Origin of the sequence: Allobosea sp. AK1 (assembly GCF_006714945.1) — a bacterium.
Taxonomy (GTDB): Bacteria; Pseudomonadota; Alphaproteobacteria; order Rhizobiales; family Beijerinckiaceae; genus Allobosea; species Allobosea robiniae.
In genome coordinates this window covers 1,103,631-1,159,662 of record NZ_VFMG01000001.1, presented here as the reverse complement: position 1 = coordinate 1,159,662, position 56,032 = coordinate 1,103,631, and the positions used below count along the sequence as shown (strand labels likewise).

The window sequence follows — 56,032 nt, the reverse complement described above, 5'->3', positions numbered from 1 at the left end:
GCCGATATCTCGCCGACGCTGCTGGCGCTGATGGGGCTGGCGCAGCCGGCCGAGATGACCGGGCAATCGCTGCTGCGCTGAAAAGCAAAGCGGCGCGGGGGTGCCCGCGCCGCTTGGTGTTTCGATAGGCTGGACGATCAGTACTTGCGCACGACCGGCGGCGGGGCGTAGGCGATCGGCTCGCGCTCGACCGGGCCGCAGCAGTTCGGGTCGCCGAAATTCCAGCGCATGCCGATGCGGAAATCGTGGCTCTCGATGTCCTTGGCCTTGAGCGGAGCCTGGACCTGCCCGGTGAAGGCGTTGATCAGGCGGCCCGACTGGGCATCGCCGAGGTTCAGGTAGCGATAGCCGACTTCCAGGGTCAGGTTCTTGTTCACCTCGTAACCGACGCCGGCCATCAGGGCCCAGGCGAGATCGGTCTTGCTGCCGCTATTGGCATAGCCCAGCGTGGAACCGTTGAAGTTGCCGGTCAGTGAGCCCTGATCGGTCAGCCCGCTGATGCGGTTCTGCGAGAAGCCGATGCCGGCGCCGATATAGGGCGTCAGGCAGTTCCAGGTGCCGAGGTCGAAATAGCCGTTGAACAGCGTGACCAGCGAGGTCAGGTTGCCCTTGTAGGTGTTGGTCTGGTTGCCGTTGTTGAACGGGTTGAAGACGATGTCGTTCACGCCGATCTGGCCGGCGCCGCGATATTCGCCGGTGACGTCGAAGCGCAGCCAGTTGTTGAAGCGATAGCCGACGCCGAGCCCGCCGAAGAAGGCGGCGTTGTCGCTCTTGCCGAAGAAGGCGCCGCCGAACTGGGCGACATCGTCCTGGTGATATTTGCCGACGCTCTGGATGCCGACGCCGATATCGCCGCGCAGATAGATGCCGCTCGAGATCGTGCCCTTCAGGCCGAGCGGCTCCGGCGGCGGGGGCGGCGGTGCGTAGGCGAGATCCGCAGCCTGTGCCGCGGCGGAGACGCCGAGGGCCAGGCTGCCCGCCAGCGCGAGAGTTTTCAGGCTGCCCATGGCAGTGTCCTTCGCGTTTGCGCGGCGCAAGAACGCAGCCCGCGCGTGTTACCAACGGGAAGGAACATGCCAGTGATTTCTTAAACGACACTTAACCTTAAGCGCTAACCTTACCGGCGGATGAAGAAAGCTCCGGAGCCCGGTTGGATTCCCGTATAGCGTGGGACTTCATGCCCGAGGGGAGGGAGAAGAGCCTGTCCGCGGTTCGTGCGAGGGCAGGGGCGTTGCCCCGGCGGAGGTGGCGAGCTTGCGGGCCTTGGCGGCCATCGCCTCGAATTCGTTCCGGATCGCTTCGAGCTTGTCCTCGTCGAGCTCCTCCAGATCGAGCAGCTCCTCACGGGCGCCCTCCAGCCGGCAGATCAATTCGTCGAGCTTGATCTGCATCGCCGCGGTGTCGCGGTTCTGGCTGTTCTGGATGATGAAGACCATCAGGAAGGTAACGATCGTCGTCGAGGTGTTGACGACGAGTTGCCAGGTATCGTTGTAGCCGAAGAACGGGCCGGAGAGCGCCCACACGACGATGAGCGCCGCAGCGCCCAGAAAAGTCTGCGGCCGGCCGGCCCAATGCGCGACGGCTTGCGACAGGCGCGTGAACAGCGAGCGGTCGCTCTGCGGCATGCGGCGCTTGGCCATGAAACGATCCCCCTTGGGCCGGTTGAGGCTGTGATGCTCTCAACGCGGCCGGAGTGGCGACCGTTCCCGCTGCGGCGCCTTATGCGGTCAAGCGTTCCGCGTGCCAGGCGATGTGCTGGGCCATGAAGGTCGAGATGAAATTGTAGGAGTGGTCGTAGCCGTCGCGCATGGTCAGCTGGAGCGGGATACCGGCGGCGGCGCAGGCGACATCCAGAAGCTGCGGGCGCAGGCCTTCCTCGAGGAAGCCGTCGGCGGTGCCCTGGTCGACCAGCAGGTCGCGGACGCGGTGGCCGTCGGCGATCAGCAGGGTCGAGTCATAGGCGCGCCAGCGCGTCTCGTCCGGGCCCAGATATTTCTCGAAGGCCGGGCGCGACCAGCCGGCCGTCGAGGGCTGGGTGATCGGCGCGAAGGCGGAGACGGAACGATAGCGCTCGGGATTCTTCAGGGCGAGGGTGATCGCGCCATGACCGCCCATGGAATGCCCGAAGATGCCTTGCCGGTTCATGTCGACCGGGAAATGCCTGCCGACCAGCTCCGGCAATTCGTCGCGGATATAGCTCTCCATGCGGTAGTTCTTCGCATAGGGGGCCTCGGTTGCGTCGAGATAGAAGCCGGCGCCGCAGCCGAACTGCCAGTTCTCCGGTTCGTCCGGCACGCCTTCGCCGCGCGGGCTCGTATCCGGGCAGATGATGGCGATGCCGTTGGCGGCCGCTGCGGCGCGGTATTCGCCTTTGTCCATGACGTTCTGGTGCGTGCAGGTCAGGCCCGAGAGATACCAGAGCAGCGGAACCGGCCCGTCCTCGATCTGATGCGGCAGGTAGATCGCGAAGTTCATCGGGCAGGCGCAAGCCGCGCTGTCATGCCGATAGACGCGCTGCGAGCCGCCGAAGGCCTTCGAGGACGAGAGGAGTTCCATTGGGCGGGTCCTTCAGAAGTTTGGCACGACGCCTGTCATTCCGGGGCGGCCGAAAGACGAACCCGGAACCCACGACCGGGCAAGCCCTTGCCCGGTCGGTCTATTCAAGCGTCGTACCCGGTCGTGGGTTCCGGGTTCAGCGCTTCGCGCTGCCCCGGAATGACAAAGGTCGTGCTTCAGTGCCCGCCGAATGAGGCGGTGGAACGGCACCTCAGTAGACCACCACGCTCCTGATCGACTTGCCCTCATGCATCAGGTCGAAGCCGGTATTGATCTCGTCGAGCGAGAGCTTGTGGGTGATCAGGTCGTCGATGTTGATCTTGCCCTCCATATACCAGTCGACGATCTTCGGCACGTCGGTGCGCCCACGTGCGCCGCCGAAGGCCGTGCCCTTCCAGACGCGGCCGGTGACGAGCTGGAACGGGCGGGTCGCGATCTCCTTGCCGGCCTCGGCCACGCCGATGACGATCGACTCGCCCCAGCCGCGATGGCAGCACTCCAGCGCCTGGCGCATCACATTGGTATTGCCGGTGGCATCGAAGGAGAAATCGGCGCCGCCGCCGGTGAGGTCGACGATCGCCTGGACGACCTTGTCGTTGCCGATCTCGGCCGGGTTGATGAAGTCGGTCATGCCGAATTTGCGCGCCATCTCCTGCTTGGCCGGGTTGATGTCGACGCCGATGATCTTGTCGGCGCCGACCATGCGGGCGCCCTGGATGACGTTGAGGCCGATGCCGCCGAGGCCGAAGACCACGACATTGGCGCCCGGCCAGACTTTTGCCGTGTAGATGACAGCGCCGATGCCTGTCGTCACGCCGCAGCCGATATAGCAGATCTTGTCGAAGGGCGCGTCCTCGCGGACCTTGGCCAGCGCGATCTCAGGCAGCACGGTGAAGTTCGCGAAGGTCGAGCAGCCCATGTAGTGGAACACTTCGCCGCCGTCGCAGGAGAAACGGCTCGTGCCGTCCGGCATCACGCCCTGGCCCTGGGTGGCGCGGATCGAGGTGCAGAGATTGGTCCGGCGCGACAGGCAGGACTTACAGCTCCGGCATTCCGGCGTGTAGAGCGGGATGACGTGGTCGCCGGGCTTCAGGCTGGTCACGCCGGCGCCGACCTCGCGCACGATGCCGGCGCCCTCATGGCCGAGGATCGCCGGGAACTTGCCCTCCGAATCCAGACCCGAGAGCGTGTAGGCGTCGGTGTGGCAGATGCCGGTCGCCATCACCTCGACCAGAACCTCGCCGGCCCTGGGGCCGCCGATCTCGATGGTCTCGATGGTGAGGGGCTTGCCGGCTTCCCAGGCGACGGCGGCGCGGGTCTTCATCGGGGGCTTCCTTCCTTGCGGATGTTCATTTCAGATAGGGGCGGATCACCCGCATGATCGCGGCGATCTCGTCATCGTTTCCGGCTTCCACCTGCGCTGCCTCGGCCGGGCGGGCCATGGTCTCGCGCAGATGGCTTTCGAGCACCTCGGCCATCAATCCGGTCGCCGCGCCGCGCAAGGCGGCGAGTTGCTGTAGCAGCGCGCCGCATTCCTCGCCGCGCTCGACGGCCGCGATCAGGGCGTCAGTCTGCCCCTTGATCCGGCGCAGCCGCGTGACGGCGCGCTTCTTCTCTTCGGGCGTGTGAGGCATGGGCACTGAGGCTCCGGTTGCCGCGACGCTATGGTACTGAGGGGGAGTATGTCAACGCGCAAGGCGAGCCTAAACGAAAAGAGCGGCAGCGTTGCCGCTGCCGCTCTTTTCGTCGATGCGCTATCGGATTGATTCAGAAGCTGTAGCCGAGCTTCACCTTGACGAGATGCTGGCTGAAATTGGTGAGGTCGAGATTGCCGGGCTGGCCCTTGGCCTTGCCGGAGACCTGGATGTTGTAGGCGGCGGAGAGGGCGAGCTGCTTCGTCGCCTGCCAGAACACGCCGGGGCCGGCGAAGGTGGCGTAGCCTGCCTCCTTGCCGAAGCCGAGCTCGTTATGGGCACGCATATGGCGGACCTCGCCGCTGAGATAGAGCCCCTCCTGCACCTGCCAGGCGAGCGAGCCGGCGATGGTGAAGGTCGATGAGCGCTGATAGGGCGAGGGGCCGGTCCAGGTCAGGTCATGCGAGAGATTGAGCCCGGCGTAGAGCGTGTTCGGGATCAGCGTCTTGTCGGCGAAGAGGCGGATGCCGGTATTGTAGGTGGTGAAGCGGCCGGCGCCGTCCGGATCGGCGCGGTTGACGCTGGGATCGATGACGAGGGTCAGGCCGAGCCCGTGCATGCTCCGCCCGAGCAGCTTGTACTTCATCTCGACGCCGGCGCCGAAGGCGCGCTCGTCGGCGCTGATGCCGCCGATCGAGGCGTTGCTGAAGGAGCCCAGCACATAGGGGCCGATCTCGAAGCAGGGAAACAGACCGTAGGAGCCCTGCAAGGTCAGGCCATGGCCGTTGAAGCTGCCGCCGCGGGTGCCGAAGGCGCCGCCATAGGTCAGGCTCGGGCCGAAGGAGCCGGTATCGGCGACGTCGGAACCGGTGGTGAAGCCGAAGGCGTCGGTCGGGATGCCCTCGCTTTCCGTACAGGCGGAGAGCGTGGGCGGAGGTGCAGCCGGAGCCCCCTTGCGGGAGGGCAGGTCGGCGGCGAAGGCCGTCGTCGTGGCGATGGACATGAACAAGGAGGCGGCGAGGCGAAGAGGAGCGAGATTCGTCATGGCGCGGTTCCAGTTGCGCGGCGGAAGCAAACTTCGCCGCGACTCGGGCGGGGCTTCTCCCGTTGCAAGACATGCGCCGTGCCGAGGCCGCAGGCGATAAAAGAGCCATAGCCGTTTCAGCAATCCGGATTGCTGTTGTTGCGCTGCAACAGTCAGGGCGTGGGCAGGTGCGACAGACGCTCCAGGGCACGCGGCGCGATCCCGGCGAGCGTGCCGACCGGCTTCCAGGCGGCGGCGTGCACCTCCTCGACCTGCGCGACGAGCGGCAGGGCCGGATCGGCGAGAAAGAGATATTGCAGGTCGTGATGGATGTGGGCCGGCTCGCCGCGGGATGGCTTGCCCGGCACGTCATGGCTGTCGATGGTGAAGGGCAGGTCTGCACCGCGATGCCAGGGATGCAAGGCAAGGCCCTGCACGCCGGTTTCCTCGATCGCCTCGCGTGCGGCCGAGAGATGGAAATGCTCGGCTTCCTCCCAATGCCCGCCGGGCTGGAGCCAGCGGCCGATCACGACATGGTCGATCAGCAGGACCTGGGCATGATCGGGCGAGAGCACGAAGGCGCTGGTGGTGAGATGGCCGGGAAAGGTGTCACGCCGGTCGAGCGCGTGGCCCTCAGTCATCTGCCAGCGCAGCAGCGCGAGATGCTCGTGTGGGCCCGCGATCTCGGCGCGGTAGCGCTCGACGGCGCGGGTGAGATCGTTGCGGAAATCCATCGGGCTCAACGAGGTTCGAGCAGCAGGCGGTAGGATTCGAAATGCCCGTTCTTCGGGCCGTCATAGCCGATCAGGACCGCGAGGCCCTTGCCGTCCTGCGTCAGCACGGTCAGGGATTCCGCCTTGCCGCCGCTGCGAGCCGGCAGATCGCCGAGCGGTGCTGCCGCATCGGGTCTGGCGGGGTCGATCAGCAGCAGTGAGTAGGGCAGGGCCTGTTCCTGCGCCGGCCCCAGCAGCGCGAGCAGGCGGCCATCGGGGAGGGGCGCGAGGTCGCGGATGCCGCGATCGGGGCCGGCCGGCAGTTGGAAGACTCGCGGAGCCTCCGTCGCGGGCGCGTGGCCCGGCGCGAACAGGGCGTTCAGCGAGGCGCCGACGAAGAAGCCGCGATTGCCGAGGGAGGGCGCGCGCAGACCGGCCCAGAGCGTGTCGCCGACGACCGCGATGCCTTCGACATTCAGGCCGCTATCGTCCATCAGGCCGCGTCCGAAGAAGGCGCCGGCTGGACCGGCGGTGCGCAGCATGTCGCTCAGGCGATAGGTCAGTTCGACCTTGCCGGCGGCGGTGCCTTCGGCATCGACCTTGATCCGGGCAAGGTGGAAGGCCGAGAGGCGGAATTCGCCGCGCTTGCGCGAGCAGCCATGCGAGCCTGCGACATAGAAGGCGCCCTCGGCATAGGCGACGGCCTCGCCGTCGAGTTCGGCGAAGCGGCCGGGCATCTTGCAGATGCCTTGCGGCGGCTGACCGAGCGTGTCGGGCGAGGCATCGGCGCCGATGATGGGCACGGTCGCGTCCGGCGTGATGCGGTTCTCGGCGATGCGGGCGAACTGGGCGAAGGAGCCCTCGTCATTGATCAACAGGCAGCGCTGGGTGCCGTTGGCCGCCGGCATGCAGGCGAGGCCGCTGACATCGCGCGCCGGCTTGCCGGGCTTCTTGCCGGAGAAGTCACCGAGCGTCCTGAAGCGCTGTTCCGGCGCGAGCGTCGCCGCCTGGGCGAGGGGGCCGGCGAGCATGGCGGCGGCAAGGAGCATGACGAAGAGGGGGTAGCGCATCAGGCGAATCCGGAGGAAGAGGCGCGGATTGAGCGCGAGCGGCAGGAGGATGTCAAAGCGCCGCGGCGCGATCCCTATGGGATCTTGATGATCCTGCCCTTTGCCTCGTCTCGAACGGCTATGGCGCCGTCCCTAGCTTGTCCGGGCGGTCCTGGAAGACCGCTCGGGAAACAGGATGATGTTCAGTATTCCTCGCAAATCCTTCGGCGGTCCGCTCCAGTTCGTCGTCGGGCGCGACGTGGAAGGTCATTGGCTGGCCGTCGAGACGCATGGCCGCGGTGGCGGCATCTTCTGCGATCGCGGTGCCGCGCTGCGCTATGCCGTTTTCGAGACAGGGCACCGGGCTCGCGCGGTCCGCATGACCGCGAAGACGCTCTCGCTGCTCTGAGACGCGCCATGAACCACTGGCTTCACGGCATGTTCACCGCGCTGGTCACGCCTTTCGACGAGGACGCGATCGATTACGGCGCGCTGGAACGCCTCATTCTCTGGCAGATTGCGCAGGGCGCCGACGGCATTGTGGTCGGCACCGCGACGGGTGAAAGCCCGACGCTGAGCGGACCGGAGCGGGAGGCGCTCTGCGCCGCCGCCCGCCGCATCGCCGGTCGGCATTACCCGGTGATCGCCGCTGTCGGCAGCTATTCGACTGCCGGGACCGTCGCCGAGATCGCCGCCGCCGAGAAGGCCGGCGCCTCGGCCCTGCTGTTGCGCATGCCCTATTACAACCGGCCGACGCAGGCGGGCCTGGCGGCCCATGCGCTGGCGGCGGCGCAGGCGACCAGCCTCGAAATCATCCTCGACAACGATCCGGATCGCTGCGGCGTCGAGATCGCGCCGGAGACGCTGGAGCAGCTGGAAGGGGCGCCGAATATCGTCGGCATCCTGGAGCGGCGCGGCGATCTCGTCCGCTGCGACCGGATTGCCCGCGTCCGCGACCGCCGCTTCATGCGGCTGACGGGGGCGGCGGACACCATCCCTGCCTATCTGCTCGCCGGCGGCTGCGGGGCGATCACCAGCGTCGGCAATCTTGCGCCGCATTGGCTGGCGCGGATGGACAGCGCGGCGCGCTCCGAATTCTACGGTCAGGCGCAGGTCCTGCAGCGGCGGCTGGTCCCGTTGCTCGACCTGCTCGCGCGGGAGCCCGACCCCGTCCTGATCAAGCTCGCTCTGTCGATGCTGCATCCGGAGGTCGGTGCCACCTGCCGCGCGCCGCTCGCGCCGCCGCGGCCGGACATCGTGCCCCTGCTTTGCGACGCCATCGAGGACCTGCCGCACCCGCTTGCCGGCATGGCGATGAAGGCAGCGCGCAACGGGCCGGCGGTCGCTGCCCGTCGCGCCTGAATCCGTAGCAGCGCGGCTGTGTCCACCGCGAACCGGATGGAGGTTTCAGTGACCACGATCGGGACCTATCGCCGTCGCCGGGAGGCGATCTACCGGCATGTCCGCAGGCCATCGGCCGGTGGCTGGAAGGCGGACCTGCTGCACCTGTTCGGCTCGGTCGTCCTGCTCGCCATCCTGATCGGCGGACGGGTCTGGTGGCATCTGCATTGATTGCGCAAAAAGAAAGGGCGCCGCGATGGCGCGACGCCCTTCCGATGTCATCGGTCCGAACCGAACTCAGGCGAGCTTGGCGTAGGCCGGCACGGTGAGGAAGTCCTCGAAGTTCGGCGCCAGCGACAGGGTCTCGAACAGCGCGATCGCCTCGGGGAACCGACCCTTGGCATAGTTCTCCGCGCCGAGCTCGCCCTTCACGCGTTCCATCTCCTCGGGCAGGCAGCGCTTGAACAGCGCCGCATCGGCCGTGATGCCGCCTTCGAGCGCGACGCCATACTGGACGAACTGCCAGATCTGGGCGCGGCTGATCTCGGCGGTCGCAGCGTCCTCCATCATGTTGTAGATCGGAACCGCGCCACGGCCACGCAGCCAGGCCTCGATATACTGGACGCCGACGCGGATGTTCTCGCGGAAGCCTTCCTCGGTGCGCGTGCCCTGATGGACTTCCAGCAGGTCCTTGGCGCCGATCGAGACGTCGTCGCGCTTCTTGTCGAGCTGGTTGGCCTGCGGCATCAGCCGGTCGAAGACCTCCATCGCGACCGGGACGAGATCCGGGTGAGCGACCCAGGTGCCGTCATGGCCGTCGCCGGCCTCGCGCTCCTTGTCGGCCTTGACCTTGGCGAAGGCGGCGGAATTGGCTTCCGGATTGTTCTTGACCGGGATCTGCGCCGCCATGCCGCCCATCGCGAAGGCACCGCGCTTGTGGCAGGTCTTGATCAGCAGCAGCGAATAGGCGCGCAGGAAGGCCTTGGACATCACGACCTGCGAGCGATCCGGCAGGACATAGGCCTTGTTGCGAGCGAGCTTCTTGATGAAGGAGAAGATGTAGTCCCAGCGGCCGCAATTGAGGCCGGCCATGTGCTCGCGCAATTCGTAGAGGATCTCGTCCATCTCGAAGGCGGCCGGCAGGGTCTCGATCAGGACAGTGGCCTTGATCGTGCCGTTCTTCAGGCCGAGCGCCGACTGGGCGGCGACGAAGACGTCGTTCCAGAGCCGGGCCTCGAGATGGCTCTCCAGCTTCGGCAGGTAGAAATACGGGCCGGAGCCGGCTGCCAGCGCCGCCTTGGCGTTATGGAAGACATAGAGGCCGAAATCGACCAGGGAGCCCGAGGCCTCCTCTCCGTCGATAAGGATGTGCCGCTCCGGCAGATGCCAGCCGCGCGGGCGGATGATCAGGACGGCGGGCTTGGCCTTGAGCTTGTAGTCCTTGCCGTTCGTGGGATCGGTGAAGTCGATCCTGTTCGCCCAGCGGTCGCGGAGATTGATCTGGCCTTCGATCATGTTGGCCCAGACCGGCGAGGACGCATCCTCGAAATCGGCCATGAAGACCTTGGCGCCGGAGTTCAGCGCGTTGATGATCATCTTGCGATCGACCGGGCCGGTGATCTCGACGCGGCGGTCGAGGAGGTCGGCCGGGATCGGTGCGACGGTCCAGTCGCCTTCGCGGATATGCCGGGTCTCGGCGAGGAAATCGGGCGTCTCGCCGGCGTCGAAGCGCTTCTGACGCTCGGTACGCAGGGCCAGCAGGCGCTTGCGCGTCTCGTTGAAGCGGCGATGCAGGTCGGCGACGAAGCCGAGCGCCTCGGTGCTGAGAATCTGCTCGAAGCCCGGCTGCAGGGCGCCCTTGACGACGACGCCGGCCGGCAGGGCGAGTGTGAGGGTGTCCGACATGAATGGTCCTCCGATCAGGTTGGGACCATCATTCCGCGAAAGCACACTTTGCAAAATCCGGAAAAAATGACGATCACTTGTTCAAATTTGGAATGAATTTCCGTTCGCGGGTAAGGGTCGTCAAAGTGCTCGTGAAGGTTGTGTTGCGCGCGCGGTGAACGCATAATGACGTAACGGCAGCGCGTTTCGATTCAAAATGTGCAGATAGGCCCGACTTCCGCAAATCGGTTTCAGCAATTCGTAAGTTCCGGCCGCCAACGCTTCCGGGGTCGAATGCGGCAATCCGGCCCTGGATGAAACCAATGATGAAGATCGGCTCACTGCCTGAGATGTTCAGGCGCTTCCGCCGGGATCAACGCGGCAACGTGATGATGCTGTTCGGGCTGGTGCTCGTGCCGCTGATGGGCGTCGTCGGCGTGGCGATCGACTATTCCCGCGCCAGCAACACCCGGCAGGCGCTCAATGCGGCGATCGATTCCGCAGCGCTGATGGCGGCACGCGATGCCCAGAAGCTGACGGACGGGGAGCTCAGGACGCGCATCGACGCCTGGATCCGCGACAACCTGCCCCCCGATGTGAAAGGCGAGTTCGAAAGTGCGGCGGTGACGATCGATCGCACGGCGCGGACGATCAAGATCGAGGCCAAGGCGATTGTGCCGACCACGATCTCCCGCGTGCTCGGCACCAGCCAACTGCCGGTGGGTACGAACAGCGAGTCGACCTGGGGAACCAACAAGATCGAACTGGCGCTGGTGCTCGACAATACCGGCTCGATGTCTTCGTCCGGCAAGATGACGGCGCTGAAGCAGGCCTCCAAGGATCTCATCAAGATCATGCAGGATGCGGCGATCGATCCCGACCAGATCAAGATCTCGATCGTGCCGTTCAACACCCAGGTCCGGATCGACCGCGGCCTCAAAAATGAGAACTGGATCCGCTACGGCATGACGCGAAAGGTCAATTGCGACCGGTGGGGCAATAACTGCACCACCGAGACGCTGACCAAGACCGTATGGGCCCAGAGCCACGGCTGTATCGCCGACCGCGATCAGAGTTACGATGTCAGCGATGCCGGTTCCTATTCGGCCAGCGCCCAGCAATATCCGGCGACCTGGTGTGGCCAGACCTCGCTCGCGGAGGTCCTGCCGCTGACTGCGGACTGGGCGGCGCTCAATGCCCGCGTCGACACGATGACGCCGGTCGGCAACACCAACGTCACGATCGGTGCCGTCTGGGGCTGGGCCACGCTGTCGCCGGCGGCCCCGTTCACGCAGGCGAAGCCTTCGACCGAGCCGATGCTGAAGAAATACATGATCCTGCTGACCGACGGCGACAATACCGAGAATCGCTTCACAAAGGTCGGCAACGAGATCGATGCCCGCACGACGCTCGCCTGCACCGGGGTCAAGGCGGCGGGAATCAGCCTCTACACGATCCGCGTCATCGACGGCGACGCGACGCTGCTGAAGAACTGCGCCACGCGGCCGGAGATGTATTACGACGTCAAGAATGCCTCGCAGCTCAGCCCGATCTTCAAGGCGATCGCCAGCGAGATCAGCGCGGTGCGCCTGACGCAGTAAGTTCAACCTCCGCCGAGCGCGGCGAAGCGCGCCAGGAAGCGCGCCTGCGCCGCCTCGGTGTCGAGCGGGTCGAGCCAGGACAGAACTTCGACCGGCAGCGCCTGCGGCCGGCCGAAGAATTTCAGGGCCTCCTCGCGGCCGAAGCCGGCCAGCCGCGTCGCCTCGAAGAAGGCGGCGATGGTGTCGGCCTCCTTGACCTTCCGCTTCAGGGCGGCCGGCGTCGCGGCCGGCAGGCCGAAGCGCAGGTGGATCGCCGCGAGCAGGCGCAGTTCCACGCTCTTGTAAGCGTCGCCCATCACCACCTTGAACGGCGAGATCATGTCGCCGATGACGTATTCCGGTGCGTCGTGCAGCAGCGCCATCAAGCGCCAGCCACGCTCCCAGTCCGGATTGAGATGGGCTGCGATCGCTTCGACCAGCAGCGAATGCTGCGCGACGGAGAAGGAGTGGGCGCCGTGCGTCTGCCCGTTCCAGCGGGCGACGCGGGCGAGGCCATGGGCGATGTCCTCGATCTCGATGTCGAGCGGCGAGGGATCGAGCAGATCGAGCCTGCGGCCCGAGAGCATGCGTTGCCAGGCGCGCGGCGGTTCTGGCTTGCGGGCCATCAGGCGGCGGGGCGCGAGTCGCGGGCGAGCGCGGCGCATTCGCTCCAGCGGAAGCAGCCGGTGAGGTGGTCATTGACCAGCCCGCAGGCCTCCATGAAGGCATAGACGATGGTCGGGCCGCAGAAGGTGAAGCCGGCCTTCTTGAGCTCCTTCGAGACGGTCTCGGAGAGTTTCGTCTGGGTTGGGACCTCGCCCTGTGTGCGATAGCTGTTCTGCAGCACGCGGCCGTCGAGATGCTTCCAGAGGAAATCGGCGAAAGGCTCGCGCTCGCTCAGCCTGAGATAGGCCTGCGCGCTCTTGATCGTGCCCTCGATCTTGCCGCGGTGGCGGATGATGCCGGGATCGGCGAGCAGACGCTGGACGTCGGTCTCGGTGAAGCGGGCGACGGCTTCCGGCTCGAAACCCGCGAAGCCAGCGCGGAAGGCGTCGCGCTTCCTGAGGATGGTGATCCAGGAGAGACCGGCCTGGAAGCCGTCGAGGATCAGCTTCTCCCAGAGCGCGCGGGAATCATATTCCGGCACGCCCCATTCGGTGTCGTGATAGGCGATGTAGAGCGGATCGGTGCCCGGCCAGCGGCAGCGGAACTTGCCGTCGGCGCCCTGGATCGCGATGCGTTCTTCGTTGACGATGACGGTGTCGCTCACAGGGCAGCTCCTGCGACGGCACCGAAATCGGGCTCGCCGGGGAAGGGGAAGCGGATGAAGTCCGGCTTTTCCGCGAGATGGAAGGCTAGCCCGCCGCCGAGCGGCGTTTGTCCCGCGGCGAGCGCGTCGGCCAACCGGTCGAGCCGGAGCATGGCGAGGGCACGGCCATTGGCGCCCGAGCCGATATGGCCGAGTTGCTTGCTGCCGGCCGTGGCCTCGGCACCGGTCTCGGTCGCGATGCCCTCGTCGAAGACGACGGGTACGACGCGGGTGCGGGCGGTGCCGCGATGCTGCATGCGGGAGACGACCTCCTGCCCGATATAGCAGCCCTTCCTGAAGGAGACGCCGCCGAGCTGGTCGAGCAGCGCCTCATGCGGGAAGGTGTCGCCATAGGCGAAGTCGCGTCCGCCGGCGGGAATGCCGAGCGCGATGCGGCGGGCGTGATAGGCCTCCGGCTCGGCGGTGACCAGTGTCTCGATGCCCTCGACATCGGTAATGGCACGCTGGCCGAGCGCCGGCAGGCGCGGATCGTCATAGACGAAGCCGGCATCCGCAGGCAGCGGAGCGCCATCAGCCGAGGCGATGACAGCGCTCTTCTCTGTGAGGTCGTCGAGCATCACCTTGGCGCGCAGCTTGTAAAGCTTCAGGCGTTTCATCAGGTCGGCGGTCTGGAGCAGGGGGCAATCGATGAGGAAGCCGCCGCCATCCTCCGGCGCCAGCGCGAGGATGAAGAAATCGCAGATCATCTTGCCCTGTGGCGTCAGCAGCGCGCCGTAGCCTGCCTGCCCGGGCACGACCGGATCGAGATCGTTGGTCACGAGGTTCTGCAGGAAATCGCGCGCGTCGTCGCCGCTGACGCGAATGACGCCGCGATCGATCAATCGGGTTGCGGACATGGGTAGCCGTTCCAGTTCTGATGTCGGACGAGGCTCCTCGGCCGAATCGAGATGATGTCGCCACCCGAAAGCTGTTTGGGCTTCCGGGACGGCGCGTTGGCCGATAGGTAGGCTGCATCCCGTCTTTGCTCAACCTTTCGGAGACCTGTCATGCCCCAGACCTACGATGTCATCCTCAAGGGCGGCACGGTGGTGAACCAGGACGGTCGCGTGGCGCGCGATGTCGGCGTCACCGGCGGCAAGATCATGGCGCTGGGCGATCTCTCGCAGGCGTCGGCGGGCGAGGTGGTCGACTGCACGGGCCTGCACATCCTGCCCGGCGTGATCGACTCTCAGGTGCATTTCCGCGAGCCCGGGCTCGATCACAAGGAGGACCTGGAGAGCGGCTCGCGCTCGGCCGCGCTCGGCGGCGTGACCTGCGTCTTCGAGATGCCGAACACGATTCCGCAGACGGTGACGCCGGAGGCGCTGGCCGACAAGGTGAAGCGCGGGCGCCATCGGATGCATTGCGATTTCGCCTTCTGGGTCGGCGGAACGCATGAGAACGCGCATGATGTCGCCGAGCTGGAGCGGCTTCCCGGCGCCGCCGGCATCAAGGTGTTCATGGGCTCTTCGACCGGCGACCTGCTGGTCGAGGACGACAAGGGCGTCGCCGAGATCCTGAAGCGGACGCGCCGGCGCGCCGCCTTCCATTCCGAAGACGAGGGGATGCTGCGCGAGCGCATGCCCCTGCGCGTCGAGGGCGATCCGTCGAGCCACCCGGTCTGGCGCTCGCCCGAGGTGGCGCTGACCTGCACCAAGCGGCTGGTGCGGATCGCGCGCGAGACCGGCGCACGCGTCCATATCCTGCACATCTCCACGGCTGAGGAGATGGTCTTCCTCAAGGATCATAAGGATGTCGCGACCGTCGAGGTGCTGCCGAACCATCTGACGCTGGTCGCGCCGGATTGCTACGAGCGGCTCGGCACCTACGCCCAGATGAACCCGCCGATCCGCGACGACAGCCATCGCCAGCGCATCTGGTGGGGCGTGGAGCAGGGCATCGTCGACGTGCTCGGCTCCGACCATGCGCCCCATACCCATGAGGAGAAGCACCATGCCTATCCGGCGAGCCATTCCGGCATGCCGGGCGTGCAGACGCTGGTGCCGATCATGCTCGACCATGTGAATGCTGGCAGGCTGACGCTGGAGCGCTTCGTCGATCTCAGCAGCGCCGGGCCGCAGCGCATCTTCGGGCTGGAAGGCAAGGGCCGGATCGCGGTGGGCTACGATGCCGATTTCACCATCGTCGACCTGAAGCGCCGCGAGACGATCACCAAAGAATGGAGCGCCTCGAAATGCGGCTGGACGCCCTATGACGGCGTCACCGTCACCGGCTGGCCGGTCGGCACCTTCGTGCGCGGGCTCAAGGTGATGTGGGAGGGCGAGTTGACGAACCCCTCGCAGGGCGAACCGGCCCGCTTCCTGGAGGCCCTGCCGCGCGGCGCCTGAGGCCGCGCGCAAAATATTTGAAAAAAATTCGCGGCCCGTGTCGATTCGGGCCGTGCCCGTTCGACGTGCCAGCAGAGAACGGGTTCCGGCGGCGTGCCGGAACGCCCGGGTTCTCCCAACCAAGGAGACGATCGATGCGTGTGATGGTTCTGGTCAAGGCGGACAAGGACAGCGAAGCCGGCATCATGCCGAGCGGGGATATCCTCACCAAGATGGGGGCCTATAACGAGGAGCTGGTGAAGGCCGGCGTCATGCTGGCCGGCGATGGCCTGCACCCGAGTTCGAAAGGCATCCGCATGCGCTTCTCGGGCAGCGAGCGGTCGATCACGGACGGGCCCTTCGCCGAGGCCAAGGAGCTGCTCTGCGGCTTCTGGATCTGGCAGGTGAAGTCCTTCGACGAGGCGGTCGAGTGGCTCAAGCGCGCGCCCTTCGACGGCGGCACCGAGATCGAGCTGCGCCGCATCTTCGAGATGGAGGATTTCGGCGAGGCCCTGACGCCTGAATTGCGCGCTCAGGAAGAGCGCATCCAGGCCGGCGCGGCGAAGCTCGCCGGCTGAGCGATCAACTCTCGAAACCGATCCCCCGGAAGGCGCCCGGCCAGGCTCCGGCGCTTCCGCTCAAGGAGAAAACCGATGCGCTTCATGGTGATGGTCAAGGCGACCAAGGACAGCGAAGCCGGCGCGCCGCCGACCCGCGAACTGCTCGAGGCGATGATGGCCTATAACGAGGAGCTGGTGAAAGCCGGCATCATGAAGGGCGGCGACGGCCTGCAGCCCAGCTCGAAGGGCGTGCGCGTGCAGTTCGACGGCGCCAAGCGCTCCGTCGTCGACGGCCCCTTCGCCGAGACCAAGGAACTCGTCGCCGGCTACTGGCTCTGGGAATGCGCCTCGCTCGACGAGGCGATCGCCTGGGTCAAGCGCTGCCCCAATCCGATGCCCGGCCCGTCCGAGATCGAGATCCGGCCGTTCTTCGAGCTGGCCGATTTCGGCGAGATCGTCACGCCGGAGGCCGCGGCAGCCTGGGATCGGCTCAAGGCCGAGGCCGGCGGCCAGGGCTGAACCATCGGCGTCTCGTCCGAGCCGCTTGCCAGCCTGTGTGCTGATGGTGTGTATCGCTTCCCATGTCGGGCAGCGATGCACACCGCACCATCGAGACGGTCTGGCGCATGGAGTCGCCCCGGCTGATCGCGGGGCTTGCGCGCCTGACGCGGGATGTCGGCCGGGCCGAGGAACTGGCGCAGGACGCGCTGGTCGCGGCACTGAAGCAGTGGCCCGAAGAGGGCGTGCCGCGCAATCCAGCGGCCTGGCTGATGCAGGTCGCCAAGCATCGCGCGCTCGACACCGCCCGCCACGAGATCATGGCCCGGCGCAAGCAGGACGAGATCGGCCGCGACATCGACAGCGAAGGGTCGGCGATGCCCGATCTCGACGAGGCGCTCGACGACGAGGTCGGCGACGACCTGCTCCGATTGATCTTCACGGCCTGCCATCCTGTCCTCCCCAAGGAGGCGCGGATCGCGCTGACCTTGCGCCTGCTCGGGGGCCTGACCACCGACGAGATCGCGCGCGCCTTCCTCGTGCCGGAGCCGACGATGGCGCAGCGCATCGTCAGGGCGAAGAAGACGCTGAGCGAGGCCGGGGTGCCCTATGAGGTTCCGGCCGGTGCCGAGCTCGGCGAGCGCCTCGCCTCGGTGCTGGAGGTGGTCTATCTCATCTTCAACGAAGGTTATGCCGCGACCACCGGTGAGGACTGGGTCAGGCCGGGATTGTGCGAGGAGGCGCTGCGGCTCGGGCGTATCCTGGCGGCGCGAGCGTCTGACGAGCCCGAGGTCCACGGCCTCGTCGCCCTGATGGAATTGCAGGCCTCGCGGTTCCGGGCCCGCGTCGGCCCCGATGGCGAGCCGATCCTGCTGCTCGACCAGAACCGCGCTCGCTGGGATCGCCTGCTGATCGGGCGCGGGCTTGCGGCGCTGGAACGGGCGCAGCAGCTCGCAGGCGTGGTGCCGGGGCCTTATCTGCTGCAGGCGGCGCTCGCGGCCTGCCATGCCCGCGCCCGAACGGCCGAGGAAACCGACTGGAAGCGGATCGTCGCGCTCTACACGGTTCTGGGGCAGGTGACGCCGTCGCCGGTCGTGGAACTCAACCGTGCCGTGGCGGTCAGCATGGCGGACGGACCGGCGGCCGGGCTCGCGCTGGTCGAGGCGCTCGCCGGAGAGCCGGCGCTCAAGCGCTACCACCTGCTGCCGGGCGTGCGCGGCGATCTGCTCGCCAAGCTCGGCCGTCACCGGGAGGCGGCGGAAGCTTTCGAGCATGCGGTCGCGCTGACGCAGAACGCCAGGGAGCGGGCGCTGATGGAGGAACGGGCTGCGAAGGAGCGAGCTGCCGATTCATGACGCCGGCGTTGCCTCACGGTCCTGGTGCCGCGACCCGGTCGCATTCCGTTGCAACTCTGTTCATGCCGGCGTCTATAAGGGGTGTCGGATCCTGCCTTGCCTGGAATGAGAGCCTACATGAGCGATAGCGTGAGTCCCCTGGCCGGCAAGCGGCTTGAGCCCGGCCAACTCGTCGACGTGGCGGCCCTCACCAAAGCCTATTACGATGAGCCCGATCCCTCGCAGCGTTCGCAGCAGGTCGCCTTCGGCACATCCGGCCATCGCGGCTCGGCGCTGCTGCGCTCGTTCAACGAGGCGCATATCCTCGGGATCGCGCAGGCGATCTGCCTCTATCGCCGCGAGCAGGGGATCGACGGGCCGCTCTTCCTCGGCATCGACACGCATGCGCTCTCGCGCAACGCCTTCGAGACGGTGCTGGAGGTCTTCGCGGCCAATGGCGTCGCCACGATCATCGACGAGAAGCTCGGCTTCACGCCGACTCCGGTGATCTCGCATGCGATCATCGCGCATAACCGTGGCCGCTCGGCCGGGCTCGCCGACGGCGTCGTGATCTCGCCCTCGCATAATCCGCCGGCCGATGGCGGCCTGAAATACAATCCCCCGCATGGCGGGCCGGCCGATACCGACGCGACCGGCTGGATCGAGAAGCGCGCCAACGCCTTCCTCGCCGACAAGCTCGCAGGGGTCCTGCGCATGCCCTACGACAAGGCGCTGAAGAGCGAGCATGTCCACCGGCACGACTACATCACCGGCTATGTCGCCGACCTCGCCAGCGTCGTCGACATGGAGGCGATCCGGCAGGCCGGCGTCGTGATCGGCATCGACCCGCTCGGCGGGGCGGGGCTCGACTACTACCAGCCGATCATCGACCGCTATGGGCTCAACGCGACGATCGTCAGCAAGGAGGTCGACCCGGCCTTCGGCTTCATGACCGCCGACTGGGACGGCAAGATCCGGATGGACTGCTCATCGCCCTATGCGATGGCGAGCCTGATCGGCATGCGCGACCGCTTCGACGTCGCCTTCGCCAACGATACCGACGCGGACCGGCACGGCATCGTGACGCGCAGCAGCGGGCTGATGAACCCGAACCATTATCTCGCGGCGGCGAGCGCCTATCTCTTCGCCAACCGGCCGGGCTGGCGCGCGGATGCCGCGATCGGCAAGACGGCGGTGTCGAGCGCGATCATCGATCGTGTTGCGGCCAAGCTCGGGCGGAAACTCGTCGAGGTTCCGGTCGGCTTCAAATGGTTCGTCGACGGGCTGATCTCGGGCAGCTTCGGCTTCGCCGGCGAGGAGAGCGCCGGCGCCTCCTTCCTGCGCATGGACGGCACAGCCTGGACCACCGACAAGGACGGCATCATCCTCGGCCTGCTCGCCGCCGAGATCACGGCGAAGACCGGCAGCGACCCCGGCGTGCTCTATGGCAAGCTGACGGCGGAACTCGGCGAACCGCGCTATGCGCGCGTCGATGCGCCGGCGAGCGCCAGCCAGAAGGCGGTTCTGAAGAACCTCTCGGCCGAGCAGATCGCCACGAAGGAGCTGGCAGGCCAGCCGATCACGGCGATCCTGAGCAACGCTCCGGGCAACGGCGCGCCGATCGGCGGGGTCAAGGTCACGGCGGCGGATGGCTGGTTCGCGGCGCGGCCGTCGGGCACCGAGGAGGTCTACAAGATCTATGCCGAGAGCTTCCGCGACGAGGCGCATCTCGCCGCAATCCAGGAGGATGCGCGGCGGATCGTCGGGCAGGCCTTCGCGGCGGCCGGGGCCGCCTGAGGCGGACTTGCCTGCCTTGTCGAGAGAGGTGCGCGACGCTCTATGACAGCGTCGGCCAGGGTCTTGCCGGTGCGCGCATCTCCTCGAAGGCGCGCGCAAGACGCAGCACGCCGATATCGTCGAAGGACTGGCCGATGATCTGGAGGCCGATCGGCAGGCCGCTGCCGGAATAGCCGCAATTGATCGACACCGCCGGCTGGCCGCCCATATTGGCCGAGACCGTGAAGGCGATGTGTTCGAAGGGCCGCTGCGGGTCGTTGAGCGGCGAAGCCCATTCCGCCGGGTAGGACGGTTCCGGCGCGGTCGGCGAGATGATGAAATCGACGTCCTTGAGCGCGCTGTGGAGCGCGTTGCGCATCGCGTCGATCTGGGCGAAGCCGGTATAGACATCGCCGCCCGAGAAGTCCTTGGCGGTCACGATCCAATTGAAGATGTAGGGCAGGATCCTGGCTTGCTGCTCGGGCGGGAGGCGCGAGACGTCCTCATAACCCCGCGCCCGCCAGAAGCGGTCGAGCCCGTCGATCATGGTGCGCGTCAGGAACGGGGCGATCGGCACGATCGTCGCGCCGGCATCGGCGAGCAACGCGGCAGCACCTTGCACGGCCGCGAGCGTCTCGTCGCCGACGGCCTGGCCGAAGCCCGCCTCCAGCCACAGGCCGATCTTCAGGCCCTTCACCGAGCCAGCGAGGTTGAGCCAGTCGATCTCCTGATAGGGCAGGGCCATCGTGTCGCGCCGGTCGGGCCTGGTCAGCACCGACATGTAGAGCGCGGTGTCCGCGACCGTGCGCGTCATCGGCCCGGCGGCGCGCCCGATGAAGGGCGGATCGATCGGCAGGCGCCCGGCCGAAGGCTTCAGGCCGACGAGCCCGCACCAGCCGGCCGGCAAACGGATCGAGCCGCCGATATCGGTGCCGATATGCAGCGGGCCGTAGCCGGCGGCGGCCGCAGCCCCGGCGCCGGCACTGGACCCGCCGGGATTGGTCGAGAGATCCCAGGGATTGCGCGCCAGCTTGTGGAAGCTCGACAGGCCGGAGGAGAGCATGCCGTAATCGGGCATGGTGGTCTTGGCGATGATGACGCCGCCCGCTTCCCGCGAGCGGGCTGCCGGGGGCGCATCGGCTGCCGCCGGCACGAGCGTCGTGGCCGCGGTGCCGAGCGGCACCGGCGTCCCCTTCGTCGCGATGTTCTCCTTGATCGTGACGGGCACGCCGTCGATCGCGCCGAGCGGTTCGCCTTTCATCCAGCGCGCCTCGGATTCACGCGCGCTCGTGCGGGCCGCGTCGGGATCGTAGGCCCAGAGCGCGTTGAGGCGCGGCTCCCACGCATCGATGCGCGCGATGACGGCGTCGATCACCTCGACAGGCGAGAGCCTGCGAGCGCGATAGGCTTCGACGAGAGCGACGGCGGTCAGGTCGGCAAGTTCGGTCATGCAGTGGCTCTCGTCATATCCAGTCTTCCCGCGGGGCAGAGCCTCGCGGAAGCACCCTAGCCGTGAAAGATCGAGATCGTCTTCATGCTGGCGAAGCCATAAAGGGCCTCGAAACCCTTCTCGCGGCCATGGCCGGATTTCTTGACGCCACCGAAGGGCAATTCGACGCCGCCGCCGGCGCCGTAATTGTTGATGAAGACCTGCCCGGCCTGCGCGGCGCGGGCCATGCGCAATTGCCGGCCGCCATCGCTCGTCCAGATGCCGCAGACCAGCCCGTAGGGCGTGCCGTTGGCGAGCGTCAGCGCCTCTTCCTCGCTGTCGAAGGGCATGATCACCTGCACCGGGCCGAAGATCTCCTCCTGCGCCAGCCGGTGGTCGGGCGGGACATCGCGCAGCAGGGTCGGCGGGACATAGGCGCCGTCCGCCGGCGCGTCCGGAACGATGGTCCCTTGTGCCGCGACCGTCAGGCCGTCCTTGCGGGCGGCACCGAGGAAGTCTTCGATGATCGCCTTCTGGCGCTGCGAAACCACGGGGCCGACGGAGAGATCGGATTCGGCCGGGCCGACCTTGAGAGCCCGGTACTTCTCGCTCATGCGGGCGATGACATCTTCGTAGACCGAGCGCTCGACGAGGATGCGCGACGAGGCCGAGCAGGTCTGGCCGGCATTCTGGATGCCGGCATTGACCAGAAAGGGCACGGCGCGGTCGAGATCGGCATCCGCGAAGACCACCTGGGCCGATTTGCCGCCGAGTTCGAGCGTCACCGGCACGGCATTCTTCGCCGCGGCCGTCTGCACCATCTCGCCCGTGCGGGCCGAGCCGGTGAAGGAGATGTGGTTGATGTCCGTGTGCTCGGAAAGGGCTGCCCCGGCCTCGGCGCCGAAGCCCGTGACGATGTTCAGCGCGCCGGCCGGCAGGCCTTCCTCCTGCGCGATCCGTGCGAATTCGAGAATGGTCAGGCAGGCCTCCTCGGCCGGCTTGACGACGGCGGCATTGCCCATGGCCAGAGCCGCGCCGAGGCTGCGGCCGAGGATCTGCATGGGGTAGTTCCACGGGATGATATGCCCGGTGACGCCATGCGGCTCGTAGATCGTCAGGACGGTGAAGCCGTTCTGGTAGGGAATGGTGTCGCCATGCACCTTGTCCGCGGAGGCGCCGTAGAATTCGAGATAGCGCGCGAGCGCGACGACATCGGCCCGCGCCTGCGTCAGCGGCTTGCCGACATCGCGCGCCTCGATCTCGGTCAGAAGGTCGATGTTCTTGAGTACGCCGGCCCCGATCCGAGTCAGGATGCGCCCGCGCTCGGTCGCGGTCAGGCGGCCCCATTCGCCGGCCAGTGCCTGCCGTGCGGCGCGAACCGCGAGATCGACATCCTCGCGCCTGCCGCGCGCGAGCCTTGCCAGCTCCTCACCGGTCGACGGATTCCGAACGGCGATATGCTCGCCATCCACGGCATCGCACCATTCGTTCGCGATGAAATTGCGGTAGGTCTTCACGTCAGGCCTCGATACGGGTTTGTGGTTCGGCAAGCTGCGCCTTGAGGCGGACAGCCGTCGCATGGATGTGAGCTCGCGCGACGCGCTCGGCTTCGTCAGGCTTGCGCTGCTGGATCGCGTCGAGAATTTCGCTGTGCTCGGCCACAGCGGCGCTCGCCCGCTCGCTCGACAGCGCGAAGGCCGGCGCGAACACCTGAGACGTCAGGTGCAGAAGCGGTACGAGGGTGGCCAGCGACGCGTTCCGGGCCGCGCCGATGATTGCCAGGTGAAAATCGACATTCGACTGGGAATAGGCGCTCGGGTTCCAGTCGGCGATCTGCTTCTTCTGCAGATCGACCAGCTTCGCCAGTTTCGCGATTTCGCCCGATGTCGCGCGTTCGGCCGCGTTGCGCGCCGCGACGCCGTCCATCGCCTCGCGCACGGCGTAGGCGTCCAGCAGCTTCGGCAGATCGGCCGTGGCGACCCTGACGCCGCTGCCCGGCTTGTTCACGACCAGCCCGTCGCGCTCCAGAACCCGAAACGCCTCGCGCAACGGCGTCCGGCTGATCCCGAATTCGGTGGCGATTCGCTCCTGCCGGAGCGTCGCGCCGGGCGCATAGACCCCGGCATAGATGCGCTCGCGCAAGGCCTGCGCCACCTCATCGAGAAGGCGCGACTGGCTGCGCCATTCGAGCACCTGGTCCATCGGTTTCTCCAAGATCGGGAGAATGGTATCCAGGATACAAAGCCTGTCAACACGCTCCGGCGCGGTGCGGCCTAGTGGAGGCCCGAAACGGAAGCAGGCTCTAGCGGGCCGCCGCCATGCCGGCTTCGATGAGGCGATCGATCTCGGCTTCGTTTGCGGCGAGGTGATCGAGGAAGGCCCCGGCATGGGGCACGCGCTGTCCCGCGCCGGCATAGGGGACGCCCTCGCGAACGAAGGTGAACAATCGGCCGGTGACAGTGCCGAGCGGACTGGCCTTCCGCATCTCGACGGCCTGCGCCGCCACCATCAATTCCATCCCGAAGATCGAGCGGCAAAGCGTCGCCATCTCCGCCGTCCGGCGCGCCGCGAGACCGGCCATGCTCGCCCGATCGAGATTGCCGTTCGAATGGCTCGAACTCGCGAGCTCGCTGACGACAGGGGCGCCGAGAAGCCGCGCCTCGGAGGTGATGGATTTGTGAAACTGCGCGAGGCCGTTGAAGCCCGGCAGGCCGACGCCGTCCTCCTCGATCAGGCCGACGCTCAGGCCCGACCAGAATGAATCAGCCTGCTTGGCCAGCCGCTCCGTCGAGCTGGTGACGACGGGCACCATGGCGAGCCGGGCGATATCGAGCGCCATCGCGAGCGCCACCATGTCGAAATTGGCGACCGAGACCAGTTGGCGTTGCTCGATGGCGACGATGGGGTTGTTCTGGCTGGCGCCGAGCTCGATCGCGAGTTGCCGACCCGCAAAGGCGAGGCTGTCGGCGGCCGTTCCATGGATCAGCGGCAGCGAACGGAAGCTCAGCGGGTCCTGAAGATGGCGCGGCCCGCCGGCTCGCATCAGGTAGCTGCCATCGAGATATGCCCGGATCGCGCGGCCATGGCGGAGCACGCCGTCGAAGGGACGCGAGTTCAGCGCGGCTTCCGAGACGATCGACGGATTGGCCGCAAACCCCTCCATGCTGAACGCGCCGGCCAGCGTGGCGAGATCGAGCATGCGCTCGAGATCGTGGAAGGCGAGGGCCGCGGTGCCGATCGACAGCGCGCTGGAATTCAGCAGGGCGAGCGCCTCGCCGGCCGCGAATTCATGGTCCTTGTAGAGTTCCAGCGCCAGGTCCGCGATCGGCGACATGTCGCTCTGGCCCATCGAGCCCCAGAGGTGGACATCGACCTGACGATCCCCGTTCAGGGCCTCGACCAGCCTGTCGGCCATCACCGGCCTGACGCCGAGATAGCCGGTCGCCATGCTGTTGAGCAGCACGACCATCATGGCCCGCGCGGTCTCGTGCGAGGCGAGGGGGCCGTGCCCCATGTTATGGGTCAGGAGCAGGCGGCGGTTGAATTCGGGAATCTTGTCTGGAGCCAGCATCGTGCCGGTCTTGGCCCCGACGCTGCTGGTGACGCCGTAGATCTTCTCGCCCTTGTGGACGACCTCGTCGACGACCGCGCGCGCGCTGCCGATGCGGTCGACCGCCTCTCGCGTGAGAGCCACACGCGCCCCGGACCGGGCGACCTGAACGACCTCTGCCGGAGTCAGGCCTTGGCCGGAGATGTCGACGACGTTCTGCATGATGATCCGTCCTGGCGGCAATCTGCGATCGGAGTGCGCAGGCGGCGCAGGCGCGATCGATGAAAAGGACAATAATCTAGTTCATCGGATTAATGATGCGCCTGCGGCTCGTCAACCGCCGGTTGTTGGGGTAGCCTGCCGATTGTCGCAAGCCTGATCGGGAGCCGCATGATCGTCCGCAGCGTTTCTTCGAAGCCGTTGGATTTCAAACGGTCCGGTATTTCCCGCTATCATCAGCTCGCCACGCTGTTCCGGCGCCGGATCGAGGCCGGGCAGTGGCAGGTCGGCGCACAGATTCCGACCGTCGACGAGCTCGCCACCGAATGCGGCGTGGCGCGGGCGACGATCCGTCAGGCGCTGGACCTGCTCGAAGACGACCAGCTGATCGAACGCTACCGCGCGCGCGGGACATTCGTGCGCAAGCGCCCGGCGGAGAATTTGTGGTGCGCGGTCGGGACGGACTGGTCGGGCCTGCTGCGCCCGAGCTACGACGCGACGATCGAGATCCTCCATGACGAGCCCGACAGGGTCCTCCATGCCTTCGAAGAGCAGATCGGGACGCTTGCCCCGGCCTATCGCCATGTCCGGCGCCGTCACTGGCGGCATGGGCAGCCCTTTCTTCTGGCCGATCTCCACATCGACGAACGGCTCCGCGACCGCATCGCCCAGCGCGACCTCGAATCGAAAACGGCCCTGCGCCTGATCTCCGAAGTCGAGGGCGTCGAGATCGCGGATGCGCGCCAGACGCTGACCATCGGCACGGCGGATATCGAGACCAGCGAGGCGCTCGGGATTTCCCTGGATTCCCCGGTCGCCTTCGTCCACCGGCAGGCCCTGGATCAGGATGGCGTGCTGGTGCTCGATGCGAAGGGCATCTACCGCGGGGATGTCGTCAAGTTCGACGTGAAGCTGCGGTAGGAATCACCGTCCTTTGAACTCGGGCGGGCGCTTTTCCAGAAAGGCACGCATTCCCTCTTTCTGGTCCTGCGTGTCGAAAAGCTGGACGAAGGCCTTGCGCTCCAGCGCGAGCGCCGTGTCCAGGGGTACATCCTGCCCGAGCTGCACGACCTCCTTGATCGCCTGGACGGCGAGCGGCGGCATCGAAGCCACCGTCGTGGCGATGGCTAGCGAACGGTCGAGAGCGCTGCCGTCAGGCACGATCTCCGAGAGCAGGCCCGCCTGGAAGGCTTCGGTCGCGGTCAACGGCTCTCCCGTCAGCGCGAGTTTCATGGTGCGGTATTTGCCGATGGCCCGCAGCAGGCGCTGCGTACCGCCGGCGCCGGGCATGATGCCGACGCGGATTTCCGGCTGGCCGAAACGGGCGCCTTCGCCGGCGACGATCATGTCGCAGCAGAGTGCCGTCTCGCAGCCGCCGCCCAGCGCATAGCCTTCGACGGCCGCGATCAGGATCTTCGGGCAGCGCCTGAGCACCGTGAACATCCGGTCGGTCGCGAGCGTCTGATGCTGGGCCGGGCTCATCGGCTCCATTTCGGCGATATCCGTGCCGGCTATGAAATAGCCGCCGGCACCGGTCAGGACGATGACGCGTAGGCTCGTGTCGGCCTCAAGCGTCAGGATGGCGTCGGCGATGCGCGCCTTGATGTCGAGATTGAGCGCGTTGCGGCGCTCCGGCCGGTTCAGCGTGATGACCGCGACGCCATCGGATGCGTGGCGGACGGCGACGGCTTCAGTCGAATCCATCTAGCCGCCTCCGAAGACCGGCTTGCGCTTTTCGGCGAAGGCGCGCTGCGCCTCCTTGGTATCCTCGGAGGACGCCAAGGCTACGGTCTGCGACTGCTCGAAGCGATAGCCGTCGCGCAGTTCGAGTCCCTCGGTGACGTTGAAGGATCGCTTGGCCGCCTGGACGGCCGAAGGGCTTTTCGAGGCGATCTCGCGCGCGATCTCCTGCGCCAGTCCGAGCAGGCGCTCGGCCGGGACGCAGTCCGAGGCGACGCCCATGCGGTAGAGCTCCGCGCCGCGCATCCGGCGCGCCGTATAGATCAGCATCCTCGCATCGGATTCCCGGAAGAAGCGCCTGACATGGCTGACGCCGCCGGCCAGCCCGACATCGACCTCCGTCATCGCGAAGAAAGCCTCCTCCGCCACGAGGATGATGTCGCAGCACAGGGCCAGCACGCAGCCCGCGCCGATTGCCGCGCCATTGACCGCGGCGATGACGGGCTTGGAGCATTCCATCACCGTATCGAAGGACGCGCGCACGAGACGGTTATGGCGGGGATAGGCGCCCGGCTCCTCCGCAAGTCCGGGGCGTTCCTTCAGGTCGGCCCCTGCGGAGAAGGTCTTGCCGGCGCCGGTTAGCACGATCGCGCGCACGTCGGAGCGGTCGCTGAGGCTGTCGAAGACGGCGACGATCTCCTCCCGGAACTGGCGGTTCTGCGCGTTGACCGGCGGCCGGTCGATCGTCACCGTCGCGACGAAATCGCTGACGCTGACGGTCAGGGTTTCGGGGGTGTTGGTCATTTCAAACTCCGTAACGAACGCGGCTTCGGGCCAGCATCAGAACCCGTAGAGCTTGCGGGGATTGTCGACGAGGATCTGCTGGCGAAGCCCGGCATCCGGAACCCATTCGGCGAACAGGTCGAGCAGATGCCCGACATCGGGAGCGCGTTCGGCCAGGCGAAGATGCGGCCAGTCCGAGCCCCAGATCACCCGCTCCGGGTTGGCCTCGATCAGCGCATCATGGAACGGCCGGGCATCGGCATAATCCGGAAAATCCTGAGAGCAGCGGCACAGGACGAGCTTGATCCAGAGCCAGCCTTCGCGAAGCGCGTCGAGGATCATCCTGAACGACGGATCGTCCAGCCCGCGCGCGATCTGCAGGCCCGCCATATGGTCCAGCACGATCGGGAGGCCACTGGCGCGGTAGAGCGGCAGGTTCTCGACATGCCGGTCGATCCCGGCCCAGATTTCAGCATGCCAGCCCCTCTCGCGCATGCCGGGAGCCAAGGCGGCGAGAGCCTCGGTACCGACCGATCCGGGGAAGGGGCCCGTTCCGCCGGGCACCGTCATGTCGTTGAAACGCAAACCCCGGATGCCCGCCGCGTCCCAGGCATCGAGATCGGCCTGCGGCACCCGCTCGCTCGCGGCGCCGATGCCGCGCAGGCGCCCGCCACCTTGCGAGAGGGCGTCGAGGATCGGCGAAGGGTCTTCGCCATAGGCGCCGGGCTGGACGAGGACGCCATGGGTCAGGCCGATGCGCTCCAGCATGCCGCGATGCGCTGCCGCTGGTGCCAAGGGCGCCGCGTAATGCATCCGGTGCGACACGGGAAAGCGCTCATAGGGGCCGAAGACATGCGCGTGGCAGTCGCAGGCTCCGGCCGGCAGCGTCCAGCCGGGAGGGCGGTGCGATCTCGGGAGGACGGTCTCAGTCACGGCTGATGTCCTCGGCCACCCGCAGGGAGGCGGGCAAGCGTGTCGGCCCGTCCTGCAGCTTGGGCAGGGGCGGAGCCGCTCCGTCCGGCAGCGGGATTCCATGCGCGTTCAGCGTCATCGACACCATCGTGTAGTAACCGATCACGCCTGTTAGCTCGACCGCGCCGCGCGCTCCCCATCGCGCGACGATCGCGGCATGCACGTCGTCGGGAACGGTGCCGGTCTGGAGCAGCAGGCGGGCATATTCATAGACCTCCCGCTCCTCGTCCGCGACGAAGACCGGCGCCTGGCCCTGCCGGATGGCCTCGATGCTGGCGGCGTCAAGGCCGGCGACCTTCGCCGCCTCGGCGTGGATGTAGAATTCCAGCTGGCTGTTCCAGTGGCGGCCGGCGACGATGATGGCGAGCTCGTTGAGCTTCGGCGGCAGCAATGTCGAATAGCGCAGGAATTCGCCGAGCCTCGACCAGCGCGTGGCGAGTTCCGGGCTGTGGATAACGGCCCGCAGCGGCCCGACCAGCCGCCCGCGCGGCCCGGAAACGACCTCGTCATAGACCTTGCGCTGATCGGGCGTCAGCTCGTCGACGGCCGGGAGGTGGAGGCGCTCCATTCTGTCTTCCATCAAGCTTGCTCGGCCAGGCCGATGTCACGGAGGATCTCGTCGGTATGCTCGCCGAGCAAGGGCGGGGGACGGTCGAAAGCGAGCGGCTCGTTCGCGAAGTTCAGCGGGCTGACGACCTGCGGAACCGTGCCGGCGAGCGGATGGGGCAGGCGGCGCAGCATGCCGCGATGCCTGACCTGCGGATCGTCGAACACCTCAGGGACCGTGTTGATCGGCGCGCAGGGAACGCCGGCGGCATCGAGCGCGGCGATGAGCGCGTCGCGGTCGAAGCGGCCGAAAGCGGCGCGCAGCAACGGGTCGAGCAGACCGTGATTGGTCACGCGCGCCGGATTGGTGACGAAACGCGGATCGCGTGCCCATTGCGCTTCGCCCAAGGCCTCGCAGAGCTTGGCGAACTGCCCGTCATTGCCGACGGCGAGGACGATGAAGCCGTCGGCGCAGGGGAAGACGTCCTGGGGCTGGATGTTGGGGTGGCGGTTGCCGCCACGCACGGGGGGGCGGCCCGAGACCAGCCAGTTCATCGCCTGGTTGGCGAGGAAACCTGTCTGCACGTCCAGCATGGCGAGATCGATATTGTCGCCCTTGCCGGTTTCGTTCCGCCGGACCAGCGCCGCGAGCACGCCGACCGCCGTATACATGCCGGTCATCAGGTCGACGATGGGAACGCCGACCTTCTGCGGCCCGGCGCCCGGCATGCCCTCGCGCTCGCCGGTGACGCTCATCAGGCCGCCCATGGCCTGGATCGCGAAATCATAGGCCGCCGCCGACTTGCGAGGACCGCTTTGCCCGAAGCCGGTCACCGAAGCGAAGATCAGGCGCGGATTGATCGTCTTGAGCGCCTCGTAGTCGAGACCATAGCGCTTGAGCGTCCCGACCTTGTAGTTCTCGACGACGATATCGCTCGTGGCGGCCAGCCGGCGGACGATGTCCTGCCCTTTCGCGCTGGTGATGTCGACGGTGATCGAGCGCTTGCCGCGATTGACCGAGAGGTAGTAGCCGGCCTCGCTGGTCGGGTTGCCGGCCGCGTCCTTGAGATAGGGTGGCCCCCAGGCGCGCGTGTCGTCGCCGGCGCCGGGGCGCTCGACCTTGATGACGTCGGCGCCGAGATCGGCGAGAATCTGCGTCGCCCAGGGACCGGCCATGATGCGGCTGAGATCGAGGACCCGGACATGGCTGAGGGGGCCCTGGCGCTGGATATCAGCCATCGTCCCTGACCTCGGTGGCGATCGCGGAGGGGCGCTGGCGGAATTCGCCATGCCATTGCGCGAGCCGGGGATGGCTCGCCCGCCAGTCGAGATCCTCGAAGCGGAAATCGAGATAGGACAGGCAGCAGCCGAGCGCGATTCCCGATAGCTGCAGTGGCCCCGGGGAGATCAGGCCGGCTTCGCTCTCGAAGCGCGCGAGGGAGGCCGACGCCTTGGCGGCGAAACTCGACAGCCACTCCGCCGTCTGCTTCTCCGCGGGCTTGTTGCGCTCGTTGCGCCAGAGGATCAGCAGGTCGAGAAACCCGGTGGCGAGTTCGTGCCGGCTGAGTTCTTTCCAGCGCTCCGGCCCCGTGGCGGGGATGATGATGCCGCCGCCGGCGAGTGAATCCAGATATTCGCAGATCAGGCCGGAATCGATCAGCACCGCGCCGTCGGCCAGGACCAGCGTCGGGATCTTGCTCAGCGGATTGTCGGGCAGCAGGTCCGGGTTCGGCTTCGTCATCTGGACGACCGTGCGCCGCAGCGTCAAACGATCGACGAGGCCGAGCTCATGCGCGGCCACCATCACCTTCCGCACGAAAGGCGATCGCGGCGACCAGTGAAGTGTCATATCGCCCATTGCATGCTCCCCGCCTGGACAGGCGTCGGCTTGTTAAGTCAGCTTTATGACCCATAGCGATCAGATGCCTGCCTGTCGAGCGCGGCCACGGCGTGGGCCTGTTCAGTCGCTTGCGGCGAGGTCAATCGGGCAAATGCCGCCCTGTTTGGCAAATTTTCCCGCGTGCTGGATGGAGGTGCGGCAGAAGCCACCCCTGCGCCCCAGTTGACGGCGGCATCCCTCGCCAATAGGCTAGTCTTATGACCTTTAAAGAATAATCGGGAGGGGACGATGAAGGCACTGCAGTTTGTTTTCGGGGCAGCCGTGATTCTGGCATCGACTGCGGTGGCGCAGGCTGGCACGCTGGAGAAGGTCAAGGAGCGCGGTGAGCTGATCTGCGGAACGAGCCCGGGCGTTCCCGGCTTCTCGCTGCCGAATGCGCAGGGGCAGTGGGGCGGGCTCGATGTCGATCTGTGCCGCGCCGTTGCCGCGACGGTCCTGGGCGATGCCAAGAAGGTCAAATACATCTCGCTCAACCCGAAGGATCGCTTCGCGGTCGTGCAGTCGGGCGAGGTCGACGTGCTCTCGCGCCAGACCACCTGGTCTCTGTCGCGCGACACGACGCTCGGCCTGTCCTTCTCGGCGATCACGTATTTCGACGGGCAAGCGCTGATGGTCAAAAAGTCGATGGGGATCAAATCGGCGAAGGACCTGGGCGGCGCGACCGTCTGCGTCCAGGGCGGCACGACGACCGAACTGAACATCGCCGACTTCTTCCAGAAGAACGGCATGAAATACGAGCCGGTGAGCTTCGCCTCGGGCGACGAGGCCATCAAGGCGTTCGAGACCGGCCGCTGCGACGTCTTCACCACAGATGCGTCGGCGCTCTATGCCTATCGCCTGAAGGTCGCCAACGGACAGGACTTCGTGATCCTGCCCGAACTCATCTCGAAGGAGCCGCTCGGGCCGGCGGTTCGTCGCGGCGACGAAGCCTGGGCCAATATCGTCCGCTGGACCCACTATGCGATGGTCAATGCCGAGGAATTGGGCCTGACCTCGGCCAATGCCGACGAGCAATTGAAATCGGCCAATCCCGAGATCAAGCGCTTCCTCGGGGTCGACGGCAATCTCGGCGAGGGGCTCGGGCTGACCAAGGACTGGGCCTACCGGATCGTCAAGCAGGTCGGCAATTACGGCGAGAGCTATGAGAAATATCTCGGGCCGTCATCGCCGCTTGGCATTCCGCGCGGCGCCAACAATCTCTGGTCGAAAGGCGGCCTGCAATACGCTCCGCCTGTTCGCTGACGAAGATGATCCCTGGCGATTTCGGAATCGGTAAAGGAACAGCGTCCCGCGACGATGCCTCTCGGTCGCCGCCGGGCTACGCCAGGGTCAATGGCGCTATGCCGCGAACACAGGCGCCAATGCGCTTCAGGATGCCTATGATCACCACAGTTGGGTATCGCGGCTGAATAACGCGGCGGTGCCCGCACGAGGCCGAGGCGCTCCCTGTTGATCCGCTCAGAGCGCCGCTTCGGCTTTCATTCGACTGCGGTGCCTTGCGATGAACATGCATGTTTCTCAGGCCGATCGTCCGGCGGTCAATGCGGGGATCGGCCAGTCGCTGCCGCGTAAGGAGGATGCGACCCTCGTGCGCGGCGAAGGGCGCTATACCGACGATCTGTCGCTGGATGGCCAGCTCCACGCGGCCTTCGTCCGCAGCCCCCATGCGCATGGCATCATTCGCGGCATCGACACGGCCGACGCGAAAGCCATGAAGGGTGTCGTCGCGATCTACACCGCCGCCGACCTCGACGGCCAGGGCTATGGCGCGCTGAAATGCCAGGTCGACCTGTCGAGCCGCGACGGCACAGCCATGAGGAAGCCGGTCCGGCACGCGCTGACGGGAGACAAGGTTCGCTTCGTCGGCGACCCCGTCGCCATGGTCGTCGCCCGCACGGCACTGCAGGCCCGCGATGCGGCTGAGGCCGTGTCGCTCGATATCGACATCCTGCCCGCGGTGACATCGGCCGAGGCTGCGCTTGCGCCCGGTGCGCCCCAGCTCTTCGACGACGTTCCCGGCAATCTCGTCATCGACTATCATTTCGGCGATGCCGGCAAGGTCACGGCGGCCTTTGCGGAGGCTGCGCATGTCACCAGGGTGCGGATCGTCAACAACCGCATCGTCGTGAACCCGATCGAGCCGCGCGCGGCGATCGGAACCTATGACCGCAAGGCGAAGCGCTACACGCTCCATGCCCCGAGCCAGGGCGCCTTCGGCATGCGCAACAACCTCGCCGCGGCGATGGGCGTGCCGCAGGAGCGGATGCGCCTGGTGACCGGCCATGTCGGCGGTTCCTTCGGCATGAAGTCGGCGGTGTTTCCGGAATATGTCGTGCTGCTGCATGCGGCGCGGCTCCTGAAGAAGCCGGTGAAATGGGCCGACCAGCGCTCCGAGAGCTTCGTCTCCGACCATCACGGCCGCGACATGGCGTTCGAGGCGGAGCTCGCTCTCGATGCGCGCGGGCGCTTCCTCGCCACGCGCTTCACCGGCTTCGGCAATATGGGCGGGTATCTCTCGCCGCCCGGCCCGATGATGGCGACGTCGAATGTCGGCAAGAACAGCGTCGGCATGTATCGCACGCCGCTGGTCGAGGTGCAGACGCGCTGCGCGCTCACCAATACCGCGCCGATCGGGGCCTATCGCGGGGCCGGGCGCCCCGAGGGCAATTACTTCATGGAGCGGCTGGTCGACAGCGCCGCCCGCGAGATGGGGATCGACGCGGCCGTCCTCCGGCAGCGCAACCTGATCGCGCCCGCCCAACTGCCGTGGAAGACCCCGATCGGGACGGTCTATGACAGCGGCGATTTCCCGGCGCTCTTCGCGCGGGCGCTGCAGGCGGCCGACTGGAAGGGCTACCGCGCGCGCGAACGCGCCAGCCGCAAGGCCGGCAAGCTGCGCGGCCGCGGCATCGGCTGCTATCTCGAGGTCACCGCTCCGCCGAGCAACGAGATGGGCGGCATCCATTTCGAGCCGGACGGCACGGTCACCATCGTCACCGGGACGCTCGATTACGGGCAGGGCCACTGGACGCCCTTCGCCCAGGTCCTGACCAGCCAGCTCGGCGTGCCCTTCGACAGGATCAGGCTCGTGCAGGGCGACAGCGATCGTCTGATCGCGGGCGGTGGCACCGGCGGCTCGAAATCGATCATGGCGAGCGGCTCGGCGATCATCGAGGCGAGCGAGCGCGTCATCGAGAAGGGCAAGCTCCTGAGCGCGCATTTCCTTGAAGCGGCTGTCGCCGATATCGAATTCACCGAGGGCCGCTTCAGCATTGCCGGAACCGATCGCTCGATCGGCATCATGGAGCTGGTGCGGAAGCTTCAGGCGGGCGCGGCGCTACCGGATGATTTGCCCAAGACGCTCGATGTCGACCACGTCTTCAAGGCGGCGCCCTCGGCCTATCCCAACGGCTGCCATATCGCCGAGGTCGAGATCGACCCGGAGACCGGGCATGTCGAGATTGCCAGCTATGTCATGGTCAATGATTTCGGGGTGCTGGTGAACCCGATGATCGTCGAGGGACAGCTCCATGGCGGCGTCGTGCAGGGCATCGGCCAGGCGATCTGCGAGATGACCTCCTATGACGAAAACGGCCAGCTTCTGACCGGGTCCTACATGGATTACGCGATGCCGCGCGCTGCGGACGTGCCGTTCTTCTCCTTCATCAGCCAAGGCGTGCCGACGCGGACCAATCCGGTGGGTGCCAAGGGCTGCGGCGAGGCCGGCTGCGCCGGTTCGCTGCCTTCGGTGATGAACGCGATCGTCGATGCGCTTTCGCCCCATGGCGTGCGCCATATCGACATGCCGGCGACGCCGCAGGCGATCTGGCGGGCCATTCACGCGCGATAGCGGTCACGTCGCCCGCGCTGGGCTCGACCTCAAGCCGGGCCGGGATCGCCCTGAGCCGGGGAGGGGCCGCCGGCGGCTCCCCGCGAGGCCCGGCGGCGGGCGCCGAGCTTGCTCATCCAGAGATAGATGATCGGCGTGGTGTAGAGCGTCAGGATCTGGCTCAGGATCAGCCCGCCGACGATGGTGATGCCGAGCGGGCGGCGCAGTTCCGCACCGGGGCCGGTCGCGATCATCAGCGGGACCGCGCCGAGCATGGCCGACAGGGTCGTCATCAGGATCGGTCGGAAGCGTTCCAGGCAGGCCTCGAAGATCGCCTCGCGCGAGGGCATCGCGCGCTGGCGCTCGGCGGCGATGGCGAAATCGACCATCATGATGCCGTTCTTCTTGACGATGCCGATCAGCAGGATGATGCCGATGAAGGCGATGATGGTGAGGTCGGTGCCGGATATCCGCAGGGCGATCAGCGCGCCCAGCCCCGCCGAGGGCAGGGTCGAGAGGATCGTCACCGGGTGGATCAGGCTCTCGTAGAGCACGCCGAGGATGATGTAGACGGCCAGGATCGCGACCAGGATCATCACGCCCTGGCTGCCGGCCCCTTGCGCGAACGCCTTGGCATCCCCCGCGAACTCGGCCCGGAGCGAGGCCGGCATGTGCAGGCCCTCGACGGCGGCAACGACGGCGTCGCTCGCCTCCTGGATGCCGACGCCGGGCGCGAGGTCATAGGTGATCGTCACGGCCGGGAACTGGCCCTGGTGGTTGATCACGAGCGGGGCGGTACCGCGCTCGACCTTGACCAGGCTGCGCAGCGGCACCTGCCTGCCGTTGCGGCCGGGCACGTAGAGATCGAGGATGTCCTCGGGGTCGCGGCTGCGCGAGGGCGCGACTTCGAGCACGACGCGGTACTGGTTGCGCGCGCCGTAGATCGTCGAGATCTGGCGCTGACTGAAGGCATCGGCCAGCACGTTGTCGATGGCCTGGATCGCGACGCCGAGTTGCGAGGCCTTGTTGCGGTCGATCACGACCTGCGCCTCGAGCCCGCCCTGCTCGCGATCGGTCGAGACATCGACGAGTTCTGGCAGGGTGCGCAGCTTCTCCAGCACCTTGGGCACCCATTCCTGCAATTCGGGCAGGTCGGGGTCCCAGAGGGTGAACTGGTATTGCGAGCGGCCCTGCCGCCCGCCGGCGCGCACATCCTGCACCGGGGTCAGGAAGATGCGCAGGCCCGGGATCGAGGAGAGGCGTCCGCGCAGCCGGTTGACCACCTGCGCCGAGCTGACGCCGCGTTCCTCCAGCGGCTTGAGGCTGACGAAGAAGCGCCCGGTATTCACCGAGCCGCCGCCGCCGATGAAGGAGGCGACGCCGAAGACGGCGGGATCGGCCGCGACGATGGCGGCGCCACGCTGCTGGAGCTGCATCATCGCCGGGAAGGAGATATCGGTCGAGGCCTGGGTGAAGCCGATGACGAGGCCGGTATCGTCCTGCGGAAAATAGCCCTTCGGCGCGCTGCGGAACATCTGCACGGTCAGCACCACCGTGGCGATCATCACGACGAGCATGAGCCAGCTATGCCGCAGCACGATCGTGAGCGTACGGCCATAGAAGCGCGTCATCCCCGACAGCACGCGCTCGACGATGCGATCGAAGCGGCTGGGGGCATGCGGCCCGGCTTTCAGGAAATGCGCGCAGACCATCGGCGTGACGCTGAGCGAGACCACCGTCGAGACGAGGATCGCGAAGGTCAGGGTCAGCGTGAACTCGCGGAAGAAGCGGCCCGCCACCCCGTCCATGAAGAAAAGCGGGATGAAGGCCGCGATCAGGGACAGGCTGATCGAGATCACGGTGAAGCCGATCTGGCCGGCGCCGAGCAGGGCGGCCCGCAGCGGCGACATGCCCTTCGCGACATTGCGCTCGATGTTCTCGATCATGACGATGGCGTCGTCGACGACGAAGCCGACCGAGATGGTCACCGCCATCAGCGAGAGATTGTCGAGCGTGAAGCCGGCGACCCACATCGCCGCGAAAGTGCCGGCGATCGAGAGCGGCACGGTGACGCCCGCCGCGACCGTCAGGGTCGTGCGTCGCAGGAACAGGAAGACGACCAGCATCACCAGGGCGATCGAGATCAGCAGCGTATGCTGGATATCCGCGATCGAGGCGCGGATCGTGACGGTGCGGTCCGACATGATCGAGAACTGGATGCCGGCGGGCACCCATTTCTGGACCTCGGGCAGGAGCGCCTTCACCCGGTCGACCGTGTCGATGACGTTGGCGTCGGCCTGCTTGGTGATGGTGATGAGGATCGCCGGCTTGCCATTGTACCAGCCGGCGGCGCGGCTGTTGCGCACGCCGCGCTCGACGGTGGCGACATCGGCGAGCCGGACCACCGTGCCCTTCGCCGAGCGCACGACGATGTTGCCGTAATCCTCGGGCTGGCGGATCTGGTTGTTGGCGGAGAGCGTCTCGCTCAATCGCCCGCCGTCGAAGGAGCCGACCGCCGAGACGGTGTTCGCGTTGACGATTGCCGTTCGGATCGTATCGAGGCTCAGGCCCATGGCGGCGAGCTGGGCGGGGTCGACGCGCACGCGGATCGCCGGCTGCTCGGCGCCGTTGACCGTGACCTCGCCGACGCCCTCGACCTGCGCGATGCGCTGGGCGATGACGGTGTCGGCGGCGTCGTACATCGCGCTCGGCGTCATCGTGTCCGAGGTCAGGGCCAGGATCAGGATCGGCGCGGCATTGGGGTTGGCCTTGCGGAATTGCGGCAGGGTCGGCAGATCGCCCGGCAGATCGGTCGCGGCCGCGTTGAGCGCCGCCTGGACGTCGCGGGCGGCGCTGTCGGTATTCCGCGTCAGGTCGAATTGCAGCACGATCGAGGTCGAGCCGAGCGAGCTCCGGGACGTGATCTCCGTCACGCCGGGGATCGAGCCGAGCCGGCGCTCCAGGGGCGCGGCGACACTGCCGGCCATCGTCGCAGGATCGGCGCCGGGCCGGCTGGCGAAAACGCGGATCGTCGGAAAGTCGACGCTCGGCAGGCTCGCCACCGGCAGGAACATGTAGGCGACCATGCCGACGAGGAAGAGGCCGATCGCCATCAGCGTGGTGCCGACGGGGCGCAGGATGAAGGAGTCGGAGAGGCCCCGCACCGACTTCCAGCCCTTGTCCTCGTCGGGGGCGTCGCTCATTCGGCGGCCTCCGGATCGGGATAGGGCACGACGCCGTCGGGGCCGCCGCCGAGGCGCCGGCGCAGCTTTTCGAGCGCCAGATAGATCACCGGGGTGGTGTAGAGCGTCAGCAACTGGCTGAGCAGCAGGCCGCCGACGATGGTGATGCCGAGCGGCTGGCGCAGCTCGCTGCCCGTTCCGGTCGCCAATGCCAGCGGCAGGGCGCCGAGCAGGGCGGCGAGCGTCGTCATCATGATCGGGCGGAAGCGCAGCAGGCAGGCCTTGACGATAGCTTCCTCCGGCGAGAGGCCCTCATGTCGCTCGGCCTCGAGCGCGAAGTCGATCATCATGATCGCGTTCTTCTTGACGATGCCCATCAGCAGGATGATGCCGATCAGCGCCACGATCGAGAGTTCGCGGCCGGTCAGGATCAAGGCGAGGAGGGCGCCGACGCCGGCGGAAGGAAGCGTCGTCAGGATCGTGAAGGGGTGGACATAGCTCTCGTAGAGGATGCCGAGAACGAGATAGATCGTCACGATCGCCGCGAGGATCAGCCAGGGCTGGTTGGCAAGCGAGCGGTTGAACTCCGCCGCATCGGCGCTGAAGGAGCCCGATATCGCGCTGGGCATGCCGATCTCGCGCTCGACGGCGGCGATCATCTTGACGGCATCGCCGAGTGCCTCTCCGGGCGCCAGATCGAAGGAGACGGTCGCGGCCGGGAACTGCTCCTGATGGGCGATGGAAAGCGGCGCGGTCTCGCGGATCAGCCGGGTGAAGGAGGAGAGCGGCACCTGCACGCTGTTCTGCGTCACCGTCGAGCTGCCGGCGGAATTGGTCTGGCCCTGGGTATTGGTGTTGCCGGTGACGTAGAGCTTCGTGAGCGCGGAGGGGTCGCGCAGATATTGCGGCGCCGCCTCCAGGATGACGCGATACTGGTTCGACTGCTCGTAGATCGTGGCGATCTGGCGCTGGCCGAAAGCGTCGTAGAGCGTGTCGTTGACGGCCTGGATCGAGATGCCGAGCCGCCCGGCCTTGGCCCGGTCGATCTCGACGCGGGCGCGAAGCCCGCCATCCTGCGCCTCGTTGGCGACGTTGCGCACGATCGCTTCCCGCCGCAGCGCCTCCGAGAGCTTGCGGGCCCATTCCATCACCTGCAACTGGTCGGCGCCGGTCAGGGTGTACTGGTATTGCGAGCGGCTGGCGCGGGTCGTGATCTGGATGTCCTGAACCGGCTGGACATAGGCCACGACGCCGGGGATCGCGGCGGCCAGCGCGCGCAGCCTCTCGGCGATCACGACCGCGTCGTCATGCCGTTCGTCCTTGGGGCGCAGCGTCACCGTCATGCGGGCTGTGTTGAGCGTGGTGTTGGCCTGACCGATGCCGAGAACCGCGACGACGCCGGTGACATCGCCGTCCTGCTCGAAGGCCCGCGACACCTGTTCCTGCAAACGCTTCATCTCGTTGAAGGAGACGTCCGGCGAGGATTCCATGACGACATTGAGCAGGCCGGTATCCTGGCTGGGCAGAAAGCCCTTGGGGATGACGACATACATCCACACCGTCAGCACCAGCGTGACCAGGGTCGCGAGCAGCACGAGACCGCGGACCTTCAGTGCCCAGCCGAGCGTCACCTCGTAGAGCCGCGCCATCGCCGAGACCGGCCATTCCGCCAGCCGCATCAGCGGGTTCTCGCGCTTGCCATCTTTATGGCGGAGCAGCCGCGCGCACATCATCGGCGTCAGCGTCAGCGAGACGATCGCCGAGACCACGACCGCGATGGTGAGCGTCAGGGCGAACTCGCGGAACATGCGGCCGACGAGCCCGGTCATGAACAGCAGCGGGATGAAGACCGCGACCAGCGAGACCGTCAGCGAGATCACGGTGAAGCCGATCTCGCGGGCGCCGTCATAGGCCGCCCGGAGCGGCTTCTTGCCCTGCTCCATGTTGCGCACGATGTTCTCGATCATCACGATCGCATCGTCGACGACGAAGCCGGTGCCGATGGTCAGGGCCATCAGCGAGAGATTGTCGAGGCTGAAGCCGGCGAGCCACATCACCGCGAAGGTCGCGATCAGCGAGAGCGGCAGCGCCACGCCGGCGATGATCGTGGCGCGCACCGTGCGCAGGAAGAGCAGCACGACGAGCACGACGAGCGCGCAGGCCAGCACCAGCGTGAACTGCACGTCGGCGATCGAGGCGCGGATCGTCTCGGTGCGGTCGCTGACCACCTGCAATTCGACACCGGCCGGCATACCGTTCTTGAGGCGCGGAATCTCCTCCTTCACCCTGGCGACCGTGGTGACGATGTTGGCGCCCGGCTGGCGCATCACGTCGAGGACGACCGCGGTCTTGCCCTTGTACCAGGCGCCGACGCGGCTGTTCTCCAGGTCTTCCAGCACCACCGCGACGTCGCGCAGGAAGACCGGCGCGCCGCTGCGATAGGCGACGACGATGTCGCGATAGGCGCTCGCGCTGCCGATCTGGTCGTTGGCGCTAATCGTGTAGGCTTGGTGATTGCCGTCGAGCGCGCCCTTGGCGCCGGAGACATTGGCGGCGACGGTTGCCGTGCGCAGGTCCTCCATGCCGAGCCCGTAGGCGGCGAGCCGCGCGAGATCGGCCTGGATGCGGATCGCGGGCCTGACGCCGCCTTCGAGCGAGACATGGCCGACGCCGGAGACCTCGGACAGGCGCGGCGAGAGCAGCGTGTCGGCGAGGTCGCTGAGCTGGCGCAGCGAGACCGTGTCCGAGGTCAGCGCCAGCACCATGATCGGCGCATCGGCCGGGTTGATCTTCGCGTAGGTCGGCGGATAGGGCAGGGTGCGCGGCAGCGTCGAGCCCGCCGCATTGATCGCCGATTGCACGTCCTGCGCGGCCGCGTCGATGTCGCGGTCGAGGTCGAATTGCAGGGTGACCTGGCTGAGCCCGAAGGAGCTCTGCGAATACATCGTCGAGAGCGCGGGGATCTGGCCGAACTGCCGCTCCAGCGGCGCCGTCACCAACGAGGCGATCGTCTCGGGGTTCGCGCCCGGCAATTGCGTGGTGATCTGGATGGTCGGGAAATCGACCTGCGGCAGCGCCGCGACCGGCAGGCGCAGATAGCCGAGGATGCCGCAGAGCAGCACCGCGATGCCGAGCAGCGAGGTTGCGATGGGCCGGCTGATGAAAGGTGCGGACACGCTCATCGCGGCTGCCCCGTCATGGCTGCGCTTGCGGTCTTTGTGCACCCGATCCGCCGGCAGGGGAACCCTGCCCGCCGGTTGGCGCGCCTTCCGAAGGGGCTGCACCGTTGCGCCGCTGCCGGTTCTGGCGGGTGCCGTCCGTTCCGGCGGGTGCTTCCGGCGCCGGGGCGGCCGAGCCGGCTCCGGAGGCATCGCCGCCGCCCTGCTGGTCGCGCCGCCGCCCCTGGCCCTGGCCGGGCTCGCGCGTGCCGCGACGGCCGGGCGCGGTGGCCGGCGGCTGGGCTGCCTCCTCCGGCGTTGAGACGCGCACCTTCGCCTTGTCGGTCAGGCGGGCGAAGCCGGTGGTGACGAGCTTGACCGGCGGCTCGACGCCGGCGGTGATCACGGCGGTCGTCTCGGTCTGCTGGCCGACGGTGACCGCGACCTGCCGCACCGTCTCGTCCTCGTCGACGGCGAAGACGTAGGCACCGTTCGGCCCGCGCTGGATCGCGGCGGTCGGGGCGACCACGACATTCTTCAGTACGTCGACGAAGACCCGGACATTGACGAACTGGCCCGGCCAGAGCTGGAGCCGCTCGTTCGGGAATCGCGCCTTGACCTTGATCGTGCCGGTGGTCTGGTCGACGACGTTGTCGATGACCTCGACGACGCCCTTGTCGATGATCGTCGTGCCGTCGGAATCGAGCGCATCGACCTCGACCGGTCCGCGCGCCACGGCCGCGCTGACGGCGCGAAGCTGCTGCTGCGGCAGGTTGAAGATCATGGCGATCGGCCTGAGCTGGGTGATGACCACGAGGCCGTTCGTATCGGAGGCGCGCACGATATTGCCCTGGTCGACCTGGCGGATGCCGAGCCGGCCGTCGATCGGGGCGCGGACCGTGGTGTAGTCCAGAATGGCCTTGGCGTTGTCGATCGCGCCCTGGTCGGCGCGGACCTGCGCTTCCAGCTGTGCCACCGTGGCGCGCTGGGTGTCCGCCTGCTGGCGCGAGCCGTAATCGGTCTGGGCGAGCTTGGCATAGCGCTCGAGATCGGCGCGGGCATTGGCGAGCTGCGCCTCGTCCTGCGCCTTCTTGGCCATCGCCTGGTCGTATTGCGCCTGGTAGGTCGCCGGATCGACCTTGGCGAGGATATCGCCCTTCTTGACGTCCTGGCCGTCCTTGAAGGCGATTTCGAGCAGCCTTCCGTCGACCTGCGTGCGCACCGTCACGGTGTTCAGCGCCTGGATCGTGCCGACGGCATCGGCCGTGACAGGGACGTCGCCGCGGCGTGCCGCGGTCGCGATCACCGGGATCGGCCCCTCGCCGCCGCCGAAGCGGGCGCGCCTTCCGCCGCGCCCGGCGCCTTGCTGGCCGGTCGAGACGCCGTCGCCGCTCTGGGGCATCCAGCCGCCATTATAGCTATGCCAGCCCCAGGCGGCGGCTATCAGCACGAGAAGGACGAGAAGACGCTTCATTCCGCCGCCTCTGTCGCTGTGATGGCGGCGCGGCGATCAGTCTCGGACCAGCCGCCGCCCAGCGCCTTGAACAGGTCGACATACGCAGTGAGTTTGCGCAGCTTGATCTGCGAGAGCTGATCCTGCGCCTGGAACAGGGTCTGCTGGGTGTTCAGGAGCGTCACGATGTCGATAGTGCCCTCGCGGAGCCGCTGCTCGGTGATGGAATAGGCGCGCCGCGCGGAGGCGACGACTTCCGCCTGCAGGCGTTCATGGCGGGTGTTTTCCTGGATCGCGATCAGCGCATTCTCGACATCGGCAAAGGCGCTGACGATGGTCTTGCGATAGGTCGCGATCAATTCGTCGGCCGTACCGCGTTCGAGTTCGACCCTGGCGCGCAGGTTGCCACCGTCGAGGATCGGCTGGACGAGGCCGGCCGCTGCCGAGGCGAAGGCGGCATCGGGCCGCAGCAGGTTCTTCAGCAATGCGCTTTCGAGCCCGCCCTGGCCGGTCAGGCTGATGCTCGGATAGAGCGCCGCGCGGGCGGCATAGAGCGTCGCCTCCTGCGAGGTCAGCCTGGCTTCGGCCTCGGCGATGTCGGGCCGGCGCTGCAGCAATTGCGAAGGCAGGCCGGCGCGCACGCTCGGCACGGCGATCGCATTCAGGCTGCCGCCCTTGATCGTGATGGCGGCCGGCGTCTCGCCGACGAGGACGGCGAGCGTGACCTTGGCCTGGCGCTGCGCGAGTTCGAGAGCCGGCACGGAGGCCTTCTGCTGCGCCACGACGCTTTCCTGCTGCGCGATGTCGAGCTGGGTCGCGGTGCCCACCGAGAGCCTCGCCTGGATGACCTTGAGCGTCCGCTCGGCGACGGCGATATTCTCGCGGGCGATGCGCAGGCGGTCCTGCGCCTCCAGAACCTGGAAATAGGTCGTGGTCACGCTGGAGATGGCGGTCAGCGCCACCACATCACGGTCGAAGCGCGTCGCCTCGGCCGCGAAACGTCCGGCATCGGCGCTCGCGCGGTTCTTGCCCCAGAAGTCGAGCTCGTAGCTCGCCGAGAGGCCGAGGCTGAACTGGTTGCCGACGCTGTCGCTGAACGGTCCGCGCTTCGAACCCAGCGTGCCGGGCCGCAGGCTGCGCGAGGCATCGCTCGAACCGCTCAGCGTCGGGTAAAGCGCCGCCGCCGAGACGCGCGACTGCGCATCGGCCTGCCGGATCCGCGTCATGGCGATGGCGATGTCGAAATTGGCGCCGGCCGTCCGCTCGATCAGCCGGTCAAGTTCGCGCGAGCGGAACAGGCGCGGCCAGTCCGGCGAGACGGCAGGCGATGCGCGCCGCTCGCCGGAGGCATAGTTGCGCGTAACGGTGACGCCGAGATCGGGGCGCTGGTCGGCCGGCAGGCAGGCACCGAGGCAAAGAGCGATGGCTGTCGCGGAAGAGAGACGGAAAAGCGAATGTCCGACCGCGTGTCCCGCAAGATCACGCCTGTAGTCCGGCACCATTCCGCTCTTCTCCAGCCTCGATTCGAAAGAACGCGGAACACGGCGCGACAGAGCCGCTTCTAGAGCTAACGACGCGAGAGAGAAAGTGAATTTCTCTTCATGTTTGCCACCGGGGCGCCGTTGCCGGTTCGCCGGCATGGGGTCTACGCCGCACGGCGCTTGCAGCCATGACGGGCGGGTCGTGGTTCGCCCGGCTTGCACCGTGCTACACGGGCGCATGGTCGCGCGCTTCACCCTCGTCGAACTCAGCACTGCCCGGCAGGAGATCAAGAAAAGCCGCTTCATCGCGGTGGCCGGCCCGGTTGCGGACGAGGCGGCGGCCAGGGACTTCATCGCCGCACGATCGGACCCGGCGGCCAGTCACAATTGCTGGGCGTGGCGGTTCGGGCAGAGCTACCGGTTCAACGATGACGGAGAGCCGAGCGGCACCGCAGGCAAGCCGATCCTCGCCGCCATAGACGGACAAGGGCTCGACGGCGTCGCCGTCGTCGTCACCCGCTGGTTCGGCGGTGTCCTGCTGGGCAGCGGCGGGTTAATGCGCGCCTATGGCGGGACGGCTGCCCAATGCCTGCGCGAGGCGGCGAAGGTGGCGCTCATCGAGACCGTCCCGGCAACGGTCACATGCGGCTTCGGCGATCTGACCCTGGTCCAGGCGCGGCTTGGTGCCGTGCCGGGCGTGCAGGTGCGGGATCAGGCTTTCACGGATACCGGCGCGGTCCTGGCGGTATCGGCTCCAAAGGCCGAAATCGATGGCGTGACCCGGCTGGTGATGGATCTCACCAGCGGGCGCGCCGTGATCAGATGGGACGAATAGTGGGGTAGCCGCAACGCGGGCTCAACCGAAGTCGAGCCTGGCACGCTGCTGACCGTCTGAGTCGAAGTTTTCGGGAGCAAGCCAGGTTTCGTAGCCCGCCCGGAGGCGCGGCCAGTCGGCGTCGACCATCGCAAACCACGCGGTGTCGCGATTTTGGCCCTTCTGCACCATATGCTGCCGGAAGACGCCCTCCGGCGTGAAGCCGAAGCGCTGCGCCGCGCGCTTCGAGGGCGCGTTGTGGTCGTTGCACTTCCATTCGAACCGGCGATAGCCCAGCGTATCGAAAGCGTAGCGCGCGAAGAGATAGAGCGCCTCCGTCGCGACGCGGCTGCGGGCGATCGCGGGACCCCACAAGATATTGCCGATCTCGATGACGCCGTGCACGGCATCGATCCGCATCAGCGCCTGCCGGCCCTCTGCCCGTCCGGAGTTCCTGTCGACGACTGCGAAGAAGAACGGATCGGCCGAGGCCGAGGCCTTTTCGAGCCACGGGCTGAGCGCCGTCATGTCGGCGGGCGCATCCTCGAACAGGTAACGGAAGCGATCATCCGCTCCGGGTTCGCGGGCTGAGGCGAGCAGGTCGCTCCCGTGCCTGGCGGGATCGAGCGGCTCGAGCCGGGCATAGCGCCCTTCCAGCACAATCCTCTCGGGGCGGGGAACGCCCTTCCAATCCGACAGATCCATGGCGATGCCCTGATTTCATGCGTGGTTGCCTCTGCCGCCGAGGCCGCAGCAGCGCATCACTGGCGGATTTTGTGGTGTGATGTATACTGCCACTTCTTTCAATTTGACCAAACCACTTTGCGATGTGACGATGCCGGCAAAGGCCTTCGCCTGGCGGCCGCTGGACAGGGCGGCCGGCGATCTCGAAGGGCAGCTCTATCGCGGGTTTCGGGATCGCATCCTCGACGGGACGCTGCCGGCCGGGGACCGTCTGCCGTCCTCGCGCGATCTGGCCGTGGCGCTCGGCGTCGCCCGCTCGACCGTGGTCCAGGCCTATGAGCGCCTGAAGGCCGATGGCTATCTCCTGGCGCAGGCAGGCTCGGCCACGCGCGTCGCCGCGATCGGGGCGGGGCCGCTCCCGCTCCTCCTCAAGCCGGCCGCAGGCCTTTCCGAGCCGGTTCGTCAGCCCGCGCCCTCCAGGCTTTTCGAGCCGGGCGTGCCCGACCTCGCGGATTTCCCGCATGCAGGCTGGGCGCGCTATCTCGGTGCGCGGGCCCGTTCCCTGCGCATTCACGACCTCGGATATGGCGAGGCGGACGGCCTTCCGGAGCTGCGGGAGGCGATCCTCGAGCATGTCGCCAAGACGCGAGGTGTTCTTGCCCGGCCGGAGCAGGTCATGATCGTGCCCTCGACCCGGGCGGCCATCAACCTGCTGATCCGTGTGCTGATGCGGCCGGGCGATCCGACCGGCGGCGTGGCCTGGATGGAGGAGCCGGGTTATCCCACGGCACAGGCACTCCTGCGCGAGGCCGGGGCCAGGATCGTCCCCGTGCCTTGCGACGAGGCCGGTATCGACGTCGCGAAGGCTGCCGGGCCGCCGCCGCGCCTGATCTACGTGACGCCCTCGCATCAATACCCGACGGGTGTGACGATGAGCCTGCAACGGCGGCTCGCCTTGCTGGACGCCGCGCAGGCGCATGGTGCCGTCGTGATCGAGGATGATTACGACAGCGAGTTCCAGTACGGCTCGCGGCCGATCGCGGCGCTGCAAGGCATCGATCGTAACGGCCTCGTCGCCTATCTCGGCACCTTCTCCAAGATCTTCGCACCGGGGGTGCGCGTCGCCTATGCGATCGTCCCGGTGCGGTGGCTGGAGGCGTTCTCAGCCGCGCTGCAACTGCAAGGCGCCGTCGTGCCGATCCACATCCAGGCGGCCCTGGCCGATTTCATGCGGGACGGTCGCCTGCGCGGCTATATCCGCAAGATGAAAGCCCTCTACGCCGCACGCATGGCCGCGAGCGTTGCAGCGCTCGAGCAGCATTGCGGCGATGCCTTGCAGATCGGCGCCGGAGCCGGCGGGCTTCAATTGGCGACATGGTTCCGCGATCCGCGTGTCGACGACCGGGCCGTTGCCGAAAGCTTGAAGGCGAATGGCTTTGCGATGCAGCCGATGGCGCGCTTCCATCTGGGGCGAGCGAGGCCGGGCCTGGTTTTCGGCATAGCGCGCGTCGCCCCGGCAACCGTGCAGACCCATGTCGCCGCGCTGGCCGATATCATGCGGCGATCCCGGCCCTCGGTGTGAGCGGCCGATTGACAGTGTTGCATGGATTGCTAATCAGGCTCCCGAGGTAACGTCCTCGATCCCGTGACGGGATTTGAATGTCCGGGAACGGCCCGGCCCTCTTCTCCGGGGCCGGCCCATGACGCGTTCCACGACCAGAATATCGAGCGCCGCGCCGCTGGTTCGGTGGTTCATCTCCTCGGCGACGCTGACCGTTCCCCAGGCGGCCGGCCCTGTCGCCTTCGCGCTGGTCGCCCTTGCTCTTACGGGCGACACCAGTGGCGGGGCGGGGATGATCCTGGCGATGACGCTGGCCCAGGTCGCCGGCGCCATCCCGATCACCCGGGCGGGGCATGGCCTGCCGCCGACGACCTTCCTGCGCCTGCTGGTGATCTTCCGCACGGTGGCCCTCGCTGCCGTCGCCCTGCTGGCGCATTACGCAGCGCCTTTCATCTGGCTGGTGGCGTTCTCGGCGCTCGCGGGGGCGGTGAACGGCGCGGCCTTCGGATACCTGCGGACCGTTCTCAACCAGCTCGCACCACCGGCGAAGCTGCCGAGAGCGCTCGGCATCGCGGCCACGCTCAACGAGGTGACGTTCGTCCTGGCTCCCGTCGCGGCGTCCGGGCTGGGCACCCTGTCGCCCGTGTTCGCCGTTCTGGTCATCGCCGCCCTCGGCGCGATTCCGGCCCTGCTCGTTCCGACCGTCGGGTCGATCGCGACGGAGGAGATGCATCAGGCCGATGCCTCGATCATCAGCCCGGCGATCCTGCTCTGGCTGATCTGCGCGGCGGCGGGCAGCTCGACCGTGGCGGCGCTGGAGATCGGCGCGGTCGCGCTGGCGCTGCATTTCGGCTACGCACCCGCCCTGGCGATCCTTTTCACCGTCCCGCTCTGTATCGCTTCGGTGCTCGGCGGCGTCTGGGTCAGTGTTCGCAACCGCATGGGGAGCCGGCGCGCCGTCCTGATTCAGCTGATGATCATGACGGCCGGTGCCATCCTCGCCGCGCTGCAGATATCGATGACGGTCACGGTCCTCGGCGCGGTGCTGATCGGCGGGGTCCTGGCCCCGCTCGGCACCTATTATTCGCTTGCCCTCGATTCCCTCGCACCTCCCAGGAAGCGGCCCGAGGTCTTCGCTCTGCTGCGGACCGCGAATGCCATCGGGATCATCATCGCCAGCGCGGTCATGACGGCCGTCTCGCTGTCGACGGCCCTGATCGTGGTGAGCTGCCTGATGGTCACGGTCGTGCTCGTCGTCGCCGCCTCCTCGCCACGGAACCGGGACGCGCGGTAGCAGCGCATCGGGCGCCCTGGCCAGATCGGAGCATTGGCTCGCACCGGGAACGATCGCCCGGGTCGTTCGTTGCTCTCCGACGTCCCGCATGCGCGCAATCCCCGGGGGAGCATTCATGGCGCCGCGAGCAATCTGGAAGGGCATCCTCAAGGTCGCTGAAGTCACGTGCCCGGTGGCGCTCTACACCGCTGCGTCGACCAGCGAGCGCATCTCCTTCCATACGCTGAACCGCAAGACCGGCCATCGCGTCCATCGCCAGTTCATCGACGCTGTCACGGGCAAGCCAGTCGAGAAGGAAGACCAGGTCAAGGGCTACGACCGCGGCGATGGCGACTACATCATGCTGGAGCCGGAGGAGATCGCCGAGGCTATTCCTGAAAGCGACAAGACACTCGACGTTGCGACCTTCCTGCCTTGCGACGAGATCGACGACCTGTTCTTCGACCGGCCTTATTATGTGACGCCGAGCACGCCCGTCGCAGCGGAGGCCTTCGCTCTGATCCGCGAGGTCATGGCGAGCCGGGAGGCTGCCGCCCTGGCGCGCACCGTGATCTTCCGGCGGATGCGCTCGATCCTGATCCGGCCGCACGATGCCGGGATGATCGCGACGACCCTCAATTTCGACTATGAGGTGCGTCCCGTGGAGAGCGCCTTCGACGATATCCCGAAGCTGAAGATCGAGGGCGAGATGCTGGAGCTCGCCGAGCACATCATTCGGACCAAGGCCGGCCGCTTCGACCCCAAGGCCTTCGAGGACCGCTACGAGACTGCACTGGCCGAACTGGTCAAGGCGAAGATCGAAGGCCGCAAGATCAAGCCGGTGAAGCGGAGCGAGCCCGCCAAGGTCGTCAATCTGCTCGACGCTCTCAGGCAGAGCGCCAAGCCTGGCAAAAGCGGCAAATCGGCCGACAAGCCGGTGGCCAAGGCCGAGCCGCGGCGCAAGGCGGGCTGATCACTTTCGCGGTTCGAGGCTGCGCTTGAGCGCATCCATGATGCTGATGATATTGCCTTCGCTGGCGGCCGGCGCGGCTTTTCGGGCCGGTTTGCGGCCCTTCTGCTTGGCCTTGATGATATCCAGCAATTCCTCCTGAACCGGATCCTGCACGAGCTCCGGCGACCAGTCCTTCGTGCGCGAGACGATCAGCTTCTCCATGAGCGCGCGCATATCGGGCTCCAGCTTGGCTTTCCCTATGTCGGTGAAATAGTCCCCCTCGTCGCGGACTTCGTCGCCATAGCGCAGCGTCCACAGCACGATGCCCTTGTCGCGCGGCTCCAGCAGCACAGCCCGTTCGCGCCGGTAAAGCACGACGCGGGATATGCCGACGGTCCTGGTCGCTTTCATCGCCTCGCGGATCACGGAAAAGGCTTCGTCGCCGATCTTGCCGTCCGGCACGAGGTAATGCGGCGTGTCGTACCAGATCCAGCCGACGGAGGAGCGCGGCGCGAAGAGCTCGATATCGATGGTGCGCGTGCTCTCCAGCGCCACGGCGTCGAGCTCGTCGTCATCCAGCATGACGTAGTCGTCGTCGCCCTTGGGATAGCCCTTGACCTCGTCGTCATCGCTGACCGGCTTGCCAGTGACCGCATCGACGAAGCGGCTCTGGATGCGATGTCCCGTCTTGCGGTTCAGCGTGTGAAAACGGACTTTCTCGCTCTCGGAGCGTGCCGGCATCATCGCGACCGGGCAGGTCACGAGCGAGAGCTTGAGATAGCCTTTCCAGAATGTCCGTTGCGCCATGGAAGCCTCTCCGATCGGACGCGAAACGCATCGGCTGCCTATCCGTTCCGATGCTGTCGCGCGCAGGTCAGGAACGGCCGAGCTTCCTGATCGCCTCCGCGAGAGGCCGCTCGGCTTCGTCATAGTCCGCCCAGGCCTTGCTCGCGGCCAGCAGCTTCGGAATGGCGCGGATCGTGAACCGGGCTGGGTCGAGCCCGACCTTCACCTGCGGCCAGGTCAGCGGCATCGAGACATGTGCTCCCGGTCTCGCGCGCGGCGATAATGGCGCAACCGCCGTCGCCATCCGGTCGTTGCGGAGATAGTCGAGGAAGATGCGCCCCTCGCGCAGGCGCTTGGCCATGTTCACGACATAGCGCTCGGGCTCGTCCGCTGCGATCTGCCCACAGACACGGCGGGCGAAGTCCTTGGCTGCCGGCCAGTCCGGGGCGTTGCGGCCGGGCTTCGCCAGCGGCGTCACGACATGGAGACCTTTGCCGCCGGTGGTCTTGCAGAAGCTGACGAGGCCGAGCGCATCGAGCCGCTCCTTCATCGTTTTGGCGGCAGCGATCACCGCATCGAAGGAAACGCCCGGTCCCGGATCGAGATCGAAGACCAGCCGCCCAGGAACCTCGGGCTCGCCGGGCCGGCAGTTCCAGGGATGCAGTTCGATCCCGCCGATCTGGGCGGTCGCGATCAGGGCCTGGATCCGGTCGATCTGGAGATAGGGCTTCCTGTCGCCGGAAATCTTGACCAGCTCGAACAGGCTCGACGTTCCCAAACCGGCATGGCGCTGGAAGAAGATCTCGCTCTCGATCCCGTCGGGCGCCCTGAGCAGCGAGCAGGGCCGGCCTTGGATATGCGGCAGCAGCCAGGCCCCGACGGTTTCGAAGTAGCGGGCGAGATCGAGTTTCGTGGCGGGCTCGCCGTCCTCAGCATCGGGCCAAAGCGGCTTGTCGGGCTTGGACAGCGGCACGCCGAGCACATCGACCCGGCCGCCGCGCGCTGGCGCGGGCTTCGGCGGGGCCGTCTTTGCTGCTGGCGCCGGCAGCTCTGTCTCGACCTCCGCCGCCGGCTTGTCCTCGCGCAGGCTCTTGAAGGCGGCCTGGCGGACCATGCCGTCGCCGGTCCAGCCTGCGAATTCGATCTCGGCGACAAGGGCGGGCTCGACCCAATGGACGCCGGCCGCGCGACGCGGGGCGCCTTTGCCGGTGAAGGGCGAGGTTTCGGCCTCATGCTCCTTGAGGCGCGGCAGCAGCTTTTCGACCTTGGCGGCGCCATAGCCGGTGCCGACCCGGCCGATATAGATGAAATGCGGACCGCGATGGACGCCGACGAGAAGCGAACGGAACTTGCCCGCCGTGGTCGCCCAGCCGCCGATGACGACCTCGTGGCCGGCGCGGCATTTCGCCTTCGTCCATGTGTCGCTGCGGCCGGAGATGTAGGGCGCATCGCCTTGCTTGGAGACGATGCCCTCGAGCGACAGGCGGCAGGCGGATTTCAGCACCGCATCGCCGCCGGTCTCGAAATGTTCGACATAACGGAGCGTGACGCCGTCGGCCGCGCCCCGTATCAGCGCAGCCAGTCTTTCCTTGCGGGCAAGGAGTGGCTGCTTGCGCCAATCCTCGCCATCGAGAAAGAGCAGGTCGAAGGCGAAGAAGACGAGGTTCTCGGTCTTCTCCTCTGACAAGGCGGCCTGAAGCGCAGCGAAATCCGGCGCACCATGGTCGTCGAGCGCAACGACCTCGCCATCGATGATGCAGCCCGGCAGCTTCTTGAACGCCTTGGCGACGGCACCGAACCTCCTGGTCCAGTCGAGCCCCTTGCGTGTCTTCAGCGTGATTTTGCCTGCGGCGGCGCGCGCCTGGATGCGGTAGCCGTCGAACTTGATCTCGTGGACCCAGCCCCTACCTGCCGGCGGCCGCTCCACGCTCCGGCAGAGCTGCGGTGGGACGAAGCTGGGCACATCGGCCGCCGCCGCCTTGCGCGCTTTCGGGCGGGCGGCCTCGGCCTTGTTGCGCACCGGCTTGCCTGCGCGCTCCTCGGCCGCCAAGCCCTGCTTGCTGTCCCAGACCGCATTTGCGTCGACCGCCTGCTCGGCCAGGAGGAAGGGCTTGGGCGAGCGCCCGCCTCCGGCCGCGATGGCCTTCATCGTCCGGCCCGAGGCGACCGAAGCGTCGGCCTTCAGGATCGCATCGCCATCGGAATCGACAGCATGGTCGTCGCGGTGCTTGATCAGCAGCCAGTTGGTGCGCTTGCCGCCGTCACGGTCGTGCTTCATCCGCACCAGCACGAAGCTGCCTTGCAGCCGCTTGCCGTCGAGCGTGAACTTGAGGTCGCCCTTCTCGAGCTGGCGCTGCGGGCTGAGCTTGCCTTCGGGCTCCCAATAGCCGCGATCCCAAAGTTGCACCGTGCCGCCGCCATATTGGCCTTTCGGGATCGTCCCCTCGAAATCGCCATAGGCAAGCGGATGGTCCTCGACCTCGACCGCGAGGCGCTTGTCGGCGGGATCGAGCGAGGGGCCGCGCGTCACCGCCCAGGACTTGAAGACGCCGTCGAGTTCCAGCCGGAGATCATAGTGGAGACGCGTCGCGTCATGCTTCTGGATGACGAAGCGAAGGCGGTTTGAAGGAGCCACTGCGATCGAATCGCTCGGCTCCCTGGTCTTCTTGAAATCGCGCTTGGTGCGATAGATCTTCAGCTTTTCCACGAAACACCATCCGATGCGAACCCGCGGAGGGAGGTGAATGAAGATCAGCCGGTGCCAGGCTCGATAAGACGAGCAGGCTTGGTCGACGGGAGAGCGCCGGAACCCGGCGTCGCCTCCGTGTTCGTCTGCGACTCCTGCGCATGGGGGCCGGCGGGAGGCGTGTGCCGGTCCTGCGCGCGCTGCTTCTGATTGCCCTCGGCAATGATCTTCGGACCCTTCATCGCATCGTCAGCAGCGTTTTCGCGCTTTTCGGGCGGCCGCTGGTTCGGCTCGGTCGGGCCGTTGGTGCTGCCATTTCGCTCGTGGTGACGGTCGATCATCGCATGCCCTTTCTGAAAGTGCTGCTGGAGCAACGCTCGCGCGCCCCGATCGTTTCGAAGAACAGCAAAAATGCCCGGCTCCGGGCGGAGCCGGGCTACGCAACCTCGACCGATCAGAGCGCCGGATCGCTCCGCAGGTTCTCGTCGCGATGCTCGCCGCCGAGCATGGCCGCCCAGGCCGCCGCCGCCGCACCGACCAGCAGCGCAGCCGCCGTCAGGAAGGCGGTCAGAACAGCAATCTTGCGCGCACGCTCCGCTGCCTGCTTGGCGGTTTCCTTGGCCTGCGAGATCCGGGCATAGGCATCGTCGATGCGCTTCTGCGCATCCTGCTCGCTGATGCCGGAACGCGCGGCGAGCCGCGAAGCAAGATAGTCCCGGTCACCTTGCTCGATCTTGCCGTTCTTCAGCGCGTTGATGAAGATCCTGGAGGCTTCGTCGCGCTCCTCTGCGGTCGGCGGCTGCTGACCATTCGCGCGCATGACATTGTCGAGCGCCATCGCGAGCGGGTCGATATTCTGCGAGACCAGTGATGCCGCGCCGGAGCTGGCGCTGGCGACGCCGCTGGCCGCCGTCTTCGCCGCACCGAACAGCGACGAGGTCGCGACGACGGTGATCAGCAGCGCGCCGGTCGCCCAGACGAGCAGGCCATGGGTGGCATCCCGCACCTTGCGTTCCTCGCCATTGGCATCGAAGCTCGGCTGGCGCATCCGCCCCGCGAGGTAGCCGCCGGCCATGGTCGCCGAAGCCATGACCCAGAGCGCCCACAGAGCGCCTGCAACCGCCAGCGCCGTGGCGCTGGAGCTCTTCTCGAAATCGGCGGAGACCATCGACAGGCCGATCGCCGAGCCGAAGACCGTCATGATGGTCGAGATGGCGGTCGCGATCACCGCGCCGCCGATGATCGGCCCCCACTGCACATAGGAGTGGCTCTCCTTGTTGACGGTCACGGGGGCGACGACGACGTCCGTTCCAGACATGGACATGGGAGAATTCCTATCGAAGACCGAGGAATGACAGGATGGCCATGATGACCACCACGAGACCGACGAGGTAGATGATGCTGTCCATGAGCCCCTCCTGCTGATGAGCGAAAGTGAGGGCGAAACGGCTGGCGCTGCGGATAGGTTCCTGAAGCTCTCGCGGCAGGACGGATCAATTGGTGATGGAGTCTGCGCTTCCTCACCGCCGGGGCGCAGGCCGTCACATCCGCGATGACGAGAGCCGGATGTCGGCGGTGCTATCGATGCCCGAATGAAGGAGCAGGGCAGGGAGCGCGACGACGTCGAGCTTGTGCTGGCTCGTCTCCCGGAAGGCAGCAACCGTCGTGCTCCCGGCCGTGGTGAAGCATTACCTGGCGGCGATCGAGACGCTCGCCGAAACAGTCCGCGCCAACGCGGCGTTCGCAGCGGAATCAAAAACCGCCCTGCGCGACCTGATCGCGACAGTGACGGTTCATCCGGCCGAGGCCGGAACAGCTCCAGAGATTTTGATCGAAGGCCACCTGACGAAGATGATCGGCGGCGATCATTTCCCCACCCGCCAAGCTTGGGGGAGGAGATGGTAGCGGGAGAGGGACTTGAACCCCCGACACGCGGATTATGATTCCGCTGCTCTAACCAGCTGAGCTACCCCGCCACAGGGTCGGAACCGGCAGAGCCGGCTCGTCGTCGAGGCGCGATATAGGCGTCGTGAGCGGGGTGCGTCAAGCCTTGGATTGCGCGTTATCGGCAGAAGCCAGCTTGCGCAGCCGGACGACCTTGAAATAGCCGCGCCCGACATGGGCCGTCTCGTAGCGGCCCGTCGCTTGCGCCCAGTCGGTCAGCCGGCTGACCTTGAAGTCGGAGCTCCAGCCGATCGCCTTCGACAAGGGCGCGACCGCGCTCCAGAACGGCGCGAGCAGGCCGCCATCGTCGACGAGACGGCTCGATATGATGATCTCGCCGCCGGGCTTGAGGACGCGATCCATCTCGGCCAGCGCCTGCTCCGGATCGGGGACGAGCGTGATCACGAATTGCGCGGTGACCGCATCGAAGCATTCCTTCCCGAAACCGAGCCGGCAGGCATCCATCACCATCAGCCCGTGGACATGGTCGAGCTTCTGGCTCTCGACCTTGCGGTGGGCGACCTTGAGCATGTCGAGCGACAGGTCGGCGCCGAAGACGCGCGAGTCCGGCGTGAAATAGGGCAGGGTGAGGCCGGTGCCGACGCCGATCTCGAGGATGTCCGGGCCGCAGGCACAGGCCGCTTCGACCGCCTCGCGCTGCGGGCGCGCCAGCATGCGCTGATAGATCCGGTCGTAGAACTTGGCCCAGGTCGCATAGACGCGCTTCTGGCCGTCGAGGTCGTAGGTCACCGGCATGGTCTGGAGTCCGAACGGAAGAGCGGGGCCTGAGCGATCAGGACAGGGCGAGCGCGGCCGGTGAGGGCGCGGCCGGCAAGGCGAGTGGGCGGCGCAGGATGGTGCCGCCGCCCAGCACGCGGGAGCCGGGTCCGGCATCGGCGTAGATCACGCAGGCCTGACCGGGCGAAACGCCCTCCTCGTCGCTGGCGAGTTCGATGCGCAGGCCGTCCTCGTCGCGGAAGAGGCGGGCTTCGCGCGGGGCGCGGGTCGAGCGGACGCGCACGGCGACGTCGAGCCCTTCCTGCGGCAGGGCGTCGAGCGGCATCTCGCCAAGCCAGTTGAGATCGCGCAGGCGGATTTCGCCGACGCTCAGCGCCTCGCGCGGGCCGACGATGACACGGGCGTCGTCGGCATCGAGACGCAGGACATAGAGCGGCTCGCTCGCGCTGATGCCGAGCCCCTTGCGCTGGCCGACGGTGTAGTGGAGCACGCCGTCATGATGGCCGAGGATGCGGCCGTCGAGATGAACGATGTCGCCGGGGCGGGCGGCGCCGGGCTTCAGCCGCTCGATGACGTCGGCATAGCGGCCGTTCGGCACGAAGCAGATATCCTGGCTGTCGGGCTTGTCGGCGATGGCGAGGCCGAGCTCGGCGGCGAGCGCACGGGTCTGCGCCTTGTCGATATGGCCGAGCGGGAAGCGCAGCAGGTCGAGCTGCTCCTGCGTCGTGGCGTAGAGGAAATAGCTCTGGTCGCGGCTCGCATCCGCCGCGCGGAACAGGCCGCGATGGCCGTCGCCGAGGTCGCGGCTGAGCACGTAATGGCCGGTC

General features: G+C 67.1%; 51 protein-coding genes and 1 tRNA gene (2 of these 52 only partly in view). 18 read left to right on the top strand and 34 right to left on the bottom strand.

Annotation, left to right across the window (positions count from 1 at the left end):
* On the top strand, positions 1–81 hold the end of the coding sequence (gpmI, locus tag FHT98_RS05935; protein ID WP_142113088.1) for a 2,3-bisphosphoglycerate-independent phosphoglycerate mutase. It extends 1,434 nt beyond the left edge of the window; 81 of the gene's 1,515 nt are visible here — the last part of the coding sequence; the start codon falls outside the window, past its left edge; the stop codon is at positions 79–81.
* Positions 82–137: 56 nt separating this feature from the next.
* On the opposite strand, the gene FHT98_RS05930 is transcribed toward gpmI, so the two are convergent.
* From FHT98_RS05930 to FHT98_RS05895, 8 genes are all read right to left on the bottom strand, one after another.
* Complete coding sequence (locus tag FHT98_RS05930; RefSeq protein WP_061969797.1) at positions 138–1,007, bottom strand: outer membrane protein; 870 nt, start codon at positions 1,005–1,007, stop codon at positions 138–140.
* 168 nt (positions 1,008–1,175) lie between these two features.
* Positions 1,176–1,640, bottom strand: a complete 465-nt coding sequence (locus FHT98_RS05925) for a low affinity iron permease family protein (protein ID WP_142113085.1) — start codon at positions 1,638–1,640, stop codon at positions 1,176–1,178.
* Positions 1,641–1,719: 79 nt separating this feature from the next.
* Positions 1,720–2,556, bottom strand: a complete 837-nt coding sequence (fghA, locus tag FHT98_RS05920) for an S-formylglutathione hydrolase (protein WP_061969795.1) — start codon at positions 2,554–2,556, stop codon at positions 1,720–1,722.
* A 211-nt stretch (positions 2,557–2,767) separates the two neighbouring features.
* Positions 2,768–3,880 (bottom strand): S-(hydroxymethyl)glutathione dehydrogenase/class III alcohol dehydrogenase, encoded by a 1,113-nt coding sequence (locus tag FHT98_RS05915; protein ID WP_142113083.1) that lies wholly within the window; start codon positions 3,878–3,880, stop codon positions 2,768–2,770.
* A gap of 25 nt (positions 3,881–3,905) precedes the next feature.
* Positions 3,906–4,190: a metal-sensing transcriptional repressor gene (locus FHT98_RS05910; protein WP_091857064.1), complete on the bottom strand. Its 285-nt coding sequence runs from the start codon at positions 4,188–4,190 to the stop codon at positions 3,906–3,908.
* Positions 4,191–4,323: 133 nt separating this feature from the next.
* The gene (locus tag FHT98_RS05905; RefSeq protein ID WP_142113081.1) at positions 4,324–5,235 is read right to left on the bottom strand and encodes a hypothetical protein; all 912 of its coding nucleotides are present in this window, start codon (positions 5,233–5,235) and stop codon (positions 4,324–4,326) included.
* 152 nt (positions 5,236–5,387) lie between these two features.
* Positions 5,388–5,948 (bottom strand): NUDIX hydrolase, encoded by a 561-nt coding sequence (locus FHT98_RS05900; protein ID WP_142113079.1) that lies wholly within the window; start codon positions 5,946–5,948, stop codon positions 5,388–5,390.
* Between the two features lie 5 nt (positions 5,949–5,953).
* The gene (locus FHT98_RS05895) at positions 5,954–6,997 is read right to left on the bottom strand and encodes a DUF3616 domain-containing protein (RefSeq protein WP_142113077.1); all 1,044 of its coding nucleotides are present in this window, start codon (positions 6,995–6,997) and stop codon (positions 5,954–5,956) included.
* 178 nt (positions 6,998–7,175) lie between these two features.
* Here FHT98_RS05895 and FHT98_RS05890 point away from each other — a divergent pair, with 178 nt between their 5' ends.
* Genes FHT98_RS05890 through FHT98_RS26145 form a run of 3 tightly spaced genes read left to right on the top strand, consistent with a single transcriptional unit; the run spans position 7,176 to position 8,548 of the window.
* Positions 7,176–7,385 (top strand): hypothetical protein, encoded by a 210-nt coding sequence (locus tag FHT98_RS05890; RefSeq protein WP_248309154.1) that lies wholly within the window; start codon positions 7,176–7,178, stop codon positions 7,383–7,385.
* A gap of 8 nt (positions 7,386–7,393) precedes the next feature.
* Positions 7,394–8,338 carry a dihydrodipicolinate synthase family protein gene (locus tag FHT98_RS05885; RefSeq protein WP_142113073.1) on the top strand — a complete coding sequence of 315 codons (945 nt, stop codon included), beginning with the start codon at positions 7,394–7,396 and terminating at the stop codon, positions 8,336–8,338.
* A 48-nt stretch (positions 8,339–8,386) separates the two neighbouring features.
* Entirely contained in the window at positions 8,387–8,548 is a 162-nt protein-coding gene (locus FHT98_RS26145) for a hypothetical protein (protein ID WP_156407168.1), read from the top strand.
* A gap of 66 nt (positions 8,549–8,614) precedes the next feature.
* On the opposite strand, the gene aceB is transcribed toward FHT98_RS26145, so the two are convergent.
* A complete protein-coding gene (gene aceB / locus FHT98_RS05880; protein WP_142113071.1) occupies positions 8,615–10,222 on the bottom strand; it encodes a malate synthase A in 1,608 nt (535 codons plus the stop codon).
* Positions 10,223–10,524: 302 nt separating this feature from the next.
* Between aceB and FHT98_RS05875 the strand changes: the two genes are divergently transcribed.
* Positions 10,525–11,802: a TadE/TadG family type IV pilus assembly protein gene (locus FHT98_RS05875; protein ID WP_185745079.1), complete on the top strand. Its 1,278-nt coding sequence runs from the start codon at positions 10,525–10,527 to the stop codon at positions 11,800–11,802.
* Positions 11,803–11,804: 2 nt separating this feature from the next.
* On the opposite strand, the gene FHT98_RS05870 is transcribed toward FHT98_RS05875, so the two are convergent.
* The 3 genes from FHT98_RS05870 to ygfZ are packed head-to-tail and all read right to left on the bottom strand — an operon-like array spanning position 11,805 to position 13,947.
* Complete coding sequence (locus FHT98_RS05870) at positions 11,805–12,407, bottom strand: YfbR-like 5'-deoxynucleotidase (RefSeq protein ID WP_142113069.1); 603 nt, start codon at positions 12,405–12,407, stop codon at positions 11,805–11,807.
* Positions 12,407–13,036, bottom strand: coding sequence for a DNA-3-methyladenine glycosylase I (locus FHT98_RS05865; RefSeq protein ID WP_210244411.1), 630 nt, complete (start codon positions 13,034–13,036; stop codon positions 12,407–12,409). The genes FHT98_RS05870 and FHT98_RS05865 overlap by 1 nt, the downstream gene beginning before the upstream one ends.
* Before the next feature lie 11 nt (positions 13,037–13,047).
* Positions 13,048–13,947, bottom strand: a complete 900-nt coding sequence (gene ygfZ / locus FHT98_RS05860; RefSeq protein ID WP_142113067.1) for a CAF17-like 4Fe-4S cluster assembly/insertion protein YgfZ — start codon at positions 13,945–13,947, stop codon at positions 13,048–13,050.
* Between the two features lie 150 nt (positions 13,948–14,097).
* Between ygfZ and FHT98_RS05855 the strand changes: the two genes are divergently transcribed.
* From FHT98_RS05855 to pgm, 5 genes are all read left to right on the top strand, one after another.
* Positions 14,098–15,438 carry a dihydroorotase gene (locus tag FHT98_RS05855; RefSeq protein WP_142113065.1) on the top strand — a complete coding sequence of 447 codons (1,341 nt, stop codon included), beginning with the start codon at positions 14,098–14,100 and terminating at the stop codon, positions 15,436–15,438.
* A 134-nt stretch (positions 15,439–15,572) separates the two neighbouring features.
* Positions 15,573–15,995 carry a YciI family protein gene (locus FHT98_RS05850; RefSeq protein WP_142113062.1) on the top strand — a complete coding sequence of 141 codons (423 nt, stop codon included), beginning with the start codon at positions 15,573–15,575 and terminating at the stop codon, positions 15,993–15,995.
* A 75-nt stretch (positions 15,996–16,070) separates the two neighbouring features.
* A complete protein-coding gene (locus FHT98_RS05845) occupies positions 16,071–16,496 on the top strand; it encodes a YciI family protein (protein WP_061969768.1) in 426 nt (141 codons plus the stop codon).
* A 62-nt stretch (positions 16,497–16,558) separates the two neighbouring features.
* A complete protein-coding gene (locus tag FHT98_RS05840) occupies positions 16,559–17,830 on the top strand; it encodes an RNA polymerase sigma factor (protein WP_142113060.1) in 1,272 nt (423 codons plus the stop codon).
* A 117-nt stretch (positions 17,831–17,947) separates the two neighbouring features.
* Complete coding sequence (gene pgm, locus FHT98_RS05835) at positions 17,948–19,606, top strand: phosphoglucomutase (alpha-D-glucose-1,6-bisphosphate-dependent) (RefSeq protein WP_142113058.1); 1,659 nt, start codon at positions 17,948–17,950, stop codon at positions 19,604–19,606.
* A gap of 40 nt (positions 19,607–19,646) precedes the next feature.
* Here the strand turns inward: pgm and FHT98_RS05830 are convergent, their stop codons facing one another.
* The 4 genes from FHT98_RS05830 to FHT98_RS05815 all read right to left on the bottom strand — a co-directional run bounded on the left by FHT98_RS05830 (position 19,647) and on the right by FHT98_RS05815 (position 24,786).
* Entirely contained in the window at positions 19,647–21,035 is a 1,389-nt protein-coding gene (locus FHT98_RS05830; RefSeq protein WP_142113056.1) for an amidase, read from the bottom strand.
* 56 nt (positions 21,036–21,091) lie between these two features.
* Positions 21,092–22,531 (bottom strand): aldehyde dehydrogenase family protein, encoded by a 1,440-nt coding sequence (locus FHT98_RS05825; RefSeq protein WP_248309153.1) that lies wholly within the window; start codon positions 22,529–22,531, stop codon positions 21,092–21,094.
* A 1-nt stretch (position 22,532) separates the two neighbouring features.
* A complete protein-coding gene (locus tag FHT98_RS05820; protein ID WP_142115685.1) occupies positions 22,533–23,216 on the bottom strand; it encodes a GntR family transcriptional regulator in 684 nt (227 codons plus the stop codon).
* Between the two features lie 100 nt (positions 23,217–23,316).
* Positions 23,317–24,786 (bottom strand): aromatic amino acid ammonia-lyase, encoded by a 1,470-nt coding sequence (locus FHT98_RS05815; RefSeq protein WP_142113052.1) that lies wholly within the window; start codon positions 24,784–24,786, stop codon positions 23,317–23,319.
* Between the two features lie 198 nt (positions 24,787–24,984).
* Here FHT98_RS05815 and FHT98_RS05810 point away from each other — a divergent pair, with 198 nt between their 5' ends.
* Complete coding sequence (locus FHT98_RS05810; RefSeq protein ID WP_244511988.1) at positions 24,985–25,704, top strand: GntR family transcriptional regulator; 720 nt, start codon at positions 24,985–24,987, stop codon at positions 25,702–25,704.
* A 3-nt stretch (positions 25,705–25,707) separates the two neighbouring features.
* Here the strand turns inward: FHT98_RS05810 and FHT98_RS05805 are convergent, their stop codons facing one another.
* Genes FHT98_RS05805 through FHT98_RS05780 form a run of 6 tightly spaced genes read right to left on the bottom strand, consistent with a single transcriptional unit; the run spans position 25,708 to position 30,622 of the window.
* Entirely contained in the window at positions 25,708–26,487 is a 780-nt protein-coding gene (locus tag FHT98_RS05805) for an enoyl-CoA hydratase-related protein (protein ID WP_142113050.1), read from the bottom strand.
* Positions 26,488–27,267: an enoyl-CoA hydratase/isomerase family protein gene (locus FHT98_RS05800; RefSeq protein WP_142113048.1), complete on the bottom strand. Its 780-nt coding sequence runs from the start codon at positions 27,265–27,267 to the stop codon at positions 26,488–26,490.
* A 36-nt stretch (positions 27,268–27,303) separates the two neighbouring features.
* A complete protein-coding gene (locus FHT98_RS05795) occupies positions 27,304–28,179 on the bottom strand; it encodes an amidohydrolase family protein (protein WP_210244337.1) in 876 nt (291 codons plus the stop codon).
* Positions 28,172–28,786, bottom strand: a complete 615-nt coding sequence (locus FHT98_RS05790; protein WP_142113044.1) for a carboxymuconolactone decarboxylase family protein — start codon at positions 28,784–28,786, stop codon at positions 28,172–28,174. The genes FHT98_RS05795 and FHT98_RS05790 overlap by 8 nt, the downstream gene beginning before the upstream one ends.
* 11 nt (positions 28,787–28,797) lie before the next feature.
* Positions 28,798–30,003, bottom strand: a complete 1,206-nt coding sequence (locus FHT98_RS05785) for a CaiB/BaiF CoA transferase family protein (protein WP_142113042.1) — start codon at positions 30,001–30,003, stop codon at positions 28,798–28,800.
* Entirely contained in the window at positions 29,996–30,622 is a 627-nt protein-coding gene (locus FHT98_RS05780; protein ID WP_210244335.1) for a glutathione S-transferase family protein, read from the bottom strand. The genes FHT98_RS05785 and FHT98_RS05780 overlap by 8 nt, the downstream gene beginning before the upstream one ends.
* A 270-nt stretch (positions 30,623–30,892) precedes the next feature.
* Here FHT98_RS05780 and FHT98_RS05775 point away from each other — a divergent pair, with 270 nt between their 5' ends.
* Together FHT98_RS05775 and FHT98_RS05770 are read left to right on the top strand one after the other, a co-directional pair.
* Entirely contained in the window at positions 30,893–31,906 is a 1,014-nt protein-coding gene (locus FHT98_RS05775; protein ID WP_142113039.1) for an amino acid ABC transporter substrate-binding protein, read from the top strand.
* A gap of 259 nt (positions 31,907–32,165) precedes the next feature.
* Entirely contained in the window at positions 32,166–34,514 is a 2,349-nt protein-coding gene (locus tag FHT98_RS05770; RefSeq protein ID WP_210244333.1) for a xanthine dehydrogenase family protein molybdopterin-binding subunit, read from the top strand.
* Positions 34,515–34,543: 29 nt separating this feature from the next.
* On the opposite strand, the gene FHT98_RS05765 is transcribed toward FHT98_RS05770, so the two are convergent.
* The 4 genes from FHT98_RS05765 to FHT98_RS05750 are packed head-to-tail and all read right to left on the bottom strand — an operon-like array spanning position 34,544 to position 43,788.
* Positions 34,544–37,696 carry an efflux RND transporter permease subunit gene (locus FHT98_RS05765; RefSeq protein ID WP_142113034.1) on the bottom strand — a complete coding sequence of 1,051 codons (3,153 nt, stop codon included), beginning with the start codon at positions 37,694–37,696 and terminating at the stop codon, positions 34,544–34,546.
* Entirely contained in the window at positions 37,693–40,857 is a 3,165-nt protein-coding gene (locus FHT98_RS05760) for an efflux RND transporter permease subunit (protein ID WP_142113032.1), read from the bottom strand. The genes FHT98_RS05765 and FHT98_RS05760 overlap by 4 nt, the downstream gene beginning before the upstream one ends.
* A gap of 13 nt (positions 40,858–40,870) precedes the next feature.
* The gene (locus FHT98_RS05755; RefSeq protein ID WP_142113030.1) at positions 40,871–42,307 is read right to left on the bottom strand and encodes an efflux RND transporter periplasmic adaptor subunit; all 1,437 of its coding nucleotides are present in this window, start codon (positions 42,305–42,307) and stop codon (positions 40,871–40,873) included.
* Positions 42,304–43,788 carry an efflux transporter outer membrane subunit gene (locus FHT98_RS05750; RefSeq protein ID WP_142113028.1) on the bottom strand — a complete coding sequence of 495 codons (1,485 nt, stop codon included), beginning with the start codon at positions 43,786–43,788 and terminating at the stop codon, positions 42,304–42,306. The genes FHT98_RS05755 and FHT98_RS05750 overlap by 4 nt, the downstream gene beginning before the upstream one ends.
* Positions 43,789–44,005: 217 nt before the next feature.
* Here FHT98_RS05750 and FHT98_RS05745 point away from each other — a divergent pair, with 217 nt between their 5' ends.
* A complete protein-coding gene (locus FHT98_RS05745) occupies positions 44,006–44,602 on the top strand; it encodes an IMPACT family protein (RefSeq protein WP_185745077.1) in 597 nt (198 codons plus the stop codon).
* A 21-nt stretch (positions 44,603–44,623) separates the two neighbouring features.
* Here the strand turns inward: FHT98_RS05745 and FHT98_RS05740 are convergent, their stop codons facing one another.
* Entirely contained in the window at positions 44,624–45,286 is a 663-nt protein-coding gene (locus FHT98_RS05740) for a GNAT family N-acetyltransferase (RefSeq protein ID WP_142113026.1), read from the bottom strand.
* A gap of 130 nt (positions 45,287–45,416) precedes the next feature.
* Between FHT98_RS05740 and pdxR the strand changes: the two genes are divergently transcribed.
* The 3 genes from pdxR to ku (FHT98_RS05725) all read left to right on the top strand — a co-directional run bounded on the left by pdxR (position 45,417) and on the right by ku (FHT98_RS05725) (position 49,072).
* On the top strand, positions 45,417–46,847 hold the full coding sequence (gene pdxR, locus FHT98_RS05735; protein ID WP_142113024.1) for a MocR-like pyridoxine biosynthesis transcription factor PdxR: 1,431 nt from the start codon (positions 45,417–45,419) through the stop codon (positions 46,845–46,847).
* 118 nt (positions 46,848–46,965) lie between these two features.
* Positions 46,966–48,120 carry an MFS transporter gene (locus FHT98_RS05730; RefSeq protein WP_142113022.1) on the top strand — a complete coding sequence of 385 codons (1,155 nt, stop codon included), beginning with the start codon at positions 46,966–46,968 and terminating at the stop codon, positions 48,118–48,120.
* Between the two features lie 115 nt (positions 48,121–48,235).
* The gene (gene ku, locus FHT98_RS05725) at positions 48,236–49,072 is read left to right on the top strand and encodes a non-homologous end joining protein Ku (RefSeq protein ID WP_142113020.1); all 837 of its coding nucleotides are present in this window, start codon (positions 48,236–48,238) and stop codon (positions 49,070–49,072) included.
* Here the strand turns inward: ku (FHT98_RS05725) and ku (FHT98_RS05720) are convergent, their stop codons facing one another.
* The 4 genes from ku (FHT98_RS05720) to FHT98_RS05705 all read right to left on the bottom strand — a co-directional run bounded on the left by ku (FHT98_RS05720) (position 49,073) and on the right by FHT98_RS05705 (position 53,847).
* A complete protein-coding gene (ku, locus tag FHT98_RS05720; protein WP_142113018.1) occupies positions 49,073–49,858 on the bottom strand; it encodes a non-homologous end joining protein Ku in 786 nt (261 codons plus the stop codon).
* A gap of 67 nt (positions 49,859–49,925) precedes the next feature.
* Positions 49,926–52,544, bottom strand: a complete 2,619-nt coding sequence (ligD, locus tag FHT98_RS05715) for a DNA ligase D (protein ID WP_142113016.1) — start codon at positions 52,542–52,544, stop codon at positions 49,926–49,928.
* Positions 52,545–52,588: 44 nt separating this feature from the next.
* Positions 52,589–52,864 (bottom strand): hypothetical protein, encoded by a 276-nt coding sequence (locus tag FHT98_RS05710; protein ID WP_142113014.1) that lies wholly within the window; start codon positions 52,862–52,864, stop codon positions 52,589–52,591.
* Positions 52,865–52,977: 113 nt separating this feature from the next.
* On the bottom strand, positions 52,978–53,847 hold the full coding sequence (locus FHT98_RS05705; RefSeq protein ID WP_091857097.1) for a hypothetical protein: 870 nt from the start codon (positions 53,845–53,847) through the stop codon (positions 52,978–52,980).
* A gap of 305 nt (positions 53,848–54,152) precedes the next feature.
* On the opposite strand from FHT98_RS05705, the gene FHT98_RS05700 reads away from it, so the two are divergent.
* The gene (locus tag FHT98_RS05700; RefSeq protein ID WP_091857098.1) at positions 54,153–54,428 is read left to right on the top strand and encodes a hypothetical protein; all 276 of its coding nucleotides are present in this window, start codon (positions 54,153–54,155) and stop codon (positions 54,426–54,428) included.
* Here the strand turns inward: FHT98_RS05700 and FHT98_RS05695 are convergent.
* The 3 genes from FHT98_RS05695 to mnmA all read right to left on the bottom strand — a co-directional run.
* A tRNA-Met gene (locus FHT98_RS05695) sits at positions 54,423–54,499 on the bottom strand. The genes FHT98_RS05700 and FHT98_RS05695 overlap by 6 nt on opposite strands.
* A 67-nt stretch (positions 54,500–54,566) precedes the next feature.
* Positions 54,567–55,223: a class I SAM-dependent methyltransferase gene (locus FHT98_RS05690; RefSeq protein ID WP_142113012.1), complete on the bottom strand. Its 657-nt coding sequence runs from the start codon at positions 55,221–55,223 to the stop codon at positions 54,567–54,569.
* Positions 55,224–55,260: 37 nt separating this feature from the next.
* Positions 55,261–56,032, bottom strand: the 3' portion of a protein-coding gene (gene mnmA, locus FHT98_RS05685; RefSeq protein WP_091856196.1) for a tRNA 2-thiouridine(34) synthase MnmA. 413 nt of this gene lie beyond the right edge of the window; the window shows 772 of its 1,185 coding nt (coding positions 414–1,185); its start codon lies beyond the right edge, outside the window; the stop codon is at positions 55,261–55,263.

What these genes read in the sequence shown, in the direction of transcription:
- pgm (WP_142113058.1), top strand. Translation starts at nt 17,948, where the DNA reads ATGAGCGATAGCGTGAGTCCCCTGGCCGGCAAGCGGCTTGAGCCCGGC.
- pdxR (WP_142113024.1), top strand. Translation starts at nt 45,417, where the DNA reads ATGCCGGCAAAGGCCTTCGCCTGGCGGCCGCTGGACAGGGCGGCCGGC.
- FHT98_RS05890 (WP_248309154.1), top strand. Translation starts at nt 7,176, where the DNA reads ATGTTCAGTATTCCTCGCAAATCCTTCGGCGGTCCGCTCCAGTTCGTC.
- FHT98_RS05870 (WP_142113069.1), bottom strand. Translation starts at nt 12,407, where the DNA reads ATGGCCCGCAAGCCAGAACCGCCGCGCGCCTGGCAACGCATGCTCTCG.
- ku (WP_142113020.1), top strand. Translation starts at nt 48,236, where the DNA reads ATGGCGCCGCGAGCAATCTGGAAGGGCATCCTCAAGGTCGCTGAAGTC.
- FHT98_RS05755 (WP_142113030.1), bottom strand. Translation starts at nt 42,307, where the DNA reads ATGAAGCGTCTTCTCGTCCTTCTCGTGCTGATAGCCGCCGCCTGGGGC.
- FHT98_RS05925 (WP_142113085.1), bottom strand. Translation starts at nt 1,640, where the DNA reads ATGGCCAAGCGCCGCATGCCGCAGAGCGACCGCTCGCTGTTCACGCGC.
- ku (WP_142113018.1), bottom strand. Translation starts at nt 49,858, where the DNA reads ATGGCGCAACGGACATTCTGGAAAGGCTATCTCAAGCTCTCGCTCGTG.
- fghA (WP_061969795.1), bottom strand. Translation starts at nt 2,556, where the DNA reads ATGGAACTCCTCTCGTCCTCGAAGGCCTTCGGCGGCTCGCAGCGCGTC.
- FHT98_RS05740 (WP_142113026.1), bottom strand. Translation starts at nt 45,286, where the DNA reads ATGGATCTGTCGGATTGGAAGGGCGTTCCCCGCCCCGAGAGGATTGTG.
- FHT98_RS05930 (WP_061969797.1), bottom strand. Translation starts at nt 1,007, where the DNA reads ATGGGCAGCCTGAAAACTCTCGCGCTGGCGGGCAGCCTGGCCCTCGGC.
- FHT98_RS05760 (WP_142113032.1), bottom strand. Translation starts at nt 40,857, where the DNA reads ATGAGCGTGTCCGCACCTTTCATCAGCCGGCCCATCGCAACCTCGCTG.
- FHT98_RS05845 (WP_061969768.1), top strand. Translation starts at nt 16,071, where the DNA reads ATGCGCTTCATGGTGATGGTCAAGGCGACCAAGGACAGCGAAGCCGGC.
- FHT98_RS05905 (WP_142113081.1), bottom strand. Translation starts at nt 5,235, where the DNA reads ATGACGAATCTCGCTCCTCTTCGCCTCGCCGCCTCCTTGTTCATGTCC.
- FHT98_RS05705 (WP_091857097.1), bottom strand. Translation starts at nt 53,847, where the DNA reads ATGTCCATGTCTGGAACGGACGTCGTCGTCGCCCCCGTGACCGTCAAC.
- FHT98_RS05875 (WP_185745079.1), top strand. Translation starts at nt 10,525, where the DNA reads ATGATGAAGATCGGCTCACTGCCTGAGATGTTCAGGCGCTTCCGCCGG.
- FHT98_RS05765 (WP_142113034.1), bottom strand. Translation starts at nt 37,696, where the DNA reads ATGAGCGACGCCCCCGACGAGGACAAGGGCTGGAAGTCGGTGCGGGGC.
- ygfZ (WP_142113067.1), bottom strand. Translation starts at nt 13,947, where the DNA reads ATGTCCGCAACCCGATTGATCGATCGCGGCGTCATTCGCGTCAGCGGC.
- FHT98_RS05850 (WP_142113062.1), top strand. Translation starts at nt 15,573, where the DNA reads ATGCGTGTGATGGTTCTGGTCAAGGCGGACAAGGACAGCGAAGCCGGC.
- FHT98_RS05840 (WP_142113060.1), top strand. Translation starts at nt 16,559, where the DNA reads ATGTCGGGCAGCGATGCACACCGCACCATCGAGACGGTCTGGCGCATG.
- FHT98_RS05855 (WP_142113065.1), top strand. Translation starts at nt 14,098, where the DNA reads ATGCCCCAGACCTACGATGTCATCCTCAAGGGCGGCACGGTGGTGAAC.
- FHT98_RS05775 (WP_142113039.1), top strand. Translation starts at nt 30,893, where the DNA reads ATGAAGGCACTGCAGTTTGTTTTCGGGGCAGCCGTGATTCTGGCATCG.
- FHT98_RS05815 (WP_142113052.1), bottom strand. Translation starts at nt 24,786, where the DNA reads ATGCAGAACGTCGTCGACATCTCCGGCCAAGGCCTGACTCCGGCAGAG.
- FHT98_RS05910 (WP_091857064.1), bottom strand. Translation starts at nt 4,190, where the DNA reads ATGCCTCACACGCCCGAAGAGAAGAAGCGCGCCGTCACGCGGCTGCGC.
- FHT98_RS05800 (WP_142113048.1), bottom strand. Translation starts at nt 27,267, where the DNA reads ATGACCAACACCCCCGAAACCCTGACCGTCAGCGTCAGCGATTTCGTC.
- FHT98_RS05895 (WP_142113077.1), bottom strand. Translation starts at nt 6,997, where the DNA reads ATGCGCTACCCCCTCTTCGTCATGCTCCTTGCCGCCGCCATGCTCGCC.
- FHT98_RS05900 (WP_142113079.1), bottom strand. Translation starts at nt 5,948, where the DNA reads ATGGATTTCCGCAACGATCTCACCCGCGCCGTCGAGCGCTACCGCGCC.
- FHT98_RS05750 (WP_142113028.1), bottom strand. Translation starts at nt 43,788, where the DNA reads ATGGTGCCGGACTACAGGCGTGATCTTGCGGGACACGCGGTCGGACAT.
- aceB (WP_142113071.1), bottom strand. Translation starts at nt 10,222, where the DNA reads ATGTCGGACACCCTCACACTCGCCCTGCCGGCCGGCGTCGTCGTCAAG.
- FHT98_RS05785 (WP_142113042.1), bottom strand. Translation starts at nt 30,003, where the DNA reads ATGGCTGATATCCAGCGCCAGGGCCCCCTCAGCCATGTCCGGGTCCTC.
- FHT98_RS05915 (WP_142113083.1), bottom strand. Translation starts at nt 3,880, where the DNA reads ATGAAGACCCGCGCCGCCGTCGCCTGGGAAGCCGGCAAGCCCCTCACC.
- FHT98_RS05885 (WP_142113073.1), top strand. Translation starts at nt 7,394, where the DNA reads ATGAACCACTGGCTTCACGGCATGTTCACCGCGCTGGTCACGCCTTTC.
- FHT98_RS05790 (WP_142113044.1), bottom strand. Translation starts at nt 28,786, where the DNA reads ATGGAGCGCCTCCACCTCCCGGCCGTCGACGAGCTGACGCCCGATCAG.
- FHT98_RS05730 (WP_142113022.1), top strand. Translation starts at nt 46,966, where the DNA reads ATGACGCGTTCCACGACCAGAATATCGAGCGCCGCGCCGCTGGTTCGG.
- FHT98_RS05770 (WP_210244333.1), top strand. Translation starts at nt 32,166, where the DNA reads ATGAACATGCATGTTTCTCAGGCCGATCGTCCGGCGGTCAATGCGGGG.
- FHT98_RS05710 (WP_142113014.1), bottom strand. Translation starts at nt 52,864, where the DNA reads ATGATCGACCGTCACCACGAGCGAAATGGCAGCACCAACGGCCCGACC.
- FHT98_RS05805 (WP_142113050.1), bottom strand. Translation starts at nt 26,487, where the DNA reads ATGGATTCGACTGAAGCCGTCGCCGTCCGCCACGCATCCGATGGCGTC.
- FHT98_RS05690 (WP_142113012.1), bottom strand. Translation starts at nt 55,223, where the DNA reads ATGCCGGTGACCTACGACCTCGACGGCCAGAAGCGCGTCTATGCGACC.
- FHT98_RS05820 (WP_142115685.1), bottom strand. Translation starts at nt 23,216, where the DNA reads ATGGACCAGGTGCTCGAATGGCGCAGCCAGTCGCGCCTTCTCGATGAG.
- FHT98_RS05745 (WP_185745077.1), top strand. Translation starts at nt 44,006, where the DNA reads ATGGTCGCGCGCTTCACCCTCGTCGAACTCAGCACTGCCCGGCAGGAG.
- FHT98_RS05780 (WP_210244335.1), bottom strand. Translation starts at nt 30,622, where the DNA reads ATGGGCGATATGACACTTCACTGGTCGCCGCGATCGCCTTTCGTGCGG.
- FHT98_RS05830 (WP_142113056.1), bottom strand. Translation starts at nt 21,035, where the DNA reads ATGACCGAACTTGCCGACCTGACCGCCGTCGCTCTCGTCGAAGCCTAT.